Annotated in this window: 46 protein-coding genes, 1 tRNA gene and 1 riboswitch (1 of these 48 running past the window's edge); of the genes, 24 read left to right on the forward strand and 23 right to left on the reverse strand. The window is 62.9% G+C overall.

Translation table 11 applies throughout. The features are described 5' to 3' along the window. Positions 1 to 221: 221 nt before the first annotated feature. Positions 222 to 2240 (reverse strand): hypothetical protein, encoded by a 2019-nt coding sequence (locus tag IVB13_RS17800; protein ID WP_247489915.1) that lies wholly within the window; start codon positions 2238 to 2240, stop codon positions 222 to 224. Positions 2241 to 2657: 417 nt separating this feature from the next. Between IVB13_RS17800 and IVB13_RS17805 the strand changes: the two genes are divergently transcribed. Then, positions 2658 to 5993, forward strand: a complete 3336-nt coding sequence (locus tag IVB13_RS17805; RefSeq protein WP_256467696.1) for an adenylate/guanylate cyclase domain-containing protein — start codon at positions 2658 to 2660, stop codon at positions 5991 to 5993. Between the two features lie 78 nt (positions 5994 to 6071). Next, positions 6072 to 7316 (forward strand): S8 family peptidase, encoded by a 1245-nt coding sequence (locus IVB13_RS17810; protein WP_247489919.1) that lies wholly within the window; start codon positions 6072 to 6074, stop codon positions 7314 to 7316. Positions 7317 to 7446: 130 nt separating this feature from the next. Here the strand turns inward: IVB13_RS17810 and IVB13_RS17815 are convergent, their stop codons facing one another. The 4 genes from IVB13_RS17815 to IVB13_RS17830 form a co-directional block, all read right to left on the reverse strand. Beyond that, positions 7447 to 8673, reverse strand: coding sequence for a hypothetical protein (locus tag IVB13_RS17815; protein ID WP_247489921.1), 1227 nt, complete (start codon positions 8671 to 8673; stop codon positions 7447 to 7449). Between the two features lie 14 nt (positions 8674 to 8687). After that, positions 8688 to 9089, reverse strand: a complete 402-nt coding sequence (locus IVB13_RS17820; RefSeq protein ID WP_247489923.1) for a hypothetical protein — start codon at positions 9087 to 9089, stop codon at positions 8688 to 8690. Positions 9090 to 9758: 669 nt separating this feature from the next. After that, positions 9759 to 10430, reverse strand: a complete 672-nt coding sequence (locus IVB13_RS17825; RefSeq protein ID WP_247489925.1) for a hypothetical protein — start codon at positions 10428 to 10430, stop codon at positions 9759 to 9761. Continuing rightward, the gene (locus tag IVB13_RS17830; RefSeq protein ID WP_247489927.1) at positions 10427 to 11695 is read right to left on the reverse strand and encodes a site-specific integrase; all 1269 of its coding nucleotides are present in this window, start codon (positions 11693 to 11695) and stop codon (positions 10427 to 10429) included. The genes IVB13_RS17825 and IVB13_RS17830 overlap by 4 nt, the downstream gene beginning before the upstream one ends. Positions 11696 to 11969: 274 nt before the next feature. Here IVB13_RS17830 and IVB13_RS17835 point away from each other — a divergent pair, with 274 nt between their 5' ends. From IVB13_RS17835 to IVB13_RS17845, 3 genes are all read left to right on the forward strand, one after another. Further along, a complete protein-coding gene (locus IVB13_RS17835) occupies positions 11970 to 12956 on the forward strand; it encodes an NAD(P)-dependent oxidoreductase (protein WP_018459677.1) in 987 nt (328 codons plus the stop codon). Between the two features lie 378 nt (positions 12957 to 13334). Beyond that, on the forward strand, positions 13335 to 14615 hold the full coding sequence (locus IVB13_RS17840) for a PQQ-dependent sugar dehydrogenase (protein ID WP_085349220.1): 1281 nt from the start codon (positions 13335 to 13337) through the stop codon (positions 14613 to 14615). Between the two features lie 216 nt (positions 14616 to 14831). Further along, positions 14832 to 15425, forward strand: a complete 594-nt coding sequence (locus IVB13_RS17845) for a c-type cytochrome (RefSeq protein ID WP_018459679.1) — start codon at positions 14832 to 14834, stop codon at positions 15423 to 15425. A gap of 12 nt (positions 15426 to 15437) precedes the next feature. Here the strand turns inward: IVB13_RS17845 and panE are convergent, their stop codons facing one another. From panE to IVB13_RS17865, 4 genes are all read right to left on the reverse strand, one after another. Further along, positions 15438 to 16361: a 2-dehydropantoate 2-reductase gene (gene panE / locus IVB13_RS17850; RefSeq protein WP_018459680.1), complete on the reverse strand. Its 924-nt coding sequence runs from the start codon at positions 16359 to 16361 to the stop codon at positions 15438 to 15440. Between the two features lie 186 nt (positions 16362 to 16547). Then, complete coding sequence (locus IVB13_RS17855; protein WP_018459681.1) at positions 16548 to 17162, reverse strand: 2-hydroxychromene-2-carboxylate isomerase; 615 nt, start codon at positions 17160 to 17162, stop codon at positions 16548 to 16550. Positions 17163 to 17251: 89 nt separating this feature from the next. Then, a complete protein-coding gene (locus IVB13_RS17860; RefSeq protein ID WP_247489930.1) occupies positions 17252 to 18601 on the reverse strand; it encodes an MATE family efflux transporter in 1350 nt (449 codons plus the stop codon). Positions 18602 to 18687: 86 nt separating this feature from the next. Beyond that, entirely contained in the window at positions 18688 to 19284 is a 597-nt protein-coding gene (locus tag IVB13_RS17865) for a DUF2239 family protein (protein WP_018459683.1), read from the reverse strand. Positions 19285 to 19435: 151 nt separating this feature from the next. On the opposite strand from IVB13_RS17865, the gene IVB13_RS17870 reads away from it, so the two are divergent. Continuing rightward, positions 19436 to 20101: a glutathione S-transferase gene (locus IVB13_RS17870; protein ID WP_018459684.1), complete on the forward strand. Its 666-nt coding sequence runs from the start codon at positions 19436 to 19438 to the stop codon at positions 20099 to 20101. A 10-nt stretch (positions 20102 to 20111) separates the two neighbouring features. Here the strand turns inward: IVB13_RS17870 and IVB13_RS17875 are convergent, their stop codons facing one another. Both IVB13_RS17875 and ggt read right to left on the reverse strand, forming a co-directional pair. Then, positions 20112 to 21407, reverse strand: a complete 1296-nt coding sequence (locus IVB13_RS17875; RefSeq protein WP_018459685.1) for an MFS transporter — start codon at positions 21405 to 21407, stop codon at positions 20112 to 20114. 111 nt (positions 21408 to 21518) lie between these two features. After that, on the reverse strand, positions 21519 to 23270 hold the full coding sequence (ggt, locus tag IVB13_RS17880; protein ID WP_018459686.1) for a gamma-glutamyltransferase: 1752 nt from the start codon (positions 23268 to 23270) through the stop codon (positions 21519 to 21521). A 99-nt stretch (positions 23271 to 23369) separates the two neighbouring features. Here ggt and IVB13_RS17885 point away from each other — a divergent pair, with 99 nt between their 5' ends. Further along, complete coding sequence (locus IVB13_RS17885; RefSeq protein WP_018459687.1) at positions 23370 to 24758, forward strand: MFS transporter; 1389 nt, start codon at positions 23370 to 23372, stop codon at positions 24756 to 24758. Between the two features lie 163 nt (positions 24759 to 24921). On the opposite strand, the gene purH is transcribed toward IVB13_RS17885, so the two are convergent. The 3 genes from purH to IVB13_RS17900 all read right to left on the reverse strand — a co-directional run bounded on the left by purH (position 24922) and on the right by IVB13_RS17900 (position 29899). After that, positions 24922 to 26514 carry a bifunctional phosphoribosylaminoimidazolecarboxamide formyltransferase/IMP cyclohydrolase gene (gene purH / locus IVB13_RS17890; protein ID WP_018459688.1) on the reverse strand — a complete coding sequence of 531 codons (1593 nt, stop codon included), beginning with the start codon at positions 26512 to 26514 and terminating at the stop codon, positions 24922 to 24924. A gap of 22 nt (positions 26515 to 26536) precedes the next feature. Further along, positions 26537 to 26618, reverse strand: a riboswitch (ZMP/ZTP riboswitch). A 59-nt stretch (positions 26619 to 26677) separates the two neighbouring features. Beyond that, positions 26678 to 28396, reverse strand: a complete 1719-nt coding sequence (locus IVB13_RS17895; RefSeq protein WP_026233860.1) for a heparinase II/III family protein — start codon at positions 28394 to 28396, stop codon at positions 26678 to 26680. Between the two features lie 156 nt (positions 28397 to 28552). Next, on the reverse strand, positions 28553 to 29899 hold the full coding sequence (locus IVB13_RS17900; protein ID WP_026233861.1) for an RsmB/NOP family class I SAM-dependent RNA methyltransferase: 1347 nt from the start codon (positions 29897 to 29899) through the stop codon (positions 28553 to 28555). A 186-nt stretch (positions 29900 to 30085) separates the two neighbouring features. On the opposite strand from IVB13_RS17900, the gene IVB13_RS17905 reads away from it, so the two are divergent. Both IVB13_RS17905 and IVB13_RS17910 read left to right on the forward strand, forming a co-directional pair. Then, positions 30086 to 30295, forward strand: a complete 210-nt coding sequence (locus tag IVB13_RS17905; protein ID WP_247489932.1) for a DUF1674 domain-containing protein — start codon at positions 30086 to 30088, stop codon at positions 30293 to 30295. 57 nt (positions 30296 to 30352) lie between these two features. Continuing rightward, the gene (locus tag IVB13_RS17910; RefSeq protein WP_026233862.1) at positions 30353 to 30943 is read left to right on the forward strand and encodes a thermonuclease family protein; all 591 of its coding nucleotides are present in this window, start codon (positions 30353 to 30355) and stop codon (positions 30941 to 30943) included. A 54-nt stretch (positions 30944 to 30997) separates the two neighbouring features. Here the strand turns inward: IVB13_RS17910 and IVB13_RS17915 are convergent, their stop codons facing one another. Together IVB13_RS17915 and acs are read right to left on the reverse strand one after the other, a co-directional pair. Continuing rightward, the gene (locus IVB13_RS17915; RefSeq protein WP_018459693.1) at positions 30998 to 31513 is read right to left on the reverse strand and encodes a L,D-transpeptidase; all 516 of its coding nucleotides are present in this window, start codon (positions 31511 to 31513) and stop codon (positions 30998 to 31000) included. Between the two features lie 443 nt (positions 31514 to 31956). Beyond that, on the reverse strand, positions 31957 to 33903 hold the full coding sequence (acs, locus tag IVB13_RS17920; protein WP_247295805.1) for an acetate--CoA ligase: 1947 nt from the start codon (positions 33901 to 33903) through the stop codon (positions 31957 to 31959). A 400-nt stretch (positions 33904 to 34303) separates the two neighbouring features. Here acs and IVB13_RS17925 point away from each other — a divergent pair, with 400 nt between their 5' ends. Next, the gene (locus IVB13_RS17925) at positions 34304 to 35473 is read left to right on the forward strand and encodes a DNA topoisomerase IB (RefSeq protein WP_018459695.1); all 1170 of its coding nucleotides are present in this window, start codon (positions 34304 to 34306) and stop codon (positions 35471 to 35473) included. Between the two features lie 11 nt (positions 35474 to 35484). Here IVB13_RS17925 and IVB13_RS17930 read toward each other — a convergent pair whose 3' ends face one another. Continuing rightward, on the reverse strand, positions 35485 to 35940 hold the full coding sequence (locus tag IVB13_RS17930) for an SRPBCC family protein (RefSeq protein ID WP_018459696.1): 456 nt from the start codon (positions 35938 to 35940) through the stop codon (positions 35485 to 35487). Between the two features lie 101 nt (positions 35941 to 36041). Between IVB13_RS17930 and IVB13_RS17935 the strand changes: the two genes are divergently transcribed. After that, positions 36042 to 37136, forward strand: a complete 1095-nt coding sequence (locus IVB13_RS17935; protein ID WP_018459697.1) for an adenylate/guanylate cyclase domain-containing protein — start codon at positions 36042 to 36044, stop codon at positions 37134 to 37136. 81 nt (positions 37137 to 37217) lie between these two features. On the opposite strand, the gene IVB13_RS17940 is transcribed toward IVB13_RS17935, so the two are convergent. Genes IVB13_RS17940 through tsaD form a run of 3 tightly spaced genes read right to left on the reverse strand, consistent with a single transcriptional unit; the run spans position 37218 to position 39690 of the window. Beyond that, a complete protein-coding gene (locus tag IVB13_RS17940) occupies positions 37218 to 37631 on the reverse strand; it encodes an EVE domain-containing protein (protein ID WP_026233864.1) in 414 nt (137 codons plus the stop codon). A 2-nt stretch (positions 37632 to 37633) separates the two neighbouring features. Then, positions 37634 to 38614, reverse strand: a complete 981-nt coding sequence (locus IVB13_RS17945; RefSeq protein ID WP_018459699.1) for an NAD(P)H-dependent glycerol-3-phosphate dehydrogenase — start codon at positions 38612 to 38614, stop codon at positions 37634 to 37636. A gap of 2 nt (positions 38615 to 38616) precedes the next feature. Further along, entirely contained in the window at positions 38617 to 39690 is a 1074-nt protein-coding gene (tsaD, locus tag IVB13_RS17950) for a tRNA (adenosine(37)-N6)-threonylcarbamoyltransferase complex transferase subunit TsaD (protein WP_018459700.1), read from the reverse strand. Positions 39691 to 39853: 163 nt separating this feature from the next. Here tsaD and IVB13_RS17955 point away from each other — a divergent pair, with 163 nt between their 5' ends. The 4 genes from IVB13_RS17955 (at position 39854) to IVB13_RS17970 (ending at position 43944) form a co-directional block, all read left to right on the forward strand. Next, the gene (locus IVB13_RS17955; protein ID WP_018459701.1) at positions 39854 to 40600 is read left to right on the forward strand and encodes a uroporphyrinogen-III synthase; all 747 of its coding nucleotides are present in this window, start codon (positions 39854 to 39856) and stop codon (positions 40598 to 40600) included. 69 nt (positions 40601 to 40669) lie between these two features. Next, on the forward strand, positions 40670 to 41932 hold the full coding sequence (locus IVB13_RS17960; RefSeq protein ID WP_018459702.1) for a hypothetical protein: 1263 nt from the start codon (positions 40670 to 40672) through the stop codon (positions 41930 to 41932). 36 nt (positions 41933 to 41968) lie between these two features. Further along, positions 41969 to 43768 carry a heme biosynthesis HemY N-terminal domain-containing protein gene (locus tag IVB13_RS17965; RefSeq protein ID WP_018459703.1) on the forward strand — a complete coding sequence of 600 codons (1800 nt, stop codon included), beginning with the start codon at positions 41969 to 41971 and terminating at the stop codon, positions 43766 to 43768. A 100-nt stretch (positions 43769 to 43868) separates the two neighbouring features. Then, positions 43869 to 43944, forward strand: a tRNA-Thr gene (locus IVB13_RS17970). Positions 43945 to 44138: 194 nt separating this feature from the next. On the opposite strand, the gene IVB13_RS17975 is transcribed toward IVB13_RS17970, so the two are convergent. Then, positions 44139 to 46157: a hypothetical protein gene (locus tag IVB13_RS17975; RefSeq protein WP_157643122.1), complete on the reverse strand. Its 2019-nt coding sequence runs from the start codon at positions 46155 to 46157 to the stop codon at positions 44139 to 44141. Positions 46158 to 46680: 523 nt separating this feature from the next. Here IVB13_RS17975 and IVB13_RS17980 point away from each other — a divergent pair. Next, complete coding sequence (locus IVB13_RS17980) at positions 46681 to 47064, forward strand: hypothetical protein (protein WP_018459732.1); 384 nt, start codon at positions 46681 to 46683, stop codon at positions 47062 to 47064. A 75-nt stretch (positions 47065 to 47139) separates the two neighbouring features. Here IVB13_RS17980 and IVB13_RS17985 read toward each other — a convergent pair whose 3' ends face one another. Next, a complete protein-coding gene (locus tag IVB13_RS17985) occupies positions 47140 to 48186 on the reverse strand; it encodes a polysaccharide deacetylase family protein (RefSeq protein WP_247295801.1) in 1047 nt (348 codons plus the stop codon). Positions 48187 to 48441: 255 nt separating this feature from the next. On the opposite strand from IVB13_RS17985, the gene IVB13_RS17990 reads away from it, so the two are divergent. After that, positions 48442 to 48753 (forward strand): hypothetical protein, encoded by a 312-nt coding sequence (locus IVB13_RS17990; protein ID WP_018459734.1) that lies wholly within the window; start codon positions 48442 to 48444, stop codon positions 48751 to 48753. A 180-nt stretch (positions 48754 to 48933) separates the two neighbouring features. Beyond that, complete coding sequence (locus tag IVB13_RS17995; protein WP_018459735.1) at positions 48934 to 49146, forward strand: hypothetical protein; 213 nt, start codon at positions 48934 to 48936, stop codon at positions 49144 to 49146. A gap of 24 nt (positions 49147 to 49170) precedes the next feature. Here the strand turns inward: IVB13_RS17995 and IVB13_RS18000 are convergent, their stop codons facing one another. After that, the gene (locus IVB13_RS18000; RefSeq protein ID WP_018459736.1) at positions 49171 to 50859 is read right to left on the reverse strand and encodes an MFS transporter; all 1689 of its coding nucleotides are present in this window, start codon (positions 50857 to 50859) and stop codon (positions 49171 to 49173) included. 150 nt (positions 50860 to 51009) lie between these two features. Between IVB13_RS18000 and IVB13_RS18005 the strand changes: the two genes are divergently transcribed. From IVB13_RS18005 to IVB13_RS18030, 6 genes are all read left to right on the forward strand, one after another. Then, a complete protein-coding gene (locus tag IVB13_RS18005) occupies positions 51010 to 52377 on the forward strand; it encodes a twin-arginine translocation pathway signal (RefSeq protein ID WP_018459737.1) in 1368 nt (455 codons plus the stop codon). Positions 52378 to 52411: 34 nt separating this feature from the next. Further along, on the forward strand, positions 52412 to 53779 hold the full coding sequence (locus IVB13_RS18010; protein ID WP_018459738.1) for a cytochrome P450: 1368 nt from the start codon (positions 52412 to 52414) through the stop codon (positions 53777 to 53779). Between the two features lie 50 nt (positions 53780 to 53829). After that, on the forward strand, positions 53830 to 55239 hold the full coding sequence (locus IVB13_RS18015; protein ID WP_018459739.1) for an adenylate/guanylate cyclase domain-containing protein: 1410 nt from the start codon (positions 53830 to 53832) through the stop codon (positions 55237 to 55239). A 287-nt stretch (positions 55240 to 55526) separates the two neighbouring features. Further along, positions 55527 to 56015 carry a TerB family tellurite resistance protein gene (locus tag IVB13_RS18020; RefSeq protein ID WP_085359631.1) on the forward strand — a complete coding sequence of 163 codons (489 nt, stop codon included), beginning with the start codon at positions 55527 to 55529 and terminating at the stop codon, positions 56013 to 56015. A 231-nt stretch (positions 56016 to 56246) separates the two neighbouring features. After that, positions 56247 to 57026, forward strand: a complete 780-nt coding sequence (locus IVB13_RS18025; RefSeq protein WP_026233870.1) for an SDR family oxidoreductase — start codon at positions 56247 to 56249, stop codon at positions 57024 to 57026. 127 nt (positions 57027 to 57153) lie between these two features. Further along, on the forward strand, positions 57154 to 57671 hold the 5' portion of the coding sequence (locus IVB13_RS18030) for a glutamine amidotransferase (RefSeq protein ID WP_026233871.1). 277 nt of this gene lie beyond the right edge of the window; 518 of the gene's 795 nt are visible here — the first part of the coding sequence; it begins with the start codon at positions 57154 to 57156; the stop codon falls past the right edge of the window.

Raw genomic sequence — 57671 nt, forward strand, 5'->3', positions numbered from 1 at the left:
TCGATCAGCTGCTTCCCTGGGCCTATCGCGCGCAATCCCTCAAAGCCGTGGCCTGAGAACGACGCTTACAGTTAAGCCGTTAACACCGGAGCAATTGCAGGCGGCGCTAGGTAACTTGATCATCAGGGCCGGGCGAGGCGTTGGGCCTCGCCCGGCTGATCGGTACAATTGGCCGGGCAGTTCGTGAGCTTGCCTACTGCTGAGCGGCGGCGCCTCGTGGTCTAGGCCGGATAGAATCCATCACCGTATCCACACACCTGCACCGGACGGAATCCTCGCCGCGACAGATCGTCGAAGGCTTGCTGATATGCCGCGCCATCGAGACCGTGCCGTGCTTGCCATTCGCCCGGCTGGTCCTTGTGCCAAATTGCAGCGTAGCGAGCGATCCCTGTGTCACTGTACCCGCTCACAGAAACCAGACGGAAACCTGCGGCGTTCTGGTCATGAAAAGCCTTTTGGTATTCACTCGCCGTCAACCCGTGCCGACCAACCCATTCTAGGCCAGGGCGCCGTTCCCAGATCGCTGCGAAGCGTACATCAACATTGACCCGGAAACCGCAAACTTGCAGGGGCGCGAAGCCGTCGGCGGCCATCTGATCGAAGGTCTGCTGGTATTGGCTCCGGGACATCCCGTGCCGCGCTTGCCAATCAGAAGATGTCCGCTGTTCCCAGATCGCGGCGTACCGGGCCTGGCCGTTCTCGGCGTAACCGCTGACGCAAACGAGTTGGTAGCCTTTTGCCACGAGATCATCGAATGTGGATTGGTACTGGTCGTTAGTCAGGCCGTGGCGCGCCTGCCATGCGGGACCATCGCGCAGTTGCCAGACAGCATTGAGCCGGGAGCCCGTCCCCTCGCTGTATCCGCATACATTGGTCAGACGGTACCCTTCTCTGACCAGCAAATCAAAAATCGATTGATAGGCCTCTGGGGTGATCCCGTGCCGTGCTTGCCATGCCGATCCGTCACCCTTGTCGAACAGAGCTGCGAAGCGTGTGTTGAAGCGGGAGAGTGCGGCAGACTCTTGTCCAGCCTGCCCAGCCGCGTTGTAGATGTCGGAAAAGTTCAGGTCGGCGTCGATCTGCCAGCCGCTCAGTGTTCCAATGGGAACTGGGGCGGTTGTCGGCGCAATGAACATACGCAGATGAGCGCCCCCGTTTAGAAATAGTCCGTTCACGTCGTGAGGCCCATCGCTCAAGTATGCCGTCCCAAGCTTCGTCGGCGTCCCCGGATTGGCAAAATCCTCAGACCTCCGCAGGATGAGCCGAAACGATGAGTTCCCCACGTTTGCATGCCAGTTGCCAAGCCAACAAGCCTCGCTCTGCACAAACGTCGGATCGCCGACGTCCGTGATGTACCAGCCCGAATTAATCTGCCAGTTCGGATCGTTGTTGTAGGCGATCTCTATGAATTTGCCTTCGCCCCAGTGGTTCTTGGCGAAGAACACCTGCCGATTGCGATCGAAGCCGATCAGCAAAAGCACGTGACCTCCGATGTTCGGGGTCTTGTGAAAGACATCGCAGATTACTTCGCGGTCTGCGAGAATGGTATTCTCTAGCGCGGCGATGCTCGGGTTGTTGCCGAGAGAACCCCAACCCGCGGCCCTATAGCGAGCGTTCACCCGCGCCAGCAGCGGAATGTGTTGCTCGCAAAATTCAACGGCGTCGTAGTCCTCCTGGCTCGCCAGTGCTTCTACGCCGGCAAATCCCAGTACGGGCAAGATGTCCAACAACGTCTGTTGATTTTGCAAGTATGGAGCCGCGTCCTCTGGAGGCGAGGCATTCTCTGAAATCTTCTCTGCGATGTCGCCACTGCCTTGGAATCCGGTCAGAGAGGAGTTGTTCTCTACCGGCCGCGCTGCAGCCCCCGCGCTGTCTCGGTTCAAAGCAAAGGCTTTGCCCATATGAAAGATGTATTCTTCGGATACGTCGATGAGCAGACCATACTTGCGTCGATATGCCGCCTCAAGCGCTGCGGCACCCGCAAACGCCCAGCAGGTACCGCGGTCGTTCTGTAGCTTGAATCCCGATTGCCATTGCGCCAACGAATAGACACCGTCGACGGGCTCCCGGAGCGCTCGCGGTCCAAGAACATCCACGCGTCCGAACTTCGTGGAGACTCGCAAGCCTTCGGCCAACGCCTTAGCGTAGGTATGTTTGTCCAAAGCCGGTGACGGGGTGACCTTGGCGTGCTCCGGTTTTCCTCTGAGAAACGCTGCCGTCTGGGATGAATAGTGAAGCATGTTGCCTCCGACCGAGTTGTCAATGTGGTAGTGTCATCTATTCCGTGACGCCTAAGTTGAGTACGTCTGACCGCGTGGAACGCGTGTGAACTCGCTCACATCGGCAAAATGAATCTACGAGTTGGTCTGCGCCTTCCGGATTGGCGTCCTGAGGGAATTCTCATCAGTGGGCGGCCTAAGCTTGGTATTCGCGAGTTGTCTCGGATTTAAATCGATAAGCCAGCGGCTGCTTCCCATAGACCGCTTGCCTGTCTGCGCCCGGGCCAGCTTAAATGGTAGCGTGGATCCGCTGGCCCAAGTCAGGAGCGCGCTGGTGCACTAGGGCCTCGGAGCGGGCGCCAGGGCCCTTATGAGGTTGCTGGCGCCCCCCTTCCGAAGTACGATCTCCTATAATGCCACTGCGGGTTGATCTGCACGATGAGATGTCCGAAGTGTCAGCACGAAAACCGAGCTGAGGCAAAATTCTGCGAGGAATGTGCCGCTGCCTTCATGCGCGGTTGCTCGAACTGCGGCAGTCCGAATTTGCCGGCAGCGAAATTCTGCTCGCAATGCGCGCATCCTACCGGTCTCGATGGCGAATACCGCACGGACACCCGGTTCTCTTCCCCCGACGCGTATACGCCTAAGCATCTCGCTTCCAGGATTCTCACCTCGAAGCAAGATCTTGAAGGCGAACGAAAGCAAGTCACCATTTTGTTCGCGGACATCGTTGGGTCCTTTGAGATCATAGCCGATCGAGATCCTGAGGAAGCGCAGAAGCTGCTGGATCCTGTGCTTGATCACATGCTCGAGGCCGTTCACCACTTCGAGGGAATGGTCACTCGGGTTATGGGAGACGGCGTTATGGCAGTGTTCGGTGCTCCGCTGGCCCACGAGGATCACGCGGTTCGAGCATGCTATTCGGCGCTCAGGATGCAGCAAACGGTTTCCGCATATGCGGAAGAAATTCGCCGCGTTCACGGCGCCCCGATTACAATTCGCGTGGGCATGAACTCCGGTGAAATCGTCGTCTCCGCGATCAACAACGATTTGTTCATGGACTATACGGTGGTCGGACAGACAGCCCATCTCGCCTCTCGAATGGAACAGATGGCGATGCCGGGGTCAGTGCTGGCGACGGCTGACACGGTCCGGCTGGTAGAGGGCTACGTGGAAGCAGAGTCGCTCGGTCTGATGCCCATTAAAGGATTAAGTTACCCCGTCGAAGTCTACGAAATCATCGAAGGCGCTGTCGAACGCACAAAGTTCCAGGTCGCAGCTTGGCGCGGACTAACCCCCTTTGTAGGCCGAGCAGTCGAAATCCAACAGCTCAGTCAGGCTCTCCATGAAGCCCGTGGGGGTCACGGCCAAGTGGTGGCCGTCGTTGGGGAGCCTGGCATGGGGAAGTCACGGCTGATCCACGAGTTCGTGCACTCTGCTCATACCGAGGATTGCCTGCTTCTCGAGACGAATTCGGCTTCGTATGGCCATGCCGCGTCGTACCTGCCTGTGATCGAATTGCTGCGCCACTACTACTTCAAGATTAATCGACGGGACAACGCGAAATCGATCCGCGAGAAAGTGACAGAGAAAATTCTGGCGTTGGATCCTGCTTTACAGGATACGATCCCACCTTTGCTGGACCTGCTGGACGCGCTGGATGCGGGCCATCCTTTCCAGTCCCTGGATCCCCTCCAGCATCGCCAGTACACTTATCAGGCAATCACCCGGCTGCTGTTGCGCGAGAATCGCGTTCAGCCGGTTGTTGCCGTGTTTGAGGACTTGCACTGGAACGATTCCTTGACGCTCGGTTTGCTGAGCGAAATCGTCGTGAACGCACGCGACGCGCGCCTCCTTCTGCTGGTAAGCTACCGTCCCGAATTCGTTGACGAGTGGAAGGGCCGGCCAAACTACCGAAATCTGCGACTTCAGCCGCTTGAGAGCGAGAGCCTGTCCAAGCTGTTGCAATCCCTTCTCGGATCGGAACCTTCCCTCGACAGTCTCAAACGCTTTGTTCTCGATCGAGCCGGCGGAAATCCGTTCTTTCTGGAGGAATTAGTTCGCGCCCTCGTCGATCGCAAGGTGCTGATAGGTCCGCGTGAGAATTACACAATCGGTAAGCCTTTCTCGGGCAACGAGATTCCCCCGACGGTCCAGGCAGTCCTCGCCGCCCGCATCGATACATTACCAAAAAGCGAGAAACGCCTGCTTCAGGAAGCTGCGGTCATTGGGCACGACGTTCCTGTCTCGCTCCTTCAGGAGATCAGCGGCCTGACGGACGACGAACTTCGTCCTCTACTCAACAATTTGCAGGCTGCTGAGTTTGTCTATCCCACGCAATTATTCCCTGACCTTCAAATTTCGTTCAAACACGCGCTCACTCACGATGTCGCTTACGCTGGCTTGCGAAGCGACCGGCGAAGCGAGATCCATCGGCGCGTCGTTGCGGCCACCGAGAAGCAATATGCGGGCCGCATCGGAGAGCAGGTCGAAAGGCTTGCCGATCACGCGCTTCGTGGTCATCTACCGGAGAAAGCCGTCATGTATCTGCGGGAAGCAGGAAAAAAGGCGGCGGATCGCGAGGCCTATCCGGAGGCGGCGATGCTTCTAGAACGAGCTCTGGAGGCTATGGCCCAACTGCCCGAAAGCGTTGACACCGTTAAGAAGGCTATCGACATACGTTTTGAGATGCGCAACGTGCTGCAGCCACTTGGAGATCGTAAACGTATCGCATCCTTGCTCGATGAAGCTGCTCAGCTCGCTGAAAAAATTGGCGACGACCAACGCGCCGGGTGGGTGCAATCCTATTTCACCGAGCAGTTCTGGATGCTGGGTCGCTACAAGGAGTCTATCGAGGCGGGAGAAAGGGCGCTTGCCGTCGCCGATCAGATTTCAGATATGCCACTGCGCGTTGTCACAAACTTGCCGTTGGGCTTGGCGCATCACACAAGCGGAGACTACAAGAATGCGCTTGAGTATTTTGGTTGGAACACCGCCAATCTGGAGGGCAAATTATTAAATGAGCGTTTCGGGATGTTCGTCCTCCCCTCGGCATTTTCGCGCAGCTTCATTGCATGGGCCTTGGCCGACCTAGGGCGATTTTCCGAGGCTTTCGCTATCGGCGAAGACGCGCTACGTATTTCAGAGAATGCGAGTCATCCGTTCAGCTGCGGATACGCGCATCTTGGTCTCGGGGTTGTGGCTCTTCGTCAGGGAAATGTGCGCCGAGCACTGCGCTCCTTTGAGCGCTCGCTGGCCGCTGGCGCCTTTGCAGATAGCCCAGTCGGCTTCGCATTCGTTGCGCTGCATCTGGGTTATGCTTTGGCTCTCGCGGGACGCGCGAATGAAGGAATTCCCATTCTGCAACAGAGTATCGAGGTGGCGGAAACCCGACGGTTCGTTGCTCGCCACTCCCTACGCCTCGCCTACGCAAGTGAAGCCTACCTTTCGCTGGGCCGGGACACTGATGCGTTACAGATAGCGAGACGAGCACTTGATTCGGCCCGCGAACATAACGAGCGGGCAAACGAAGCTTATTCGCTGCGAATGCTCGGAGAAGTTGAACTATATCGCGGGGATCAAAGCAATGCAAAGATGTGGTTGACCGAGAGTTTGGCAATTGCAGAGGAGCTTGGCATGCGCCCCCTCAAGGCGAACTGCCATAAAGGGCTTGCCAATTTGTTCGACCTCGGCAAGCAGAAATCTGATGCAGAGCGTCATCGCGGCCTTGCCGATTCGCTAGCTGAAGAAATGGAAATGAGGTTTTGGGGATAGGGTTCGATGTGAAGCAGATCACAAGACGCCGTCACAGGTTGCGATAATTTAGCAAGCCATACCATGTGAGGGACGGTCATGCCCGAGCGCAAATCAGTAATCGTTACATTCAAACGGAAAGATCAGCGCCCTGACCAGGAGATGGACAAGCTTGAGATCTTGCGAGGGGCCCTGACGAAAGGGACACGTTCACATTTCTTGGATCCCGCAACTCTCGCAACTGGCCCCGACCGAACATCCATCAACGAGCAGGTCGTCGGATACGACGTAAACCAATATGAAGTGCCGATCGTCAGCGCGCAACTTAGTGAGAGCGAAATCCAGGCCCTGCGCAACAATGGCAATGTTGCCCACGTCGAATACGACGCACCTTGTCGTGCCATCGGCTATGGTCCCTACCATCATTTACGCTACAATCCGCGGCCGGTAACGGTAGAAGCGATCCCGGAAGGTGTGCAACAGGTGAAGGCGCCTTTGGTATGGGCCAAGTCAAAGGGCAAAGGAATTCGCGTTGCCGTCCTGGATACTGGCATTGATTTCTATCATCCGGACCTGAAAGACAATTATGTTGACGGCGTCACCTTCGTAGAGGGCACGTCGACGCCGATGGACGACAACGAGTTTGGTCATGGCACCCATTGCGCAGGTACCATAGCGGCCGCCGAGAATGGCGTCGGTGTGATCGGCGTTGCTCCGGAAGCATCGTTGTATGCGGTCAAGGTGCTGGACAAGAACGCGACGGGGCTATTTAGCTGGTCAATCGCCGGCATAGCTTGGTGCATTGAAAAGAATATTCACATCATCAGTATGAGCTTGGGAAGTGACTGCGTTCCAAACGCCCTAAAATTGATGTGCGACTATGCATGGTCAAAGGGGCTGTTGATTGTGTCGGGAGCGGGCAACCAAGCGAGAAACCCGGCGCCGCCTCAACAATCAAGCGTCGACTATCCCGCAAAGTACAGAAACGTTATCGCTGTATCGTCAATAGACTCGGACGAGGCCATTGCGCCGAACAGCGGCCGCGGTCCCGAAGTTGACGTCTGCGCGCCTGGTGTGGATATTTTGTCAACAATTCCAAACAACGAATATGGAACGTTGAGTGGAACGAGCGCGGCTTGTCCGCACGTGTCGGGGGTTGCGGCATTAACATGGGCAATTCATCCGAACTCTACCAACGAACAGATTTGGAACCTGATCGCCTCAACCGTCGACAACCTCGGTATACGGGGTCGCGATTGCCTCTATGGCTATGGTCGGGTAAACGCGTATGCGGCTTCGGGTGCGCTACTTCCGCCGCCGGTGATCCCGAAGAGGGGCGTTTGATCCCGTCAGGATCAGCTGAGCGAGAGTCGGGGCACGGCGCGCTTGCTGCTCACTCGTTCCGCGGCCGACCTCGGAGAACTGTCGAACATTGCAAGAGGTGTCACGCGCCAGCGCGCGGCACGGGTCACGGTTAACTGAAGATGCGATTGTTCCAGTTCTTCAGAGCATTCAGGACCGTAACGTCGGGAAGCTCATTGATCCGATGCCGGGACGAGATTCCAAGTGGATCGCACTCGATCGCATCCTTGAAAAAGAAAGCCGCCAACATATCTTGTCCGAGCTTTCGTAAGCACAATCCCGCCATATATCGAGCAACGGCACTCGCTGGAGGTCCGAGCATCGCGGCCGTTGAATAGGCTTCGGACGCCTCCTTCCATTCCTGTCGCAGGTAATGAATTTCGCCGAGCTCAGTCCATGCTTTCGAATCGTATGGATCGATGTCGATGACCTTGCGCGACCGTGAGAGGGCTGCGTTCTTATCGCCGAGCCAGAGCGCTTCTTTTGTGCGACTCTCCATGACCGCATGAAGATTCTCCCGGTAGAGAAGATGCTGAGCTGTGGTGCTGGGCTCGATACTTCGCGCGCGTCCTTCGGCCAGGTCCATCGTGCGTTCCATTTCTTTTGCATCGCCTGCGAGCTGCGGCAAGAAGCCGAACGCTCGATGGAACCTGCTTGTAAAGAGACCGGCGGTAAATTCGTCCGCGCCGGCAATTGTGTTTGCGAGAACCGCTTCGAATCGATTGCCCCACCTGACAAGCTCCGCATTATCACAACGATTCTTCGCCTTATGAACAAAGACCTTGGCTGTTGCATTGAAGCATTCAGGAATGGCCGTGGGCGCGTTAAGGGCGATGTCCGCGAACACGGACATGTCGGCGTTCCGATAATTCGAGGTTCGTTCAGGCAAATTGAGAACGAAATTGGCCGACGCGCGCCAGAATGCGAGCCGCGTTGTATCAGAGTCAGCACAACCGGCATCAAGGTGTTCGTATGGAATGAGAGTGAGGAGAGGCTGATAGAGGCACATCGAATGAAGCAAGGAAGCCACCCGAACCTTCTGATTGCCGGGCAGTCCGGCCCATTCGTCCAAAGCACCGCACAGATGTCGCCAACGTTCGCTACGAAGATTTTCGGCAAGTTCACGCGGATCGGCTACAGCGTATGCCTCCCCCGCTTCACGCGCGAGCTGAATACGGAATCCGGGGGAGAGGGCCCGTTGCGGAATAAATGGCGAACGGTTCGGCTCGACAAAGGAGCGCCAGCACTCCTCGAGATTCTGCGCGTGAAGCGGCCCGCCATTGAAGTTGGCAAGATCAAGATAAGGACGTAGCAGCCACGTCGAGAGGCGCGTATCCAAGCCTCGCAAAGGTATTAACCGAATAGCGCGTGCATGCCGCTCTTTTCACCCGTTTGATATCGCTCGTCCTTGAACTTAAGCCATTCCGCCTGTTGCTTGCTTACAAGCCTGAAATTTGCTGCGTAGTCGGGAAACTCTTCGGTGATGATGTCAATGGCGTCACTCAGCTCAGTAAGCATGTAGAGCACGGGTGTGGTCTCGAAAATGAAGTCCTTGTGCTTGACCTGAAGAATCAACGTCGAAATTAGTTCCCAGGTGTTGATGAGCAGCCTGATTTGGGCGTACTCCGTTGTGTTCTGTTCAGCCCGGGCCATTGCAGATACGTCACCCAATTCCCGCCGCCTTACCTCCGCGTGCTGATACAACGGATTGCTGCGCATCTTGTACAAAGTAGCTAGGAGTTGGGTCTTCTTCAAAGTCGCCTCCTATTTGCTGGATCGCAATTTCCTACTGCAACTCTGCCGCATCTTTTAGCACGTCTGTCGGACTCTCGAATACCGCAGGAAATCGATCAGCCGAGCTTTTCACTGTCTCGCCTCGTCGAGAGGCGATCGTCGGATCCATTGTTTCGAGGCGGGAGAGCGAACGCGCGGCTCAAGCTCATCCGCACGGATATTGGAAAATCCCCGCCCAGACAGCACCGCCGCCCCATCACACCAAAAACCAAATTATTGTAGCACTACTTTTAGGCGATGTCCTCTAGTTCACAGGTGAGGCTAGCGGCCTGTGTTTGCACGCGAATCGGGTGCGATAAGAGGATGTCCGCGCAACTGGGCCCATATCGGTGTCTCCTGGGCGATGCCCGAAAAACGCCTGGCTCCGCCGGCGAACGTCCTTTCGCGGCTTCGCAGAACGGCCCTCAATCCGCATGCGCCCGCGTGGCCGACGGCATGAAAAGGAACGGGCGGTTCACCGCAGTGCCCATTGCAGCGCGACAGCATGCAGGCCAACGAATTTCTCTGGCTTGATCCCCCTATGCTCCCCCAAGGCGGGCTGTGGTCTCGGAAACTGCTCAGGATCCTGCGCGGTCAAATTCCCGCCCCAACCTTGAGAGGGTCGAGCTCTAAGGGCTGGAAAATAGAAGCTCAAATAAAGCTTTGCCAAGTGTAGACCTGCACGCACGTCGCTTTTTTAGCTACTCTCTCTCCTTCGCTAAAATGAGAAAACGATACGCGGTCAACGGGGCGCCGATCCTCTCTGGTTGCTGCTTCGAAAGTGAATGCAACTCTTTCTTCGAGCAGAAAATTTCTGAGCTCTTTGGCGAATTCCTCCAGGGGTAGTCGTTGAGAGCCTCCCTTGCCAACTCCTCGCTTTCGTCCTGCCGTCTTCTGGGGCTTAGAGAAAAGCTCCTCACTTCCTGCATCGAGCCAACCTAAGACCTTTTCCAAGTACTCACTCATTTCCTCGACGCTTGAACCGTGCGGGTGAGCCATGGAATTGAGCTCTTCCCGTGAGACATCGTCCAGCCCCGATAAGACCTGCGCAACTTCTCTTAATTTCTTACCCATTCCTGCGCATTGTGCCGGAAGGTCAGTGTAGGCGCTACGGAGTTTTTGGATGGCTTGAAGTTCCGTCTTGCACTCGACATACCGTTGCTCACCTGCTCGCAGCGCCTTTAACAGAGCGTCTTCTTTTCCGACCAGCGGCTGAACAGCCTCACCAAGGCCCTTCTGATCATTGGGAGAGTCAAACGTGATCCGAAATCTAAACGTGTCGTCGGCGAGCGCGTGTGCATGGTGGCGCGTAAATACACTCATCGTACAATGCCCATGATGTGTGCTTCATATGCAGCGACAGCTTCACACTTTTCAGCCAAGTAATCGTACTTGTTGTAGGTCTTTTGAAGACCAGCCTTCGCGTGCCCAATGACTGCGTCTCGAACATCTTGGTTGAAGCCGAGCCGCGCCAGCCTCGTCTCGCAGGTGACGCGGAGGTCGTGAACACGGAACGGCTTTAGAGTGGCGCCAGGTTGCTCGACAGAAATCTGCTTGGAAATTTCCTGGTCAAGGCGAGCCTTGCCTTTGGAGAAGCCCGAGACGGGCACCTTGCCGCCACGGGTAGAGAACAGGAAGTAGTCATTACCTGGCCAGGCGGGCAGCTGCTCGAAAACTGACCAGGCTTGCTCGGCCATCGGGACAATGTGGTCGCGATCCCCTTTATACCGGTCCTTTGGAACCTCCAGCCACCTTTTGTCCGAATTCAACTCGGACCTGCGCGCCGCAGCCCATTCCGTGCGCCGCTGTCCAGTCAGCAGCAACAGGCGGTACAACGGACCAAAGGGATAGCCTAAAGAGGAGCTGGCGTGCCAGACCCACTTAATTTCGTCGTCCTCAAGGGCGCGGCCCGCTTCGTCGTTGTTCTGGAGGTCTCCGCGTTTGAACCCGTGAATCGGGTTATCGGCGATGATCTCGCGGTCGACTGCCCAATTGAAAAAGCGTGACAGATGCTTCCGAAGCTCTCGGGCAACGCCATGACGGCCGCTTTGGACGAGTTCATCGATCAGCTCGTGGATGTGGGAGCGGCGGAGGTCCTGAATCGGTGTTTTTGCCCAACGGGGCAAGGCGTGCCGTCGCAACACGCCATCCACGTTTCGCCAAGCGCCGACGTTCGGGATGATCTCGATTTGCATAAAGCGCTCAAAGACGGCCTCAAACGTGTTGACAGCCCGGATCAGGTTGCGCTCGCGCCTTTCCGTCCGCAGATCGCGACCTTCTGTCGCAGCCTGGATGATGTCCCGGGCCTGCCGGCGCGCATCGGTTAGCTCAAGGGGAGGCGTGCCGCCCAGGGTGATCCGGTGTTGCTTGCCGGCCAGCAGCCGCCCCGTCGGGCTGGTCCCGCCCTCTCCGACGACCCGGTAGATGACGCTAAAGGACTTCACATTTCGGGGCGTGATGCGCAGCAATAGACCTGGGCAGGCCTCGTCCTCGATTTCGATTCGTCCACTCGGCGGTGCCGCCGCTGGGTCGTACCGCAGGCGCTCCACGCCCTGCGGCGTCAACCTTTTCCGGTTCAGGCTCTTCATTTCTGCTCCCCCGGGGAGTGCTGGGGGAGTGCGGGGTAGCGTTTCTCACGCGTACGCGTCCGTACTCCTGGAGACCGGATTGTGTCGCGGTATCAAACATTTGACAAAGCAGGACTTTACGCATGGTTACCAGTTGGTTCTGGGGAGCTTAACCTTGCCAAGGTCGGGGTCGAGGGTTCGAGCCCCTTCGCCCGCTCCAATTTTCTCCCAAAGCATCCAGTGAGCCGGATGGGCACGTGGTTTTGCACGCCTCTGGCGGCCGTTTGGGTCTCGAATGACAATTCTGGTCACAGGCAGCGCGGGCCATCTCGGCGAGGGTCTTCTCCGCACGCTCCGCGGGCGCGATTCGTCTGTGCGTGGGATCGACCTGAAGCCATCGCCCTTCACCGATGCCGTGGGCTCGATCGTCGATTCCGACTTCGTCCGGGCCCAGATGGACGGCGTCACCGCGGTGATCCACACCGCGACCCTGCACAAGCCGCATGTGGCGACCCACAGCAAGCAAGACTTTGTCGACACCAACGTCACCGGCACGCTCAACCTGCTTGAAGCGGCCGTGGCCGCCGGCGTGCGCAGTTTTGTCTTCACCAGTACCACCAGCGCGTTTGGCTCGCAGCTTCGCCCCGAGGCGGGCCAAGCCGCGGTGTGGGTCACCGAGGACCTGCCGCCGATTCCGAAGAACATCTACGGCACGACCAAGCTGATGGCCGAAAATCTCTGCGAGCTGTTCTGTCGCGAGCGCGGCCTGCCTGTCGTGGTCTTGAGGACCTCGCGCTTCTTCCTGGAAGACGATGACGATCCGGCGATGCGGTCGGCTTACGCGCCGGAGAATGCGCAGGCCAACGAGCTGCTCTATCGCCGGCTGGATATCGCGGACGCGGTGAGCGCCCATCTGCTCGCCGCCGAGCGCGCGCCGGACATCGGGTTTGCCCGCTACATCCTGTCGGCCACGAGCCCGTTCGAGCAGCGCCATCTCGCCGCACTGGCGCGCGACGCGGCCGGTGTGGTGCACGAGCTCTGTCCGGATTGTGCGGAGCTCTATGCGGCGCGAGACTGGCGGCTGTTCCCCGCGATTGACCGCGTCTATGTCAACGAGCGCGCGCGGCACGAACTCGGCTGGCGGCCCGAATTCGACTTTGCGCATGTCCTGAAATGCCTTCGCGATGACCGCGATTTTCGCAGCACGCTGGCGCGCGATGTCGGGTCGAAAGGCTATCATGAGACGATTTTCGACGATGGTCCTTACCCCGTCGCCCCGTAGCCGCCACCTTTGCTAATTCGCTCGATTCGTCAGATGTCTACCCGGAGTCACCGGCAGCAAGATGGCCGGAGCCGTTCTACTTTGCATGGGGTTGTTTTCGCGTTTTTTTGTTCCAGACCTCCTGCTGCCTGCAAATTAGCCGCGCATGATCTCGATTCTGCGCTGCAGCGAGAGCGTTGTCGTCGCGGCATTCGCGATCATTGCCTTTCCGTCTCAATTTTTACTGAGCGCTATCGCAGCGCACGCGGCGCGCTTCTCACCGCTCGCAGATGTGCTAACCTTCTGCGTCTGTCCTCTCGACAGAGTCCGAACTTCGCCTCTCGATAGCAAATTAAAATAAATGTGCAGCCCTGATGGCTGCCTTAGGGGAGTGACGCGATGAAATTCCATCGATCCGTCTTTCAATCCGTCCTGGCGCTTGCAGCGGTTGCCCTTCTCGCGGGGACAAGCGTCGGTCACGCGCAGCAGCAGGACAAGAACAAGCCGCTGAAGAAATACGAATCCGGCACCAAGGAGTTCTGGACCCATCCGCCGGACGACTGGTTTCTCGGCGACGAGACCGAGGCGCAGAAGGGCCTGGCGCCGCCGTCGGGTCCGCCCACCGGCGCGTCCGACGCCGAGCTCGCCAATATCGTCAAGAAGGTCAAGCTGCCGCCGGGCTTCAAGATGGAGGTCTACGCCTCCGGCGTGCTGGCCGCGCGGCAGATGGCCTGGGGTGACAAGGGCACGCTGTTCGTCGGCTCATTCGGCCTCGGCAACGTCTATGCGATTAAGGACAACAACGGAAAGAAAGAGGTCAAGACGATCCTCAAGGGCCTGAACATGCCCACGGGTCTGGCCGTCAAGGACGGTGCCCTCTACGTCATCGCGGTCGACAAGCTGATCCGCTACGACGACATCGAAAACAAGCTCGACAATCCCGGCGAGGGCAAGGTCGTCTATGACGACATGCCGTCCTATGCCGCGCATGGCTGGAAATACATCGCGGTCGACAAGGAAGGCTGGTTCTACATTCCGTTCGGACCGCCCTTCAACATCGGCATTCCCCCGACCAGCGTGTCGCAGATCCGCCGGGTCGATCCCAAGACCGGCAATGCGGAAATCTATGCGCTCGGCGTTCGCAACTCGGTCGGGGGCGACGTCGATCCGCGCACCGGCAAGTTCTGGTTCACCGAGAATGCCCGCGACTGGATCAGCGACGATCTGCCCTCAGACAAGCTGAACATGATCAGCAAGATCGGCGAGCACTTCGGTTATCCCTACTGTCACCAGGGTGATCTGCCGGATACCAAGTTCGCGATGGGCCACAAATGCTCCGAGTTCACGCCGCCCGTGCTGAACCTCGGCGCTCACGTCGCTCCGCTGGGCATGAAGTTCTATACCGGCGACCAATTCCCGGCCGAGTACAAGAACAACATCTTGATCGCCGAGCACGGCTCCTGGAATCGTCACAAGTACCAGGGCGGCCGCATCATGCGCGTGATCGTCGGTCCCGACGGCAAGAACGCCAAGCAGGAGGTGTTCGCCTCCGGCTGGATCGAGGGCGACCAAGGCTATCTCGGCCGTCCCGACGACATCATTCTCGCCAAGGACGGCTCGATCCTGGTCGCCGACGACTGGGCCGGCGCGATCTACCGCATCAGCTACAGCAAGAAGTAGCGTAAGACGACGCGAGGCTGCGGTGCCGAGAGGGCGCCGCAGCCTTTCTCATTTCAATTTCGCACGCTGTCGTTTCCGATCGCGCACCGCTTGCGCGCAAGTCCGGAACCCTTGGCCACGAACGCGGGTTATCGAATTCTCAGATGCGTCATTGCGCATCATAGCTCGCGCTTCTTCGCCCCGGAATGACGCGTTCGATAGATCGGAATTCCAATCATGCGCCGGCAGTTCATCTCGCACGCAATCAGCGCGGTCGCGCTCCTCGCGCTCGGTTCTCTCCCCACGAGCGCCGCCGACAATGCCGCGATCAAGGAGAAGGCCGCCGTCTGCGCCGGCTGTCACGGCGAGAACGGCATCTCGCAGACCGAGAACATTCCTTCGCTCGCGGGCCAGCCCGATCAATTTCTGCAATGGCAGCTCGTGTTTTTCCGCGCCGGCTCGCGCAAGAACGACCAGATGCAACCCATCGCCGAGGAAATCACCAACGAGGACGTCCGCAATCTCGGCGCCTATTTCGCCGCGCTGACGCCGCCCACAGCGGCGGAGGACAAGGATCCGGACCTGTCGAAAAAGGGCGCCCAAGTTGCCGCCGGCCGCCGCTGCGCCTCATGTCATACGGATAGCTTTGCCGGCACCAAGGCCGTCGCGCGGCTGGCGGGCCAGCGCGAGGAATACCTGGTCAAGGCGCTGCACGACTACAAGAGCAGCCAGCGCGTCGGCGGCGGTGGCGCTGCGATGGCCGATGTCGCCTATCACATGAGCGATGAGGAAATCACCGCCGTCTCGCACTATCTCGCGTATTTCAAATAGCGGAAGCTGCGGCTACCCCACCCGCTGCTTCTCATACGCTTTCAAATGCGTGTAGGCGATGCGCAGCTTCGGCACCGGCACCTTGGCGGCATCGGCGCGAGCGATGAGGTCGCCGATGACGTGATCGGCCTCGACCGGCAGGCCCGCCTTGACGTCGCGGAACATCGAGGCCGTCATCGGTGAACCCTCGGTGGTGAGGTTGCCCTTCACGCGCTCGAAGAACGGCCCGCCCGGCGTGTAGCCCGACGCGGTGGCGATCGCGCTGGTCTCGTCCAGCATGCCGAGCAGGAAATCCCTGCCGCCGGGAGCGGCGAGAATATTGCCGACGGAGGTGCGCATCAGGCTGGTGGACGCGGCCAGCGAGGACAGGAACACCCACTTTTCCCACATGTCTTGCATGATGTTCTGGCTGGCGGTGGCCCCAGCGATGCCGCTCTTGAAGGCCTCGTCGATCGCCTTGACGCGATCCGACAGCTCGCCGTCGCGCTCGCCGTAATTGATCGACTGCATCGGCTGGAGCTGCACCACCTCGCGCTTCTCGTTGAGCGTCGCGGCGATGGCGCAGAGGCCACCGAGCACGCGCTCCTTGCCGAACTTGTCGTCGAGGATATCGAGATGCTTCATGCCGTTGAGCATCGGGATGATCGCCGTATTGGGCCCGACTGCTGCCGCGAACGACTTGATGGCGTCGTCGAGGTCGAAGGCCTTGCAGCTCAGCAGCACGACGTCGAACTTGTCCTTGAGCGCGTCGGCCTGAATGGTCGGCGGATTTTTCAAGGTCACGTCGCCGTTCGGGCTTTTGATGACGAGGCCGGCGCTCGCGAGCTCGCTGGCGCGCCGCGGCCGGACCAGGAAGGTGACGTCGCGGCCGGCCTGCAACAGCCTGCCACCAAAATAGCCGCCGATGGCGCCAGCGCCGACCACGAGGATACGCATGGGATTGTCCTTGTTGTTGGTTCTTTTTCGTCGTCTTGGCGAAAGCCAGGACCCATTACCCCGACTGCCTCTTGTCGGACAAGTCGGAGCCCCCGCCTATCGCCAAACGCGATCCGGTGGTTATGGGTCCTGGCTTTCGCCAAGATGACGTCGAGGACATTGTTCGGTTTCCCTGCTTCGAGAAAATCACTTCCCCGACACCATCTCCTCGACCTCGCGCAACTGCTCCTTGCCGAAGAACATCTCGTTGCCGACGAAGAAGGTCGGCGAGCCGAACGCGCCCCGCGCGACAGCTTCCTCGGTGTTCTTGATCAGTCTGCCCTTCACCTCCGGTTCCCCGGCGCGAGCGAACAGCTTTTGCGCGTCGAGGCCGGAGGACGCCAGCGCCTTCGCGGCGATTTCCGGATCGTCCATCTTCTTCGGCTCGCCCCACATGTGATGGAAGGCGGCTTCGACATATGCTTCGAACACGCCCTCGAGCTGCGCCGCGATCGCTGCGCGCATCAGGTTCAGCGTGTTGACGGGGAAGAACGGATTCATGACATAGGGCTGCACCTGGAAGCGCTTGACGAAGCGCTCGGTCTCGACCGCGTGGAATTCGCGCTTGTTCTTGATGCCGGCAAGCGTCTCGGCGGGGGACTTGTTGTTGGTCGATTTGAAGATGCCGCCGAGCAGGATCGGCACATATTCGAATTTGACGCCGATGCGCTGCTCGATGGCGGGGATCGCGAGATGGCTGAGATAGGCGTTCGGACTGCCGAAATCGAACAGGAATTGCGGGGCTGTGCGGGTCAAAATCATGCTCCCTGACGTTGCTTTTTTCGCATTGTGGCGCAGCGCGCGCCGCGGGTCTACCGTTTAATGACGGTCATAATCTCTTGATGATTTGGTCAGGTCAGGCGCCGGATCGTCCGCTTGCGCCACACCAGAAGGTAATAGCCCATCTGCAAAAGGAACATGGCGCAGAACACGATCGGATAGGCGGCCCACACACCCTGAAGGCCAATCGTGCGGCTCAGGATCACTGCGGATGGCAGCTCGATCGCCATAATGGCGAAGACCGCGAGCAGCATTGGCGTCAGTGCCACGCCGGCAGCGCGCATCGCGCCGGAAAATACCGTCGCCAGGCCGAACGGCACCGAGCTCCACAGTGCGATGTTGAGCAAGCTCTTCGCCAGCTCGAGCACGGCGTCATCAGTGATGAAGATGCCGAGCACGGCGCGCGGCGCGAGATAGATCAGCGCCACCAGTCCGCCCGTCAGGACGATGTTGAACGCAAGTCCGGTGCGCACGATGCCGTCGAGCCCCGCTCTGTCGCCGCGGCCGACCGCTTGGGCGCCGAGGATGGAGACTGCTATCGAAATCGACATCGCCGTGAACTGCGTGTAGCCCATCACCTGGTTGACCGCGCCATAGGCTGCGGTGGCGTTCGAGCCGAAGCCGTTGACGAGGCCGAGCAGCACCAGCTCGGCGATCGCCATCACCACCATGCCGATCGCGCTCGGCAGTCCAATGCCGAGGATCTGTCCCAGCACCACACGATTGAGCCGCAGATGGCGCAGCAGTGCAGCGTCCGGTGCCAAGGCATGTTTTCTCCGCAGCAGATAGGCCGCCAGCGCGACCAGCGTCAGCGCGTTGGCGATCGCTGCCGCCCAGGCCGGGCTGGTGATGCCGGCCGCCGGCAATCCGAACGACCCGCGGATCAGCATCGGCGTCAGGATCAAGCCGATCGCGGTCGACAAGGCCAGCGCCAGCAAAGGCGTCAGCGCGTCACCGACGCCGCGGATCATCGCCGTCATCAGCAGGAAGACGAAGCCGAGCGGCATGGTGAGCAGCATGATGCGGGCATAGGCGCTAGCCTGGTCGAGAATGTCTGCGGGCGTTGCGAGCATCATCATCAATTGCCGGCTGAAGATGCCGCCGATCAGTGCAATTGCAATCGAGAGCAGCAGGCCGATTGCGAGCGTCGTGCCGACGATGAGCTTGATCCGGCCCTGCTCGCCCGCACCATAGGCCTGGCCGATCAGCACCGTGGCGCCGGTGCTCAGCCCCATGACGAAGGCGAAAAGGAAGAACATCACCGGAAAGAACACCGAGACCGATGCAAGCGCGTCGATCCCGATCATCTGGCCGAGATAGACGTTGCTGACGGTGCCGAACAGTGATTGCAGCGCGTTGCTCAGCATCAACGGCGCGAGGAAGCGCAGAAAACTTTTCCAGAGCGGCTTGGCTGCGGACATGGATTGGCCTTTCAGGGCCTGCGAAACCGTCGCCACGCGCAATGCGCGTGGCCTGGCCGTCGATGGGGTTGTGAGAAGGCGCGCACCTAAGCGCGGTCGCTGTAGGCGAGCTTGACAATGTGGTCGCGGATGTCGGCGGGCCAATCTGCGATCAGTCCGGTGAAACGCCGCCGATCATCCGCAAACAGCGCGCGCGATGCTTCCTCGAACTGCGGCAGATTGCCGGCCATGGTCGACATGAAGTGATAGGCCGCATCGCGCGCCTGCCGCTCGCGGTCCTTGTCGCCGCTGGCACGCCGCGCCTCTTCGACAAGTTTCCGTAGTGCGACCGAGGCGCCGCCTGCTTGCGCGCTGAGCCACTCCCAGTGCCGCGGCAGCAGCGTCACCTCGCGCGCGACCACGCCGAGCTTCGGCCGGCCGCGACCGCGCGGCTCGCTCGGCGATGCGGTGTCCTCAACCGGGGGCGGCACAAGCTTCGCCAGCCGCGCCAGCACCTCCCGGTCTCCGCCGCGCAGATCGAAGTCGATCGATCTGCCCGTGGCGTCCTCGAAGATGATGATGGGCTCGTCCGGCCGCTCCGTCATCCTCTTGATGACCAGCGCGACCTCTCCTGCTGGCCCGGAGACCAGACGGCGATGCCCTTGGAAAGCGGTGAAAGTCTTCTGCATTGGAATCATTGCCATATTGGTCGCGATGGCAGCTTTAATACCCGGGTAAATTGCTAAGGTCAATATACCCGGGTTAAAATACTCGACCGGATGGCTCGACATTGCGTTCCCGGGCTGGCACGAACGCGCGGCCGATCGAACCATGCCTAGCCCCGGGGACCACGCGATGCTGACCGTTCATCACCTCAACAATTCCCGCTCGCAGCGCGTGCTGTGGCTGCTCGAAGAGTTGGGCGTGCCTTACGAGATCGTGCGCTATCAGCGCCAGCCGGACATGCGCGCGCCGAAGGAGCTCCGCGCCATCCATCCACTCGGCAAGTCGCCCGTTATCACGGACAACGGCAACACCATCGCCGAATCCGGCGCGATCATCGAATATCTCATCGCCACCTATGGCAACGGCCGGCTGGTCCCGCCGCCGAACACGCCGGAGCGGCTGCGCTTCACCTACTGGCTGCACTATGCGGAAGGCTCGGCGATGCAGCCGCTGCTGCTCAAGCTGCTGTTCACGCTGATGCCGAAGCGCGCGCCGGCGTTGCTCCGCCCGCTGGTGCGCAAGGTCTCGAACCAGGCGCTTACTGCGCTGGTCAATCCGCAGCTGAAGCAGCACATGGACTATTGGGAAGGCGAGCTCGGCAAGAGCGAGTGGTTCGCCGGCAACGAGTTCACCGCCGCCGACATTCAGATGAGCTTTCCGCTTGAGGCAGCCCAGGCGCGCGGCGGGCTGGAGCTCGGCCATCCCAACGCGATGGCGTTCCTGGAGCGCATTCATGCACGGCCGGCGTACAGCCGCGCCCTCGAAAAGGGCGGGCCGTATCAGGTCGGTCGATAGTTAGCTTTCATCAGTCCGCGTGCAGCACGCGCCCGCGCGTCTCCGGGAGCGCGAAGGCGGCGATGAAGAACAGCGCGTAAGCCACCACCGCGAAGATGGCGATCGCATTCGCAAGCGACGTCGTCGCCGATAGCGCTCCGACCAGGAACGGAAACAGCGCGCCGATGCCGCGGCCGAAATTGTAGCAAAAGCCCTGGCCCGAGCCGCGCAGTCGCGTTGGATAAAGCTCGGTCAGGAACGCGCCGACGCCGGAGAAATAGCCCGAGGCGAAAAAGCCGAGCGGGAAGCCGAGCACCCACAGGACCTCGTTGGTGAGCGGCAGCTGCGTGTAGAGCAGCACAACCGCTATCGCGCCGATCGAGAAGGTCAGAAAGAGATTGCGCCGTCCGATCCGGTCGGCGAGCCACGCGCCGGTGAGATAGCCGATGAAGGAGCCGATGATCAGCGTCGAGAGATAGCCGGTCGAGCCGACGATCGACAGATGCCGCTCCTTGGTCAAGAACTGCGGCACCCAGAAGGTGACGGCGTAATAACCGCCCTGGCAGCCCGTGGCCATCAGCGACGCCAGGATCGTGGTCTTCAGGATCGGGCCCGAGAAAATCTCCCAGAGCGCCGGGCGATTGCCGCTCGCGGCCTGCTTGGCGCGGGCCTCAGCCGCGATCTCCGGCTCGGTCACCGAGCGGCGGATGTAGAACACCAGCAGCGCGGGCAACGCGCCGATCACGAACATCCAGCGCCACGCTGTCTCCGCCGGCAAAGCCGAGAACAGGATCGCCTGCGACAGCACCGCGAGGCCCCAGCCGACGGCCCAGCCCGACTGCACCGAGCCGACTGCACGCCCGCGATATTGCGGCCGGATCGCTTCACCCATCAGCACGGCGCCCGCCGCCCACTCCCCGCCGAAGCCGAGGCCCAGCACCGCGCGTGCGATCAGGAGCTGTTCGAAATTCTGCACGACCGCGCAGACCAGCGAGAAGAACGAGAACCAGATGATGGTGATCTGGAGCGTTCTGACCCGGCCGATATGGTCGGAGAGATAGCCGCCGAGCCAGCCGCCGATCGCGGAGGCCAGCAGCGTCACGGTGCCGGCGAGCCCGGCCGACCCCGCATCGACCTTCCACAGCGCGATGATGGTGCCGATCACCAGCGGATAGATCATGAAGTCCATGCCGTCGAGCGCCCAGCCTGCGGCGCACGCCCAGAACGTCCGCCGCTCCGGCGCGTTCATGTCGCGATAGAAGGCAAGAAGGCTGGTGTCCTCGATCTCGGCGCGTTCGATGCGCTGGTTCGGATCAACGGTGGTCATGCGCGATTCCCGACAGTGTTTTCTTTGGCAGTTTCTCTGGCCTGGCGGTGGTAGCACGCGCGGGGGCGCGCGCAAGCCGGCCGCCGGCCTTCGCGCCATGCAAGTACAGAGTTACTGCCCCGCTGCTTCCGCGCCCCGGGTGCGTGGATCGGGCGCGCCGAGCGGCCCGTTGGCGGTCACCGCGATCGAATTCGCCGATGTCTGCCCCATCGGCGTGACGATGAGATGATCCATCGCCTTCAGCTCGAGCAGCACATCATCGGGAAAGCCGCTCTCGACCCGGACCTCGTCGGGCAACCATTGGTGATGCAGCCGCGGCGCGGCCACGGCAGCCGCGACGTCCATCTTGTAATCGAGGACGTTGACGATCACCTGGAGCACGGCCGAGATGATGCGGCTGCCGCCCGGCGAGCCCGTCACCAGCACCGGCTTGCCGCCCTTCAGGACGATGGTCGGCGACATCGAGGACAGCGGCCGCTTGCCCGGCCCGGGCAAATTGGCCTCGAAGCCGACGAGGCCGTAGGCATTGGAAGCGCCGACCGCTGCGGTGAAATCGTCGAGCTCGTTGTTGAGCAGCACGCCGGTGCCGTCGGCGACGAGGCCGACGCCGTAGCTGAAGTTCAGCGTATAGGTGTTGCTGACCGCGTTGCCGCTGCCGTCGACGACGGAAAAATGCGTGGTGTTGCTGCCCTCATGCGGTGAGGTCGCAGTGGAAACGAGCTGTTCCGACGGCGTGGCGCGATCCGCGGAGATGGTTGCCCGCAGCTTGGCCGCATAGTCCTTGCCGGTGAGCGTCCCGATCGGCGCGTTGACGAAGGCGGGATCGCCGAGATAGCGCGCCCGGTCCGCATAGGCGCGCTTCATGGCCTCGATCAACAGATGCAGCGAGGCCGGCGATCCCTGCTTCAGATCGGCGAGCTGAAAACCTTCGAGAATATTGAGCGTCTCCACCAGCACCACGCCGCCCGACGACGGCAGCGGCATCGACACGATGTCATAGCCGCGATAGGTGCCGCGCACCGGCGCGCGGATCACCGCTTGATAGGATTTCAAATCCGCTGGCGTCATGATGCCGCCCGCATCAGTCACGGCCTTGGCGAGTTTTTCCGCGACCGGCCCTTCATAAAAACCGCGCGGGCCCTGTACGGCGACAGTCGACAGCGTTTCGGCGAGATCGCTCTGCACCAGCCTGTCGCCTTGGCTGAGCGGCGTGCCATCAGGCCGCGAGAATATCCGGGCCGAGGAGGGCCAGCGCACCAGCCGCTTGTGCCAGCCCGGCAGCGTGTCGGCAATGTCGTCGCCGACGAGGAAGCCGTCGCGGGCGAGCACGATCGCGGGCTCGAGCAGTTGCGCCAGCGTGAACCGGCCCGAGCCACATTTTTCCAGGGCGAGCGCAAGACCCGCGACGGTGCCGGGCACGCCGACGCCGAGCGCAGAATCCCGCGACTTCGCCGCATCGGGCTTGCCGTCGGCGCCGAGGAAAATCTGCGGCGTGGTCGCAGCCGGCGCGGTCTCGCGATAATCGATCGTGATGTCTTCGTTGCGCTCGGTGGAATGAATCACCATGAAGCCGCCGCCGCCGATATTGCCGGCCCGCGGATAGGTCACGGCCATCGCAAAGCCGGTCGCGACCGCGGCATCGACGGCATTGCCGCCGCGCCGCAGGATATCGGCGCCGACCTGCGCGGAGATTTTCTCCTGCGCTACTACCATGCCGTGTTCGGCGGGAACGGCGTGCACGGTGTCGAGCGCGGGCGGCACATAGGCCCGCCGCGCATCCTGCGCGGTCGCGGTCGGAAGTCCGAACGCCAGAGTGGCAAGGAAGGCGAAAAATGTCCGCCGTGTCGAAAAAGACGACATCATCAAACTTCCGCAATGGCCATGGGCAGTTCACATGCAGCGCTGCAATGCTATACGGTTTGCCCCGACAGAGGCAAAACTGTTCGTGATGAGGATTATGGAGTGACGACGATCGCCCGGGATGCGCGGATCGCCGGCGCGCAGCGGACCTATCCGCCGCGCAGCGCCGTCGTCAGCTGGATCTTCTTCGACTGGGCCGCGCAGCCTTATTTTACGCTGATCACGACCTTCGTGTTCGCGCCCTATTTCGCCACCGGCATTGCGCCGAATCCCGCCACCGGGCAATCGTTGTGGGGCTTTGCGATGGCTGCCGCGGGCCTCGCGATTGCCTTGATGTCGCCGGTGCTGGGGGCTATCGCCGATGCGTCGGGCCGCAGGAAGCCGTGGATCGCCGGATTCGGCGCAGTGCTGGTGCTGGCATCCTGCACGCTGTGGATCGGCAAGCCCGGCGATCCCTCGATCATTCCGCCGCTGCTCACCGCGGTCGCGCTCGCCAGCGTTGGCGCGGAATTCGCCACTCTCTTCAACAATGCGATGATGCCGACGCTGGTGCCGCCGGAGCGCATCGGGCGGCTCTCCGGCACCGGCTGGGCGACGGGGTATGTCGGCGGCATCGTCAGCCTGATCATCGTGCTCGGCCTGCTCGCCGCGAACCCCGAGACCGGTCGCACGCTGCTCGGTCTCACGCCTCTGTTCGGGCTCGATCCCGTCAGTCATCAGGGCGACCGCGCCGCCGGACCGTTGACCGGGCTTTGGTTCATCGTTTTCGTGACGCCGATGTTCCTGTTCACGCCGGACTATCCGGCGAAGCGTCCGGTGCGCGAGGCGCTGCACGAGGGGCTGTCGGAGCTGAAGCAATCGATCAAGGGGCTGCCGCAGCAGAAATCGCTTGCGGCGTTTCTACTCGCCAACATGATCTACACCGACGGTCTGGTGTCGCTGTTTGCCTTCGGCGGCATCTATGCCGCGGGTACGTTCGGCTGGCACACGATCCAGATCGGCACGTTTGGCATCATGCTCGCGATCGCCGGCGCGTTTGGCGCGTGGTTTGGTGGCAAGCTGGACGATCGCTTCGGGCCGAAGCGCGTGATCGCCGGCAGCATGCTGGTCCTGCTGCTGGCGCTGGCGGCGATCCTGCTGGTCGACAAGGATTCGATCCTCTTCATCAAGGTCGCGCCGCCCGCGCCCGGCGGCGGATTGTTCGCCGCCGCGTCAGAGCGCGCTTATCTGGTGCTGGGCTGCCTGATCGGTGCGGCCGGTGGTCCGCTGCAAGCGGCCTCACGTACGCTTCTGATCCGTCTCGCACCGAAGGACCGCATCGCGCAGTATTTCGGTCTGTTCGCACTGACGGGGAAAGTGACGTCCTTCATCGGCCCGCTGCTGATCGGCGTGATCACCGCGGTGACGGCGAGCCAGAAGGCCGGCATGGCCGTGCTGGTGGTGTTCTTCGTCGCGGGTCTGGCGCTGTTGATGCGGGTGCGGGAAAATTAGCGTCGTCCCGGCCTAGTGCGCAATTGCGCACGGGGACCGGGACCCATACCGCGTGATTGCTCGTTGCCGCGACACGGCCAGTACCGCACACCAAACTACTTCCTGGGCTATGGGTCCCGACCTTCGCCGGGACGACCCGTCGAGAGTTTAGTACACGACAGATCTAGTGCCTGAAGTGCCGCGTGCCGGTGAACACCATGGCGATGCCATGCTCGTCGGCGGCCTTGATCACTTCGTCGTCGCGCATGGAGCCGCCGGGCTGCACCACGGCGGTGGCGCCGGCCTCGATGCAGGCGAGCATGCCGTCGGCGAACGGGAAGAACGCATCCGACGCCACCACCGAGCCCTTGGTGAGCGGTTCGGCGAGCTTCAGCTCGGCGGCCGCATCCTGAGCCTTGCGTGCCGCGATCCGCGCTGAATCGACCCGGCTCATCTGGCCGGCGCCGATGCCGACGGTCGCGAGATCCTTGGCGTAGATGATGGTGTTGGACTTGACGTGTTTTGCGACACGGAAAGCAAACTTCAGGTCGCGCATCTCGGCATCAGTGGGCGCGCGCTTCGTGACAACCTTGAAGGTCATGTCGTCGACGACGGCGTTGTCGCGGCTCTGCACGAGGAGACCGCCCGCCACCGTCTTGGCGGTGAGGCCCGGCGCGCGCGGGTCGGGCAGGCTGCCGGCGAGCAGAAGCCGAAGGTTCTTGCGCGCGCCGATGATGGCGATCGCTTCCTCGCTAGCGTCAGGCGCGATGATCACCTCGGTGAAGATTTTCGTGATCTCGCGCGCGGTGTCAGCATCGAGTGCGCGGTTCATCGCGATGATGCCGCCGAACGCCGAGGTGGAATCGCAGGCCAGCGCCTTGCTGTAGGCGCCGACGAGGTCGGAGCCCTCCGCGACGCCGCAGGGATTGGCATGCTTGACGATGACGCAGGCTGCGGTGCGCTTGGCGTCGAACTCGCCGATGCATTCATAGGCCGCATCCGTGTCGTTGATGTTGTTGTAGGAGAGCTCCTTGCCCTGGAGCTGCCGCGCGGTCGAGACGCCCGGCCGCTTGTCGGGCGTCGCATAGAACGCCGCGGTCTGGTGCGGATTCTCGCCATAGCGCAGTGACTGGATCAGCCGGCCGCCGAAGGCACGGAAATCGGGCGCGTCGATCTCGAGCTGGCGATTGAACCAGTTCGAGATCGCGGCGTCATAGGCGGCAGTGCGCGCGTAAGCCTTGGCGGCAAGGCGCCGGCGCAACTTCAGCGTGGTTGCACCGCTGTTGGCGGCGAGCTCATCGAGCACGGCCTGATAGTCCTGCGCCTCGACCACGACGGCGACGTCGTCATGATTCTTCGCGGCGGCGCGGATCATCGCGGGGCCGCCGATGTCGATGTTCTCGATGCAATCCTCGAAGCCCGCGCCTTTGTCGACGGTCGCCTCGAACGGATAGAGATTGACGACGAGGAGATCGATCGGCGCGATCCCATGCGCCGTCATCGCATCCGCATGGTCCTTGTTGTCGCGGATCGCGAGCAGACCGCCGTGCACCTTCGGATGCAGCGTCTTCACGCGGCCATCCATCATCTCGGGGAAGCCGGTCAGCTCGGACACGTCCTTCACCTCGAGGCCGGCCGCGGCGATCGCCTTCGCGGTGCCGCCGGTCGAGATCAGCTCGACATCGTGCGCGGCAAGCGCCTTTGCGAAGTCGATCAGGCCGGTCTTGTCGGAAACGGAGAGAAGTGCGCGGGTGACGCGGCGGGGATGGTCAGTCATGAGCAAGATCCTCTGTCTGAAGGAGTAATGCCCAGGCGCGCGGCAGCTGTGTCCCGCGCTTCCCGATGGTGCTCCATCCAAGGTCGCCAGTCGCGCGAGCGAGGGCTCGATAGCAGTTTTCGGTCGCTATCACAACGACCAGATGGTGCCGAATCGCATGCGTCTACAGCGGAAGTTCCGGCTCCCGCCGTGCATTTCTGCGGGCATTCGTGACCGCCGGCGAGGCGGTGGAGCGCACAAAACTCCAGCGGATCGAGGGCGCCTGCCGCGCGTCCTGGCGGATCACGATCTGCGCGGTGCGGCGCGGGCCGTCATTGCCGGCCAGGGATACGCTGTCCTCCAGCTCCACCTTGTCGTCGAGCGCCTCGAAGGTCCAGACGTCGCGATTCGGGAGCACCAGCATGACGCCGCGGGCGTCGGACAGCCGGCTCGCCTTCACCGCCGGGTGCAGATGGAATCGCAGCGCGAAATCGGCATCCGGACCCTTGAAGCGCCCGCCTTGCGGCGGCGACAACGTGTCCTCGCCGTCGATGCGCGCGCCGTCATTGGCGATCATCAGTACGCGGCGGTGGATCGCGCCGAATTTTGTCAGGTAACCGTCATGCGACGTCGTGAGCAGGGTGCCGTTCTGCACGATTTCGCGATAGCTCTCAACCTCGACGGGGCCGCTGGTGACCGGAGCGCCGTGCAAGAGCCGCTTCATAGCCGACATCTCCACGAACTGGCATGACGAGGTGTCGTGATAGGTCAGCGTCGAATGCGCCGCCGTGCCGCGTGCGAACGGCCGCCAATTGTCGCGGCCCGTGGCCGGCATGCCGCAATTGGTGACGATGCGGCTGATGCCGGAGGAGAGTTCGAACGACAGGCAGCCGGCATGGGCGTCGTGGCTGACGCTGGCCGCCGGCGGCGGGCCCGTGTCGATGATCAAAGTGGTCTGGCCGGCATCGAGGCGCTGGAAACCGGTATGCGGCATGTTCGACATCGGCGCGCCGTGGGTGTCGTCATAGGCAAGCAGCGTCGCGAGCAGGTCCGACGGGGTCGCGCTCATGCCGTTGAACAGCGCGAAATTGCCGTCGCCGTGGCGGAAGAAGCGCAGCATCGGCATCATGCGGTCGATCGCGTTGAGCAGCGCGGGCGGCGGCGCGATGTTGCGCGCGGCAAAGGTCTGCCGCAGCGGCAACAGGTCGATCAAGAGCTCGATCAGCGCGCCCGGGTTGCGCGAGACATGGCCGCCGTCGGGCAGGATCTGCCGCTGCAATTCATCCGAGAGCTTTTTCGAGGTGCTGCGGATGTGACTTGCCTGGTTGGCAAGGCACAACGCCGCATAGCACAGCGCGATCAGCACCTGGAGCTTCGGCACTCCGTCGGGGATGTTGACCATGGTGTAGCGCAGCAAGCGGATTTCGCGCGCCAGCGCGCGCAGATACCGACGATAGAATTTGTTGTCGGTATCGTTCAGCACCAGCGGCGCCTGCGACAGCAGGGAGATCACGCGGCGCGCCAGCACGTCGGCGCGTCGCGCGACGGGACGGCGCTTGCTGGCGGGGTTGCCGATCCAGTCCTCGATCAGCGAGCGCGCATTTGCGCGCGTCAGCGCGGTGTCGGCGGCGCGCAAATGGCGCAGCCAGCCGAAGCCGAGCAGCGCAACTTCCCAATCTTCCGACGGCGGCTCGAGATCGAAGATCGAGCGGCCGTGGCAATTGACGATCTTGCCGGCGAAGACGAAGCGGCCGGCATAGATCTCGGCGGCGCGGGTCGCATCCGCGGTGCGTAGATCATGCGGCGCGATGATCAGCCGGTCGGCGCGGCCGGGCCAAACCCGCGACAGGGCGACGGAACCGCCGCTCGCGCGCGCGAGCATGTTCCGCGCGAAGCGGTTCATCACCAGCGTCGAGATACGTCTGCGTTGAGCGACCGACACGCCTTGCCTTGATGGGGGAGAGGATTCCGACGAATCCTTATTAATCCCAAAATCGGACGGCCGACACCACCTTGAACGACGCGAATCAGTGCCGTGTTTGCAAAATCCAGTGCAAAATCAGGATTTAACGAGCCGGGCCGCGAAAAATCCGTCGAGCCCGCCGAGCTTGGGATCGGCGTTCGGCAGATGGCTGGGCAGGGTGCGCAGATCGCCCTCGGCGGTAATGATCTCGCTGAGCCCCGACACCTCGGACGCATCGATCGGAACCCGGCGAAGACCGGGCTCCGCGGTCAGCAGCGCGGCGACCGCATGCTCGCCCTCTTCAGGTTCCAGCGAACAGGTGCAATAAACTAGCGTCCCACCGGGCTTGAGTAGCGAGACCGATTTTTGCAGCAGCCGCCGCTGGAGCGCGGTCATTGCGGCGATGTCGGATTCCTGCCGGAGCCAGGATACATCGGGGTGGCGGCGGATCGTCCCGGTCGATGTGCAAGGCGCATCAATGAGGATGCCGTCGAAGCCATCGGCAGGGCCGGCCCATTCCGCGGCGTCGGCGACGACGGTCTCGGCCTGCAGCGACAACCGCGTCAGATTCTCGCGCAGCCGTGCCACCCGGGCAGGCGAGCGGTCGATGGCGGTGACGTGCGCGCCGGCCTGCGCCAGTTGCGCGGTCTTGCCGCCGGGAGCGGCGCAGAGATCGGCGATGGATTTGCCCTTGATGTCGCCGAACAGCCGGGCTGGCAACGCAGCGGCGGCGTCCTGCACCCACCATTGTCCTTCGGCGAAGCCGGGAAGCATGGTCACCGCGCCGTGCAGCACCGTGCGCACCGATCCGGTCGGTAGCACTTCGCCATGGAGCCGGCTCGCCCATTGCGCGGCGTCCGACTTCACGGTCAGATCCAGCGACGGATCATGGCTGAGCGCGAGCGCCATGTCCCTTGCGACCGTCTCGCCATAATGCGCGCTCCAGCGCGCGACCATCCAGGGCGGCAGGTCCAGCGACTGCGCGGCAACCTCGTCCACCAGCGCCTTGCCCTCGCGGGCGCAGCGGCGCAGCACGGCGTTGACGAGGCCGGCATAGCGCGCGGCGCGCCGGTCGGATTGCACGAGGCGAACGGAGAGATCGACGGCCGCGTGATCGGGCACGTCCATCCAGAGGATCTGGGCGGCGCCGATCAACAGCGCGCTCTGCGCGCGCGGCGCGTCGGAGGGAATGCCCTTGTCGAGCAGGCGGGACAGCACATGGCCGAGCGTGCCGAGCCGGCGCAGCACGGTGGCGACCAGGCGGCGCATCAGCGCGCGGTCGCGGTCGGGGAGCGTCTTCAGTCCGGGATGGGCGCCGCTGCCGTCGAGCTGCTCGTCAAGTGTGCGGTGCTTGTGCAGCACGCCGTCGACGATGTCGGCGGCAATCCGCCGCGCCGCGAGACCGGGCACTTCGGATGGAGGAGCGAAACGTTGAGAAGGCATGCGGAAACAAGGTTCTGAGCAGCGGCAGTTCGCCGTAATGGGCGCATGCCTTGAGAAGGCGATCTCTGGCACGCGAATATGCCAAATGTAAGAATCGCTTCCGGGTTTTTCAGCCCTTTCGGAGCAATTTCAGGAATGCGTTATTGGGCGTCGCGCCGCGGGCCGTCCCGCGCTAGAAAGCCGCCTATGAGTGACCAGCCTCCCGTTCCCGACCGCAAGCAGCTTACGCCGGCCGCCCAGCGCGCGCTGGCCGAGGCCGAAGCGCGCCGTCAGACTGCGGCAGCCCGAGCCAAGAACGACGGCGAGGCGGCGCCAAAGGAGTTGCAGGGCCCAAAAGGACCCGAACCGACCCGCTATGGCGATTGGGAGCGCAAGGGCATCGCTTCCGACTTCTGAAGCTTGTCTTTTGAGGCTCGCTTGCCGGACTGCCCGACTCAGCCCTAGCGTGCGCGGATGTCGCGTTTCGATCCAAGCCATCCATATCGGCCTTCATACAGCGGCTCGCCATTTGGTCGCCGGTTCTCAGGGCTGTTGCCGTGGATGTTCGTGGTTGGAATCGTGGTGGCCGTGGTGTTCACGTCCCGGCATGGGATGAACTGGCAGTTCCCTCACGTGACCGACGGTCAATCACGAGACGCCGAGATTGTGCTCCAGCAAGGCGGCCATCCCGATCGTCGCGAGCCGGTCGATGTCGTTCGCACCATTGACGGCGACACCTTTCTCGCACGCGTTCGTCAGCGCGACGGCCGCGATCTCATCGTGCGCGTTCGCCTGCGCGGCATCGACGCACCCGAGATGAAAGCATCCTGCCAGGAGGAACTGGACAAGGCCGAAGCCGCGGCCCGCGCATTGCGCGATCTGCTCGCACAGGGTGGCGTGACGATCACCAACCTCGGTGCCGACAAATATGGTCGCGTTCTCGCCGACGTCGCGACCAAACGCACGACCAATGTCTCGGCGGCGTTGCTCGCGGGCGGTTACGCGCGGAGCTACAATGGCGGCCATCGCGACGGCTGGTGCGCGCGGAGCTGGCGCTTCTGGTGACAAAAAGCCGCGTCGAACGACGCGGCTATTGCCGTGTCGTCCTGATGCCGGCGATCAGCGCGTCACGACCACCGTCGTGCCGACCGAGACGCGGCTGTAGAGATCGGTGATGTCGTCGTTGAGCATGCGGATGCAGCCATAGGAGACGAAGCCGCCGATCGAGCCCGGCACGTTGGTGCCGTGGATCGCGTATTCACCGCCGGACAGCGTCATCGCCGCGACGCCCATCGGATTGCGGGGCGAGCCGCCCGGGATGACGTCCGGGATGCTGGGCTTGTCGCGCTTCACCTCGGCGGGCGGCGCCCAGGCCGGATTGCGGTACTTGCCGTCGATGCGGGTGGTGCCGGCCCACTGCTTGCCGGACTTGCCGACGCCGACCGGGTAGCGCACGGCGTGGCCGCTATCGAGGACGAGATAGAGCCGACGCTCGTTGGTTTTGACCACGATGGTGCCCGGCGAATAGTCAGCCAGGTTCGTCCCCACCATTTCCGGCCGCGCCTGCGCCGCCGTCAACGTTAAGACCCCAGTCACGACGGTGGCGGCCAGCGCCACAGCAATCCTCATCGACATCGATTTTCCCCTTGCCCCGAACGGACCGTCCAAGATTACGCAAAACCGGCAATCGCCGGCTCGCCAAGTCCTTGTTAGGGGACATTCTTAACCGCGCCTGTTAACCGGATGGTTTCCACGCACGGCCGCCAAGGGCCAGCCAGCAGGGGGAACAAAGGAAATGTTCGAAACAAAGTAAATGACCTGAAAACAACACTTGGCGGGAAAGATGCCCGGGCGCCGGGGCGCGGCCTGACAAGTGCGTGAGGATGTGAACGGCCGTTGTTCGGAGGAGCGCTAACGCGGGGATGCGATCTCGTGTCCCGGACGCGGCGCAGCGCGAAGCGGTGCGACGCAGAGCCGGGATCTAGAAGGCCACAGAGTCTGCCGTTGCATCGGCCCCGACTCTGCAGCGCACCGCGAAGTGCGCGCTACGCTGCGTCCGGGGCACAGGACGATGTGGCTCAGACCGCCTTTTTGTTCTGACGGTTCTTGACGAGGTCGTCGACCACGCCGGGATCGGCCAGGGTCGAGGTGTCGCCCAGGCTGCCCGGTTCGTCCTCGGCGATCTTGCGTAGGATGCGGCGCATGATCTTGCCGGATCGGGTCTTGGGCAGGCCGGGCGAGAACTGGATCTGGTCGGGCGCAGCGATCGGGCCGATCTCCTTGCGCACCCAGGTGACGAGCTCCTTGCGTAGATCCTCGGTTGGCTCGATGCCGGCCATCAGGGTCACATATGCGTAAATGCCCTGACCCTTGATGTCGTGCGGGTAACCGACCACGGCGGCTTCCGAGACCTTCTCATGCGCCACCAGCGCGCTTTCGACTTCGGCGGTACCCATGCGGTGGCCGGAGACGTTGATGACGTCGTCGACGCGGCCGGTGATCCAGTAATAACCGTCCGCATCGCGCCGGCAGCCGTCGCCGGTGAAGTACTTGCCCTTGTAGGTCGAGAAATAAGTCTGCTCGAAGCGGGCGTGGTCGCCATAGACCGTGCGCATCTGGCCCGGCCATGACCGCGTCAGGCACAGATTGCCTGATGTCTCGCCGTCCAGCACGTTGCCGTCGGCGTCGACGATCTCAGGCACCACGCCGAAGAACGGCTGCGTCGCCGAGCCCGGCTTGAGCTTCGTGGCGCCGGGCAGCGGCGTGATCAAAATGCCGCCGGTCTCGGTCTGCCACCACGTATCGACGATCGGGCAGCGGTCGTCGCCGACGACGCGGTGATACCACTCCCAGGCTTCCGGATTGATCGGCTCGCCTACCGAGCCGAGCAGGCGCAGGCTGGCGCGCGAGGTCTTCTTCACGGGCGCGTCGCCGCTCCGCATCAGCGCGCGGATCGCGGTTGGCGCGGTGTAGAAGATGTTGACCTTGTGCTTGTCGATGACGTTCCAGAATCGCGAATTATCCGGGTAATTCGGCACGCCTTCGAACATCAGCGTGGTCGCGCCGTTGGCGAGCGGTCCGTAGAGAATGTAGCTGTGGCCGGTGACCCAGCCGACGTCGGCGGTGCACCAGTAGATGTCGCCGTCGTGATAGTCGAAGACGTATTGATGCGTCATCGCGGCGAACACGAGATAGCCGGCGGAGGTGTGCAGCACGCCCTTGGGTTGGCCGGTCGAGCCCGAGGTGTAGAGGATGAACAGCGGATCCTCGGCGTGCATGTGCTCGACCGGGCACTCGGTCGTCACCATCTTGGCGGCGTCGTGGTACCAGAGGTCGCGCGAGGGATTCATTTCGACCGCGCCGCCGGTGCGCTTGACCACGACGACCCAGTCGACGCCGTCTGCCTTGGCGAGCGCCGCGTCGACATTGGCCTTCAGCGGCACCTTCTTGCCGCCGCGCAGGCCCTCATCGGCGGTGATGATCACCTTGGACTGGCAGTCGTTGATGCGCTGGGCGAGGCTGTCGGGCGAGAAGCCGGCGAACACCACGGAGTGAATCGCGCCGATCCGCGCGCAGGCCAGCATCGCGTAGGCCGCCTCCGGAATCATCGGCAGGTAGATGGTGACGCGGTCGCCCTTCTTGACGTTCCGGGTGCGCAGGATGTTGGCCATCCGGCAGACCTCGTCGTGCAGCTCCTTGTAGGTGATGTGCCGGGATTGGGAGGGATCGTCGCCTTCCCAGATGATCGCGGTCTGGTTGGCGCGATTGTGGAGATGCCGGTCGATGCAATTATGGGCGACGTTGAGAACGCCGTCCTCGAACCATTTGATGGAGATGTTGCCGGGCGCGAAGGAGACGTTCTCGATCCTGGTCGGCGCGTGCATCCAGTCGATGCGCTTGGCCTGCTCCGCCCAGAAACCGTTCGGGTCCGAGATCGAGCGGGCGTACATGTCCTTGTACTTGGCCTGGTCGACCCAGGCGCGCTTCGCCCATTCTGCGGGGACGTCGTAGATCTTCTCGGACATGTTTCCCTCCACATACGGCGAGCCGAGCACGGACCACTGGCGAGCCGACTTGATCGTTGAACCGATTATGCGTCGGGCTAACCGGACCCGACAAGGTGCACAAGCTGGACCTTCGGCGAGCAGCCTGCCATGCGGAGGATCAAGCCGTTTCGTGCGACTGTCGCAGTTTTGAAACAGGGCGACGGGCGGCTTTGGGGTCTTCACCCAGATGCTCGGAATGGGCCCGCGCAGAGCGCCATGCATTCAGCAGAGGTATTTAGAAACCGCCTCTCACTGATTCGGGACTCGCAATGCGGTTCGGAACACCCTAAATGGCCAACCCGGGTCCAACGAGACCCCTTGGAACAAAAATCAGAACAGCGGCATTGACCGACAACAGACAGGGCTAAGGCATAAGACTATGATGGATCAGCAGAATCTCGGGACGATACGGCCCGCTTCAGCCGATCCTGCAGCCATCGCGCTGGCCAAAGCCCTCGGACAATGGCCGAAACCGGCCGGTTCCGGCCGTCCCAGCCCGAAGAAAGTGTTCGACGCGGCGCCGTCGACGACGGTCGAGGCCCTCGCCAAGGAACTGGGCCTGCGGCTCGGCGACCAGAACGAGCTGACCATCCGCCGCGTCAGGCGCGGCAAGGGCTATTCGTTCGTGCGGCCTAACGGCGTCCACATCCGCGATGCCCGCACCATTCGGCGGCTGCATTCGATGGCGGTGCCGCCGGCCTATCGCGAGGTGCGCTACTCGGCCGATCCGAGCACGCATCTCCAGGCAGTGGGACGCGATGCCGCGGGCCGGCTGCAATATCGCTATCACGCCGATTGGGAGAAGGTCCGCGAGCAACGCAAGGCGCATCGCCTGGAAAAGCTCGTCGGCGCGCTGCCCAAGATCCGGCGCAAGGTCTCGGCGTTCCTGTCGGGCGACGAGCCGACCCGCGAGTTCGCGCTCTCCGCCGTCATCGAATTGATCGCGCGCACCGCGATCCGCCCCGGCAACGAATCCTATGCCCGTCTCAACGGCACCCGCGGCGCCACCACGCTGCTGAAGTCCAACGTCTCGCTGGAAGACGACAGCTTCGTGCTGACCTTCAAGGCGAAGGGCGGCAAGGCGGTGCGCAAGGAGTGCGACGCGGCCAAGCTCGTGCGCGCCATCGGGATCTTGCAGGGCGTTCCCGGCAAGCGCATGTTCCAGTATCGCGATCCCTATGGCATCGTGCGCGCGGTCAGCACCACGCAGGTGAACGCGTTTCTGCGCGAGATCGCCGGCATCAAGATCTCGCTGAAGGATTTCCGCACGCTGATGGCCTCTGCCGTCGTCGTGGAATCGCTGTCGCGGATCACGCCGGCGACCAGCCAGCGCGGCCGCAAGAAGCAGGTGCTGGAGGCGATCCGCGGCGCTGCCGACCAGCTCTCCAACACGCCGGCGATCTGCCGCAAGAGCTATGTTCACGATACCATCGTCACCGCGTTCGAGGACGGCATCCTGGAACGCTTCGCCGCGACCATGAAGGGCCAGCGCTCGCAGGCCAGGCGCGAGCAGCTTTTGCAGCAGGTGGTGGCGACCGCGGCGGTCTGACCTCGGCGTCGTTACGCCTTGTTGGAAACGCCGTTGTCGGGACCGGGATCGCCGCCCGCGGCTGCCGCCGTGAGCCGTCCCAGATAGTGCGCCCATCCCGTCGCGTGGGCGGCCGCCTGTTCCTCGGTCGGCAGCCCGCTATGGGTCATGCGCAGCAATGTGCCGCCGTCGCGTTCGATCAGGTCGATCTCGATCAGGCTTGAGCCGGGCGGCACTTCCTGGCCGCCCTCCCATCCAAACGTGTAGGCGAGCCGATGCACCGGCACGACTTCGCGGAATGCGCCGCGGGCAACGCCGCCGCGGGGGCCGATGCCTTTGAGCAGATACAGCCCGCCGGGATGTGGCTCCGTGGTCGCGTCGGAACCCATCCAGCTCAAAATCTTCTCGGGGTCGGTCAGGTAGGCGAAAACGGTGGCGCGTGGGGCCGCGATCTGGGTCTCGCGTCGCACTATGAACGGTTCGGTCATCGACGATCACCCCTGGGCTGACACTGGGACATGGCGGCGCTCGAGCGGCCCGTCAAGGATTGCCCGTGACAAAGACCGCCTGCCTTCGTCATGATCGGGCCATGCACCTCTCGCCGACACTCGCCTGGCTTGTCGATGCCGCCGCCGATAGCGCCGGCGCCGACCGCCTGCTCGCGGACCTTGGCGCACATCTGGTCGCCGATGGCGTGCCGCTTGCGGCGGGCAGCCTGACGCTGGAGGTGCCACATCCGCTGATCGCGAAACGGACCTGGTTGTGGCGCGCGGAGAACGGCCGGGTGATCGAAGCGCTCGGCTTCGCACCAGGCGGCCTCGCGCCCGACCCGCCCAACGATGCCGGCCGCCGCTGGCTGCGCGACATCGCGGAGGGTGAAGTGCACGAAGATTTGGTCGGACGGCCCGACGGGCCGTTGCTCGGCTGGATCGGGCCGCGTCCGTTCACCGCGGACGAGACCGAGCAATTGCGCCAGGCCGCGCGCTTTGCCGCCACACCCCTTGCCGTACTTGCCGCGCGTGCAACGTTGCGCGCGACGCTGGATGCCTATCTCGGCAAGCGCAGTGCGGAGCGGGTGCTGGCGGCACCCCTGCGGCGCGACCTCGGCGAGACCATACAGGCCGCGCTGCTCTATGCCGATTTGCGCAACTTCACGCTCCTGTCGGAAACCAATCCGCCTGCCGAGGTCATCGCGGCGCTCGATGCCTGGTTCGATCGCATCGCCGGCGCGGTCCACGCCTTCGGCGGCGAGGTGCTGAAATTCATCGGCGACGGTGTGCTCGCGATCTTTCCGGTGGTCAGGCCGTCACCGCGCCAAGCGTCCGATGCAGCTCTGCGTGCCGCGCGCGCAGCCGAAGCCGGGATGGTGTATCTCAACGCGGAGCGCCGTGCTCAAGGTCTGCCGCCGCTCGCGTTCGGCGCGGCGCTGCATCTCGGCGAGATGCTATGGGGCAATATCGGTGCCGCCAATCGGCTGGATTTCACCGCAATCGGTCCCGCCGTCAATCTCGCCAGCCGGCTCGAAGGATTGTGCAAGCCGCTCGGCAGAACCGTGCTGGTGTCGGGCGCGCTCGCCGCGGAAACCGACATGCCTCTGATCGCGCTCGGATCGCATTCGCTGCGGGGCATCGCCGCGCCATGCGAGATATTTGCGCTGCCGGAGAAACAAGCTCCGATGTCGTAGCCCGGATGAGCGTAGCGACATGCGGGATCGCAGCAGTAGTCCCGGATATCGCTTCGCTCATCCGGGCTACAGCACCCAAGCCTACATCCCGCCCATCTTGCAGACGAGCTTCCATTCCTCGGCCGTCACCGGCTGCACCGAAAGGCGCGAATATTTCACCAGCGCCATGTCGGCGAGTTTCTTCTCGGCCTTGATCGCGGCCATCGTCACCGGAATCTTCAACGGCTTGTCGGCCTTGATGTCGACGCAGACGAATTTCTCGGTCTTGTCGGTCGGATCGGGGTAGGCTTCCTTGATAATCTCCGCGATGCCGACGATCTCCTTGCCCTCGTTGGAATGATAGAAGAACGCCTTGTCGCCCTTCTTCATGGCGACGAGGTTCTGGCGCGCGGTGTAATTGCGCACGCCGGTCCAGGCTTCGCCCTTGGCGCCTTTCGCCACCTGCTGGTCCCAGGACCACACCGATGGTTCGGATTTCACCAGCCAGTACGCCATGTTCATTCCTCCGCCTTGAAAGGTCGCGTCATGAGCCCCGAGATCGCGGCGTCGATCGTGCTTCTGCCGGTCAGGATCGATGCGACGGCTTCCGATACTGGCATTTCGATGTTTTGCGAAGCCGCGAGCTCGATCAGTACCGGCGCGGTGAATTCGCCTTCGGCAAGCTTGCCGGCGGGCGGCTGCTCGCTGCGGCCAAGCGACAGGCCGAGCGCAAAATTGCGCGATTGTGGGCTCGAGCAGGTCAGGATCAGATCGCCGAGGCCAGACAAGCCCGTGAGTGTTTCGCTGCGTGCGCCGAGCGCGCGGCCGAGGCGTGTCAGCTCGGCAAAGGCGCGGGTGGTAAGTGCGGCCTGGGCGGAAGCGCCGAGCTTGCGCCCGACCGCGATGCCGACCGCGATCGCCAGCACGTTCTTGGCGGCGCCGCCGATCTCGACGCCGCGGACATCGGTGGAGTGATAGGGCCGGAACGTCGGCGAGCCCAGCGCCTGCACCAGGTGGCTCGCCAAGGCGTCGTCCTTTGCGGCCAGCGTCACCGCCGTCGGCAGGCCACGCGCGACATCGTCGGCAAAGCTCGGGCCCGACAGGATCGCCGGCTGCGCGTGAGGCGCGGCCTCGGCGATCACGTCGGTCATGAATTTATGGGTGCCGTGCTCGATGCCCTTGGCGCAGGCAATGATCGGCACCGGCTTTTCCAGGTGCGAGGCGAGCATGTTGACAGCACCGCGCAGATGCTGCGCGGGCACTGCGATCAGCAGCATGTCCGCGCGTGCGGCGAGGGCCAGGTCGCTCGTGACGATGATCTCCGGCGCAAGCCGCACGCCCGGCAGCCGCGGATTGTCGCGGCTCGATGCGATTCGCGTCGCGTGCTCGGAATTGCGCGCACACAGCGTCACGTTCCGTCCGGCCCGCGCCGCCACCATCGCCAGCGCCGTGCCCCAGGCGCCCGCGCCGATCACCGCGACAGATCGGAACGCTGTCATTGCTAGAATCCCGCGCGTGTCTTGCCGTATCCGGCCGGTGCCGTCGCGTTCGCATCGAGCAGCCAGCGCGCGCGAGGCTGTGCTTCCATCGTGTCGGTCATGCCGAGCGCGAGACGTTCCGCGCCGGCCCAGGCGATCATTGCACCATTGTCGGTGCAGAGCGCCGGCGGCGGCATGATCAATTGTGTTCCGGCTTTCCTCGCAACGTCATGCAGCGCGCCGCGGATCGCCTGATTGGCGGCGACACCGCCGGCCGCCACCAGCGCACGCGGTGCACCGAACTGCTCGCGGAAGAGTTTCAGGCCGACGCTCAGCCGGTCGGCGGTGGAGTCGAGCACGGCGGCCTGGAAGCTCGCGCAGAGATCGTTGACGTCCTGCGGTGTGATCTCGGCCAACCGGCTTGCTTCGTTGCGCACCGCTGTCTTCAATCCCGAGAGTGAGAAGTTGGCGTCGGGGCGTCCCTGCAGCGGCCGCGGAAACGCAAATCGCGCGGCATCGCCGTTGGCTGCCGCGCGCTCGACCTGCGGGCCGCCCGGATAGGGCAGCCCCAGCATCTTCGCCACCTTGTCGAAGGCTTCGCCGATCGCATCGTCGACGGTGGTGCCGAGCCGCACATACTGTCCGACGCCGGTGACGGCAACGATCTGGGTATGGCCGCCCGAGGCGAGAAACAGGCAATAGGGAAATTCGAGTGCGTCGGTCAGGCGCGGTGTCAGCGCATGCGCTTCCAGATGGTTCACCGCGACCAGCGGCGTGTCGTGCACCATCGCGATCGCCTTCGCGGTGGTGAGCCCGACGATGACGCCGCCGATCAGTCCCGGGCCCGCGGCGGCCGCGACACCGTCGAGCTGGGCGAAGTCGATGCCGGCCTCAGTCATGGCGCGGTCGATGATGCCGTCGAGCAGGTCGACATGGGCGCGGGCCGCGATCTCCGGTACCACGCCGCCGAAACGGGCATGCTCCTCGACCTGCGACCACACGATATTGGACAGGATCTTGCCGCTGCCGTCAGGCGCACGCTCGATCACCGCCGCGGCGGTCTCGTCGCAGGTGGTTTCGATGCCCAGTACCAGCATTGGCGAATTGTTATCCAATTTGCGCCCTTCCCGCCCCCTTGCGCTCATCCGCAAAGCAGAGTTCTGGTACGTCCGGTAGCATTCCGGGGTCGGCCAACGCAATCGTCACGCGCTGCCGTTCCTCGTGAAAGCGCCACCGCCACGTGGTTCGGGAACACAAGCGATGTCCATTCTTGTCACACGGCCGCATCCCGACAATGAGGCGACGTCGGAAAATCTGCGTGCACGGGGTCATGTGGTGCTGCTCGCGCCGGTGCTCAAGTTCGAGCCGGTCGCCTTCCATGACGAGAGTGAAACGAGCTACAGCGCCGTCATTGTCACATCGGCCAATGCGATCCGTGGCGTCGCATCGCAATTACCGGACCTTGGTCTCCTGCAGCTGCCGCTGTTCGCGGTCGGCGAGCACACGGCTGCCGCCGGGCGCGATGCCGGTTTTGCCGAGGTGATCGTCGCCGGTGGCGATGCCGCTGCCCTGCGCGACAAGGTGATGCAGAGCGCGCGCGACAAGCGGCTGAAGAAAAAGAGCACGTTGCTCTATCTCGCGGGCGCGGATCTGTCGCGCGACCTCGGCGGGGAGCTGGGCGCCGAAGGCTTCATCGTCATCACGCAGACGACCTATCGCATGGCGCCAGTCAAGCTGTTGCCGCGCGATGTCTGTGAAGGCTTTGCCGCCCATGGGATCGAGGCGGTGCTGCACTACTCCCGGCGCAGCGCGCGGGCTTTCCTGGAGGCCGCGCGGGCGGAAGGTGTCGAAATCTCGGCTCTGGCGATCCCGCAGTGCTGCCTGTCCGAGCCGGTCGCCGGCGTACTGCGCGAGGCCGGTGCCTCGCAGGTTCTGGTTGCGGCGACGCCGGACGAAAATGCCTTATTTGACACCTTGGAGCGTGCTTTGCGCACCCGTTTGGCGTAAGAGGTCGGGCCGAATCCGACGCAATCGGGTCCGTTCGTTCAGGGCAGGTAAGTGTGAGGAACCGTCACGATGGCCGACGACAAGCCTGAAGACGCAGGATTGGCTCCCGAGTCCGGCCGCGCCAAGCGCATCCCGCCCACCATCGACCTCGAGGCGACGGAAGTCTCGACTCAGCCGCAGCAGGTGACGGGCGAGCCTGAGGCTGGGGCAGCGACCGAACAGGCCGCGCATGAGCAAGCCAAATCTGAAGAGGGCAAGTCTCAAGAGGAAAAGTCTCAAGAGGTAAGGTCCGAAGAAGCTATTGCCGCGCCGCAGCCCGAACCTGCCGAAGAAGAGTCTTCCGTTGCGTCCGCGTCGGTATCGCCGTCGATTTCACCCTGGGTTATCGCTGCGTTCTCCGGCGCCGTCGCAGCCGCAATCGTGATCGCGGTCGGCTGGATGCTGGGCTGGCCTGCCGTGCAGGCGCCGCCGGCTGCTCCGCAAGTGACGGGCGCAACCGTCGAGGCGCTGAGCGGGCGCGTGGCCGCGGTCGAAGCCAAGACGGGCAAGCCGGCCGCCGATCCGGCCATGGTGGCGCGGATCGATGCGCTGGAGAAATCCGCAACGAGCCTGCGCAGCGAGATCGCCAATCTGCGCGCACAATCCGACAAGACTGCCAGCGCCCTAAACGACGCGACATCGGCGCCGCGCGCTGCCGCGCCCGATCTTGCCGCTCTCAACGACCGCCTCGCTCAGCTCGAACGTGCCAGCAAGACCGAACGTGCGGAACTCGCACAGCAAAGCGAGAAGATCGCCGACGCGAAAACGATGGACGACAAGCCGCTGCGCCATGTGGTGGCGGCGGCGCTGCTCGACGTCGCCGTTCGCCATGGCGATGCCTACGAGTCGCAGCTCGCCGCCGCGCGGTCGCTGGCAGCAAAGCCGGAGATGCTGAAGCCGCTCGACACCTTTGCGTCGTCAGGCATTCCGACGCCGGTCGCCTTGAGTCGCGAGCTCCTCAACATCGTGCCAAAATTGTCGCCGCCGGCGGAAGCTCCGGCCAGCGGCACCGGAATCGTCGAGCGCCTTCAGGCGGGGGCGTCGAAACTCGTCCGCATCGAGCGTACCGACGGGGTCGGCAACGATCGCGGCGCGATCGTCGCGCGGGTGACGGCGGCTGCGTTGCGCAACGATTTCGTCGAGGCGCGGCGCGAGTTGAAAACGCTGCCCGAGGCCGATCGTGCACCGGCGCAAGCTTGGCTCGACAAGACCGATGCCCGTGACGCCGCGCTCGCCGCGTCACGCAAATTCGCCGACGCCGCCATGGCGGATCTCGTCAAGCCTGGTCAATAAAGGTTCGCGCAACAATCAGCGCGTATAGGGATCGTCATGCTTCGCATCGTCCTCTTCCTCGTTCTGATCGCACTGGCGGCGGCCGGCGCGGCCTGGGTTGCCGATCAGCCCGGCGACCTCGTCCTGACTGCGGGCGCTTTCCGCGCCACAACGACGCTTCCCCGCTTCGTGTTCTTGCTTGGTCTCTTTGCCGCGGCAGTCGTGCTGGTCTGGAGCCTGCTGACGATGGCCTGGCGCGCTCCGGGGCGTCTGCGCCGCCGTCGTCACGAAAAGCGCCATGCTCGCGGCCGCCACGCCATCACCCACGGCCTGCTTGCGATCGGCCATGGCGACACCGCGCTTGCCCGTCGCCACGCCGATACCGCGCGGCGGCTGGCTGCAAACGATCCGCTCGCGCTTCTCTTGCATGCGCAATCGGCGCAGCTCGAGGGCAATCGCGACGAGGCCCAGCGCGTCTTCCGTGCCATGGCCGAGCGCGAGGACACGCGCCTGCTCGGCCTGCGCGGCCTGTTCATCGAGGCGCAGCGCGCCGACGATGCGGTCGGCGCCGTGATGATCGCCGAGGAAGCGATCAAGCTGTCGCCGTCCTCGACCTGGGCCTCGCATGCGGTGCTCGGCTTCCGCTGCGCGCGCGGCGACTGGAGCGGCGCGCTCGCGATCCTCGATTCGAATCTGTCCGCGGGCCTGATCGACAAGCAGGCCTATCGCCGCCAGCGCGGCGTGCTGCTCGCCGCCCGCGCGCTGGAATTGGAAACAATGGACCGCGACGTCGCGCGCGAGAGCGTGATGCAGGCGGTCAAGCTCGCGCCGACCCTGGTTCCGGCCGCAGTGCTCGCTGCAAAATTCGAGAGCGAGGCGCATCAGGTGCGCCGCGCCATGAAGCTGGTGGAAACCGCCTGGCTCGCCAATCCGCATCCTGATCTTGCGGATGCCTATGCGCATGTGAAGCTCGGCGATTCCGCGCGGCAGCGCCTGCAGCGGGTCGAGACGCTTGCGGCCAAGATTTCTGCCGACAATGCTGGCTATATCGAGGGCCAGCTGGCGATCGCGCGCGCCGCGATCGATGCGTCCGAGTTTGCCCGTGCGCGCGCGGTGCTGGCGCCTTACGTCAACGATCCCACCCAGCGCGTGGCGATGCTGATGGCCGAGATCGAGCGGACCGAGCATGGTGACGGCGGCCGGGCCCGCGCCTGGACCTTGCGCGCGGTGCGCGCCCGCCATGATCCGGCCTGGACTGCGGACGGTTATGTCAGCGACCGCTGGCGTCCGGTTTCCCCGGTCACCGGCCGTCTTGACGCCTTCCAGTGGCAAACGCCAGTCGCGAGTCTTCCTTCCGACAAAGGCGCCATGATCGAATCCTCGGCCTTCGAGGAAGCGATGCTGGCGGCTCCGCCGCCGAAGCGGGTGACGGCGGCCCCGAGCGAGAGCCCGGTGGAACCGGCTGTCATGGCGCCGGATCCGGTGCCCGCTCCGCAGGACAATTCGCCGCCCCTTGAAGCCCAGGAAATCTTAAAGGAAGCCGTCGAGGAGACCGCCAAAGAAACCGTCAAGGAAGAGCCGGTCGTCACGCCTGCCGAGCCGCTCAAACCGGCCCCTGAGATCGCCGAATCATCGTCCGCGGCGGCAACGCCGGTGTTCCGGACCCGCGCCGACCTTGGCAAGCCGGCACCAGCGCCTATTCCCGCCGTCATCCCGATCGTCCGCGCGCCTGATGATCCCGGGATCGATGACGAGGGTCCGAGCGATGAATTTACGGAACAAATCGGCACGCCCAGGGACCACGCAAAGGCCCAGGCCGGCGGCTGGCGCGGATTCTGGTCTCGCTGGGGCGGGTGAGCGGCATTTGGGAGCCGGCGCCACCTTGCCAATTCGGGCCATGCCCGATATCAGGAGCGCGCGTAACGGGACCGGCCTCGCGCGGGCCCCGGCAAGGTTCGCCGCAATAGCTCAGTTGGTAGAGCACGTCATTCGTAATGACGGGGTCGGGGGTTCGAATCCCTCTTGCGGCACCAGCGCCCCAGTGTCCGGCCCGAAGACATGGGTAACGGAACGTACCTAAGACATGGGTGACAGCCTCGCGCCGAACGGGTGTCGAGAGGTTGCAGGCGTCTGCTTCAGGTGCAGCGCGTCTCGCGCGGCGGTTATTAGCTTGCGGTCATCATCCGTCGCCATTGCATCGATCCTCGCTATCACCGCCGGGCATGCACTATCGCTGCGGATGAATTTCAAAGAACGCGTGCAGGCGCTCGGCAGGATCGGCTTTCATTGAGTACGGCCGACGGCCTGCCTTTGATACAGCTTCGTCCAATTGGGCAAACCGTGTTGCCCGCGCTTCAAGGTGATGCTTTTGACTATCTTGGTCGAGATTTGCGGGCAGAGAGATCATGGATCGAACGTTTGCAGCAAACGCTTTTCCGGCTGTCCTTTCACCGGCTCGGGCAATAACTTCTAGATCGACATGTATGTCGGCCAAGTTATAGGCGCTGATCTTTCCCCCGACGTTATCAGCAATTCTTTCGATTGTTTCTGCGCAGGTCTGCGCGATGTCGGGCCAGCCTTTGTCGAGCGCATCGAGTCCAAAGACCGCAAGATTGGCCGTCGCGTCGGACAAGTGGTGTCCCTTTGCAGGACGATCAGCAGGAAAAAATCCTCCCACCCAAGTTATGAGTGGCTTTAGGTCATCCACAACCGTCGAGATAAATTCCTCTGCACCTGAAGGTGGATGCGCGATCTGGCGCATGAGCACTTTCAGAATCGCATCGAGGGAGTCCAGCACCCATTTGGCCAATAGGGTGCCTTGAAAATCGATACTCGACAGGCGTCGGTAATGCCCGCGGACTTCTTCCGCGGCCTCAGATAGATCGGCGAAGGGATCGTTCCATGGCCGCTCTGGATCAACCTTGATCTTTGCCGCGATGCTTTCGACCAGCGCCGGGATGCTAGCTTCAAAGCCGAGTGCGTAAGCCGGGAAAACGTGTAAACGGCGTTTACCTGCGGCGTCAGCCAATATCTCGGACGGAATTAGTTCGGAAATTTGGTCTAACGTCGATTTTAGCGACCCTACTTCGAACAAGTCGTTCTCGATTTCAAAACGGACCGCGAAAAGAATGGCTTCAAACGAGCGGAACACCGAAATCTGATCCGACTTACCGTATCCATCCACAGCAATGTCAAAGAGCGCCTCGTTCGCCTCCATTGTTGTTTCCGTAGAGCCCACATCAGTCGAGCGGTTTTGAAGCACGGCTCCGAAACTGGAAATAGCACGCAATTTTGCGTCGGGCATGTTGGCCGCAAGCACCAAACGCGCCGCGCGGTGAAGGTAAAAGCAAGCACTATAGGCCAGCGGCGCTACTCTCTGCTCTGCCGCGCCGGGCGCGACAACAGACATAGCCTGCAATGTCATCCGGCCCATTGACGAGATTGAATGTTGCACAACTCGCTCGTTCTTGGCGGCAATCGCGTCCTCTATGATGTGCAGTATGCTCTCGTAGATGGGATTCAATACGTCCGATACGTCGCTCAGGTATCCAGCAAATGGAAATTTGGGATCTACATGAAGCGTTATGCTCTTCTTTCGTAGGTCTGAGTATTCGGTAGCGATAGTTTCAAGCGCGCCGAGGGTTTCGATGGTCGCATTCGAGTCGCGGCGAGCAATGAAACGGTGCGCAAATTCCTCAAGTTGCGCAATCGAGTGTTGGAGTCCTTGAGGTAAGCGCGTGCGCACAATTGTTTGTGCGTGGAGTGTCTGATCCATCTTACTCGGCGCGCCGTTAGCAACGACTTGAATTGCGACCACCTTCTCAGCAGCTCGTCCTATCCTGCGAATCTGCGCGCTGCTGACCCGTACGATTTGTCGGATGGCCGACTCTGGTGCAAGCAGGTTAAGTGTTGAAACGTAGAAGCGGCGCAGAGCATCGAATGATATTCCAAGAAGAAGGAATTGCAGCACCAGGGACATCTTCGGATCGAGCCGGACGGACCACCGCGTCCCCAGCAAGAGCGAGAGCATCGTAGTCGCCACCAAAATCAAAAAAACGCCGAGAAGAGCACGATCCTTAGCGAACTGCTGCAAAACAGAGATAGAAAATAATTCGGCGGCGCGTTGCGCAGGAATAATTGAAAGAGACAAAACTAGCGCAAGCGCAGCGCCAATTATTTGGGCGGCGGCTAAGTGCATCTCACTTGCTTTGATATCCGTGCTGTCAGCGATGGTGTAGAAGAGCACCGAGATTATCACGGACACAATTGTCGCGAGGAGCGTTGATCCTTTGGAGGCGACTTGCTGGATCGTTCGTTGCAGGCGCAGGTCTGTAGACAGTAGCGCTTTGATGTACGTCGCATGGGCGCGACGGCGGTACCCAAGGGCGACGCGGCCGAATTTGTGCCATCGCGACTCGCTAATTGGGTCGCTCAGCTTTGTGGGTGGTTCAGAGGTTCGCCCTAGCGGACTAGAGCGGGGTGCTTCCGCACGATGACCATCCCGAGCGGCAGTTGACTGCGGGCGAGACGGTGTAGACTCGCCTTCCTTCATATGTGGAAAGACCTTATACATTAGACAATTCGAAGATCAGCGAGGACGGCCAACTATAGTTGTCGTTCGCAGCGTCCACAACTATCGCACAGAGAGCTGCCGTTCCATCGCAACGGACGCGTTCGGGATCGAGCGCCACCCTGAGTGATCGTGATCACATAAACTCGCAATCGGCTCCCCTAGTGTCCAGCTCACGCCAAACACGGGGAGATTTCATATGCGCAAGATCATTTTGGTGACCGCCATGGTGCTGGTCTCTGCCTCTGCCCAGGCCGGAGGCCCGCGCAGCCTGTCGCTGTCCGCGGTGAGCGAGCCGGCTTCGGTTCAGCAAACGACGCCGGCGCTTGCCGCCGCGCCGACGCAGGTGAGCGAAGCAGCGCCTGCCGCCGAAGCTCCGAAATATCTCGATCGCCCGCCGGCGGTGTCGCTCAATGCGCCCGCGGCGGTTGCCACACCCACGACCACGACGGCCTCAGCGCCCGCGACGACGACGCAACCCGCCGCGAAGACAACGGCCAAGGCAGACAAGCCGAAGCACAAGCGCAGCTGGACCGAAGGCCGCATCATCAGCGAGCTGCATCGCCATGGCATCTACTGGTAAGATGCCCGCTCTCAAAAGGATATGGCCGGGACAAGCCCGGCCATCACGCGAGAGTTTTGAATCTGATCGGGCGCGTTACTGCGAAACCGTCTGCACCACGCTCCCGATCGGACGCGCGCTCGAGGTCGGCACCTTTAGGTCCTTCAGCAGCGCCTCGTCATATTCCGGCAGCGACTGGAGGGTCGTCTTGGCCTTCATCTGCACGATCTTGTAGCCGCCGGCCTTCAGCCGCGCGAGCAGCGCGGGCATGGCTTCGCCGGTGTGCTTCTGGAAGTCGTGCATCAGGATGATGCCCTTGCCGAGCTTGTCGAGCCTGGTCATCACGGTCTCGATGATCTTCTCCGGCGTGGCGCCCTTCCTGAAATCGAAGGAGTCGATGTCGGTCGAGAACATCGCGACGTTTCGGGTGCCGAAATAGCTCACGATCGCCGGATTGTGCTGGAGCTGCGGGAAGCGGAAGAACGGCGCCGGGTTGGTGCCGAGCGCGTATTTCACCGCGCTAATGCCCTTTTCGACCTCGTCCTTGGCCATCTGCTCGGTCATCTTCTTGCCGTTCAGATTGACGTGCGACCAGGTGTGCGTGCCGACCGTATGGCCCTGGGCCAGCACCTGGCGCAGGATCTCCGGGTGGTAGGTCGCATGCTTGCCGACCGAGAAGAACAGGCCCTTGGCGCATTCGTCCGCGAGCGCCTTCAGTACGGCGGGCGTGTTGACCGGCCAGGGGCCGTCGTCGAACGTCAGCACGACCTCCTTGTCGGTGAGGAAGTCGAACTGCTTGAAATGATCGAAGCCGAAGCCCGGACCGCCGGTGGTGTCGATCTCGACCACGCGGGAGACGCCGAGCGCGTTGGGATTGGCGCAGGTCGATTTCTGCTGAACCGGCATCGGCGCGGGTGCGGGCGCCGAGGCGGCTGCCGCCGGCTTGGCCGCAATCGCGGCCGTGATCGCGACGTCGTCCTTGGCGGCGAGCTTCGCCTGTGCCGGCAATGGATCGGCGGCACGGGCGGCAATCGTCTTGGGAGCGGCCTGGTCGGCGCGCGAGGAATAATAAAACCAACCGCCGGCGGCAATCACGACCGCCGCAACTACACTGGCCAGCATCAGGCCCAACGCATTACGCATCGCCATTCTTTCCAATTACGCAACCAAACCGGCGGAATTTCCCGCTCGACGAGCCATTAATGCGAAGGAACAGTTAACGTGACACCAACACGACAGCGGATATGGAGGAATTTCAGCGAGGTGCGCCAGCGTGACCGAGGTCACAGAGGGTGAGCCTCCCGTGACCGTCATCACAGTCGGAACTGTTTTGCTGGAGCATGGTCAATCCCATCAACAACGGCGGGCCCGCTTCCGCGGTGCCAATGGGAGCTTCAAATGACCAACTCGCTGAACATCAAGTCCTTAAGCAGCAAGATCCGCGACGTCAGCCTGGCTCTGGGCTTTGCCGCCATCCTCTCGATCGCCTCGACCGGCTCGAGCTTCGCCTTCTCGTCCGAAGCGCAGCAGCAGTGCACCGGCGACGCTTTCCGCCTGTGCTCGTCGGAAATCCCGAACATCCCGAAGATCACGGCGTGCATGATGAAGCATCGTTCGGATCTGAGCGCCGGTTGCCGTGCGGTGATGGACAAGGATCTCGCCAAGGGCGGCGCGTCACGCAAGGTCGCTGACGCCCAGGACAGTCAATAAGAGTCGATCAGTAACAGCAACGATAGCGTCGTTGCGTCGGTTAGCTCCCCTCGCGATGTGCCCCGGCGTGATGCCGGAGCGCCGCGGCGGCGCAAGCCCGTCTGCCAATAAAGCCGTTGCGGCTTCGGGATCGTCGCTCTAGCTTCGCCCGCACATCTTCCGGGTAAGAGGCATTACGCGATGACCAGATTTCTTTGCATCATTCCATTGATCCTGTTTGCATCGACTGCGTCAGCGCAGCAGCCCGGTCACGACGCCTGCGCGCGCGACGTCACGCGCTTCTGCCGTCCGGTGATGAACAATGGCGATGGCGCCGTGCTCGCCTGCCTCAAGCAGAACCGTACGCGGCTCACCAAGGGCTGCGACAAGGTGCTGACGGATCACGGGCAGTAAGACGTCGCTACGGACTCGCAAAACCTAAGTGCTGCTTCCCGCCGCAGTGGCGACCACGGGCAGCACCTCACTTGCTGCCTGGTCCGGCGTCTCCTCTTTCCAGCGCACCGAGCCGAACGGACGCTCGAGCATGCGGCGGATCCGCACCGGATCCGGGCCGATGTGGAAATCGATCGCCTCCTGATGCAGCGCGCGTTCGGACTGGGTCGAGCGGTTGCGCTGGCGCAGATAGTCGAGCCAGGTCGGGCAATGATAGCGCTCGGTCCACAATTCGGGATCGGCGATGTCGCGCGCGATCGACCAGCCATAGGCGCCGTTGCGCTGGCGAGAGAGCTGCACGTCCTGCATCACGTTGTGAAAGGCGCGGGCGTTCTCTTGGGCGACGCGGTATTCGATCTCGACCACCAGCGGCCCGCTGCGCGCCGTGAGCGACAATTTGACTTCCGGATCGGCCAGCAGATCGGCGTCTTCGTTGCGGGCGCCGACGCGCGGCATCGTGAGCCAGATTCCGAGCACCGGCGAGATCAGCATCAGGCCGGCGGCCGTCAGCAGCGCTACCTCGACGCCGGCATAGTCGGTGAGATGGCCCCAGCCCCAGGCGCCGATCGCGATGCCGCCGGAAATCGAAGCCTGAAACGCCGCGAGCGAGCGGCCGGCGACCCAGCGCGGCGCCGAGAGCTGCACGCCGATATTGAACAGCGCGATGGCGGCCATCCAGACCGCGCCGGCGAGCACCAGCGCAGCCGCGGTCAGCACCGGCTCGGTGCTCACGGCGAGAGCGGCCATCGCAAACGCCATCGAGATGGTGCAGGCGCGGATCGCGGCTTCGCCGCTCATGCGCTTGCGCAATTCGTGGATGTTGAGCGCGCCGATCACAGCGCCCATTCCGAAGGCGCCGAGCATGATGCCGTAGGTTTGCGCGCCGCCATGCAGCAGATCACGTGCGACCAGCGGCATCAACGCCATGATGGCACCGCCAATCAGGCCCATCACCAGCGTGCGCAACAGCACGATCTTGATCGGCGGCGAATTGGTGATGTAGCGGAAGCCCGATACCATGGCGCGGTTGAGCTTCTCCCGCGGCAGGCGCGAGGGTTCGGTGTTGCGCCGCCAGAGCAGCAGCACCACCAACAGCGGCAAATAGAGGATCGCGTTACACGCGAACGCCGCGACAGCACCGAGTGCGGCGACGATGACACCGCCGACCGCAGGGCCGAAGCTGCGGGCGATGTTGTAGCTGATGCCGTTCAGCGCGACGGCTGACGGCAGTGCATCGGGCGGCACCTGCTCGCTGACCGAGGACTGCCAGGCCGGACCGAACAGTGCGTTGCCGCTGCCAACCACGAAGCAGAAGGCGAGCAGCGTTTCCGGGGAAATGAAGTTGAGCCAGGCCAGGACCGTGAGTGCGGTCGCGCCAGTCAGCGCGATCATGAGCGCGATCAGGGTGACGATACGGCGGTCATACATGTCGGCGATGGCGCCCGCCGGCATCGAGATCAGCATGATCGGCAGCATCAGGGCGGTCTGTACCAGCGCCACCTTGTCCGCCGAGGCCGCCATCTGCGTCATCGCCCAGGCGGCGCCCACGCCCTGGATCAGCAGGCCGAGATTGGAGAGCAGGCTGGCGAGCCAGATGCGCCGGAACACGGTGTACCGTAGCGGCGCCATGATGCCGTCGGCGTCAATTTTCTGACGGTTCGTCTGCTCGGTCATATCCCCTTCCAAATGGGCTGGCAGAAGTGGCGTCGGCGTGGTCTTTGGGCGATTTCGGCAAGTTCAGTGATGCCCGCGAAAGTCCTTCGCTGTCCAGTGGTTAGGCCGGTATAAGCGGTGCACAGAGATGCTTTTGCCGGGGAGGAACAGATGAAGCTGTCACGACGGATGATCTTGCAAGGTGCCGGCAGCTTGCCCTTCGCAATTGCGAGCTTGCGCACGGGCGCATTGGCTCAATCCGCACCCACTGCGCCGAGCGAGGTGCCGCCAATCCTGTTCGTCCACGGCAATGGCGACTACGACGCGCTCTGGATGACGACCTTGTGGCGGATGGAATCCAACGGCATTGCGCGCGATCGCATGCATGCGATCAATTTCAACGATCCCAATGCGCGAAGTGACGACAAGGTCGAGCAGGCGGGCCGCTCCTCGACCGAGGACCAGCGCCGCGAGCTCGCCGCCGCCATAGCCGAATTGAAGCGCAGCACCGGCGCCGCCCGCGTGGCGCTGGTCGGCAGCTCGCGCGGCGGCTATGCCATCCGCAACGTCATCAAGAACGGCGGCGCCGGCGATGTCAGCCACGCCGTGCTGTGCGGCACGCCCAATCACGGCGTGTTCGCGACTGACGACCAGCCCAACAGCGAGTTCAACGGCCGCGGCGCGTTCCTGCTCGGCCTGAACGAGGGCGAGAGTGAGGTGACGCCGGGTGTTGCCTTCCTGACCTTGCGCAGCGACGGCATGGACAAATACGCGCAGGCCGATGGCCGCTTCATCGGCAAGCCCGGCACGCCGACCGGCGTCAGCGTCGAAGGTCCGGAGTTGAAGGGGGCCACCAACCTCGTGCTGGGCGCACTCGATCATCGCGAGGTGGCGTTTCACCCCCGAGCCTTCCGCGAGATCTATAAGTTCATTGCCGGCCGCGAGCCCGCGCGAATCTCGATTGTGCCGGAGCAGAGCGTCAGGCTGAGCGGCCTCGTGACGGGCACACCGGGCGGTGCGCCGACCAATCGGCCGGTGGCCGGTGCAACCGTCGATATCTTTCGGGTTGATCCTGAAACCGGTGAGCGCAAGGGCAGCGCCGTGCACAGCGCGAAGACCGGTGCCGACGGCCGCTGGGGACCGGCGCAGGTCGAACCTTCCTGGTCGCTCGAATTCGCCCTCGCAGCGCCGGATGCGCCGACGACGCACATCTACCGCTCGCCCTTCCCGCGCTCGTCCGACGTCGTTCACCTGCGCGCCGCGCGCCCGCTCGGTCCCGCGGACAAGGACGCCGGGGCCGTCGTGATCATGTCGCGTCCGCGCGGCTATTTCGGCCTGCCGCGGGACGTGGTGCTGCTCGACGGCAAGGAGCCGGCGGACGTCAAATCGGGTGTGCCCACGGATTCGACAGCAACACTGCGCCTTCCGGCCGGCGAGGTCGGGCGTAACATCGTGGCCGAATTCAACGAAGAACGAATTGTGGCACGCGCCTGGCCTGCCTCCGAGAACAGGATTGCGATTGCCGAGCTGACTTACTAGCTAACTGCCTGCGCCACCCCTCCGGGAGAGAGCCATGAACATCGCCAGCGTGCGTCGGCCCATCGTCCCTCCGACGCCGCCGCGAGCGCCCGACGACATGTCGTTCCTCGGCCGGCTTGCCGTGATCAAGCGGAATATGATCGCGACCTGGGGGCAGCGCGCCTATGAGGAAGACGTCATTGAAGGCCGCTTCTTCTTCCGCAACAGCTTCATCCTGAACCGGCCGGATGCGATCCGGCATGTCCTGCTCAGCAATTACGAGAATTATTCGCGTACTCCGGCGGGCATCCGCATGCTTCGTCCCGTGCTCGGCGACGGTCTTCTGATTGCGGAGGGCCATTCGTGGACGTTTCAGCGCCGCACCCTCGCGCCGGCGTTCACGCCGCGTGCGACAGCAAATCTCGTTCCGCACATGACGGCGGTGCTCGACGAGACCATCGCAAAGCTCGACGGGCGAACGAGCGAGCCGGTCGATCTGCGCGAGATCATGCAGCGCATGACGCTGGAGATCGCCGGCCGCACCATGTTCTCGTTCGGCATGGACCGGCATGGTCTGACCTTGCGCAACTTCGTCATGGAGTATGGAGCCCGACTCGGACGGCCGTACTTGCTCGACATGGTGCTGCCGCTGTCCTGGCCGAGTCCGATGGATTTTGCCCGCGCCCGTTTCCGCAAGCGCTGGACCGAATTCGTCGCGATGCTGATCGCCGAGCGGCGTGAGATGGGCAAGAAAGACGGCGCGCCGCCGCGCGATCTTTTCGATCTCATGGACGAGGCGCGTGACCCTGAAACCGGCAAGGGCTTTTCGGACGAACAACTGGTCGACGAAGTCGCGACTATGATCCTCGCGGGTCACGAGACCACGGCGACCGCGCTGTTCTGGGCGCTCTATCTGCTCGCGCTCGATCCCGATACGCAGGAGGAGATCGCCTCCGAGACCCGCGGCGAGCACCTCGACAGCATGGCCGACATCGATCGGCAGAAGTTCACCCGCGCCGTGATCGAGGAGACCATGCGGCTTTATCCGCCGGCCTTCCTGATCGCCCGGGCCGCGCGCGAGAAGGACAACGCGGCCGGCGTCGCCATCGGCAAGGGCGACATCATCATGATCGCACCGTGGCTGCTGCACCGGCACGAGAAGCTGTGGGATCAGCCGAACGCGTTCATTCCAAAACGCTTCATGTCCACGGAAGCGCCCGATCGATTCGCGTATCTGCCCTTTGGCGCGGGTCCGCGCGTCTGCGTCGGCGCCCCCTTCGCGCAAGCCGAATCCGTGCTGGCGCTGGCCCGGCTGATCGGTGCGTTCCGTGTCGAGCTTGCCGATACCAGCCCTGTCATTCCGCTCGGCGTCGTCACGACCCAGCCGGACCGGTCGCCGCTGTTCCGCATCACGCGTCGGTGACAGGCGTTCGCCTGGCCGACGGCGTGATCCACTCCAGATAGAGTTGCGCCATGAGCGATATCCAGGCCCAGTTTTCCGTTCTGAAGCAGACCGCCGATGCGAAAGTGGTCGACGCGATCGCGCGCCTCATCGAGGACGGCGAAGATCACGAGCTCAACCGCGTCAATGTACTCGATTTCGCGAAGCAGCACGGTCTCGATGAAGAGCACGCGATCTCGGCATTCCTGCATTCGGCGCGGCTCGGCCTGTTCGATCTGGGCTGGAATGTGCTGTGCCCGGGCTGCGGCGGCGTGTTGGGTGCGCACTCGACCCTGAAGGCGCTCAAGCCAGACAATTATCATTGTGCGCTGTGCGCCTGCGGCTACAAGGCCTCCGTCGATGATCAGGTCGAAGTCTCCTTCACCGTCAATTCACGTGTCCGGCGCATTGCGGCGCATGATCCCGATACGCTTCCGGTGTGGGAGTACTTCAAGCAGGTGTTCTGGAGTTCCGGCGTCGACTTCAACAAGGAATCGTTTGCGACGCTCGCCAACGAGGTGACGCTGGACACGATGGAGCTCCCGGCCGGCGAGAAGGCGACCATGTCGCTGCAACTGCCGGACGATTTCATCATCATCTTCGAACCGGTGACGCACGCGGCGCATTTCATCGACGTGCAGGGCGAGCCCACCAAGGACCGTCAGCAGCTCGCCATCATGTACAACAGGGTGCAGGCGCCGACGGGAACCACGACCATGCGGCCGGGCCCGCTGCGGCTGTCGCTGGAGAACCAGGCCGGCGTACGCGTGCTGCCGTCGGTGTTCATCGCGGCCGAGGCGCTCCATCACCTCATCGGCAAGCGCAAGCCGTTCCTGACCGCCAAGCGGATGCTGTCGAACCAGACGTTTCGTGATGTGTTCAAGGCGGACAATCTCAGTCTCGACCAGCGGCTCCAGATCACCTCGCTGACCTTCCTGTTCACCGATCTGAAGGGATCGACCGCGCTCTATGAGCGCGTCGGCGATCTTGCCGCCTTCGACCTCGTGCGCGCGCATTTCCATGCGCTGCTCGAGATCATCTCCTCCGAGAAAGGCGCGGTGGTGAAGACCATCGGCGACGCCGTGATGGCGACCTTCGTCCGTCCCGAGCATGCGATCGCAGCGGGTTTGCGGATGCGCGCGGCGATGGACGAGCTCAACAAAAAGCGCGGTACTGCCGATCTCATCGTCAAGATCGGCATCCACGAAGGTCCGTGCCTCGCGGTGATGCTGAACGAGCGGCAGGATTATTTCGGCCAGACCGTCAACATCGCCGCCCGCGTGCAGAGCCTCTCGACCGCGCAGGAGATTCACATCACCGGCCCGGTGCTGGATGCGCCGGCGGTTGCCGAAGTCCTCAAGCAGCGCGAAATCAGGCCGATCCAGAAGCAGGCCGCACTGCGCGGCATCGCCGACAAGATGGTGGTGTACGAGATACCGTGACTGGTGTCGTCCCGGCGAAGGCCGGGACCATACCGCGTGATTTCCGAAACAGGCTGGATGGTCGTTACCAAAGCCTTCGCCAAACCGCAGCCTGTGGTTATGGGTCCCGGCCTTCGCCGGGACCACATGTGCGCACTTGCCTTGCCCTACTCCAAAATCACAGACTCAGATTGCCGAAACGTAATGCGACGCGCGGAACTGACGCACGTTGCGCCGGTTGAATTTCCTACTCATATAATGCTGGTAGCGGTCGCGCTCCGCGGCTTCATCGATTTCGGTAGGACCTTATGCTCGACGGCCTGCGCCAATTCATCGCCGACATTGTTGCTCCCCATGCCCAGGACCGCGCTTTCGGTGACGGTGATTACCGGCTGGCGGCGACCGCGCTGCTGGTTCACGTGATCTCGCTGGACGGCCAGCCGACGGCTGCCGAGCAGCGCAAATTGCACAGCCTGATCGAAAGCCACTTTGGGCTCGATCGCGGCACCGCGGATCGTCTGATCGCGGATGCGACGGAGGTCGAGGGCGAGGCGGTCGACCTCTATCACTTCACCAGCATCATGATGCGCTCGCTCGACGAAGAGGGCCGCAAGCGGGTCGTCCAGATGATGTGGGAGCTGGTCTATGCCGATGGCCAGGTTACCGAGTTCGAGGATAATGTGGTCTGGCGTGCCTCCGACCTGCTCGGGATTTCGCAACGCGACCGGATCGACCTGAAGCACGCGGTCGCAGATCGTGCCGGTGGTCAGGTCAAGGACAGCGCGGTCGGCGGGTGATCACTGCCAATACCGCCAATTGGCGGTTGTGCGGACCACATGACGAAACTTTAATGTAGCCTCGGGGCTGCCCTGGTTCCGGTTTTCCCCTGTAAAAACGGGGTTTTCCTGCTTCCCCCGTTTCCCGCTCAGGTGGCTATGCGGTGGACGCCGCTTGCCTGTCGCGCACGGCCTATGCTCTCGTTCCAGCATTGCGGCGCCAAAAAAACTTCAATTCAAGAGATCTCGATCGTGACTGAGCGGGTAACGTTGATCACCGGTGCCTCGGCGGGCATCGGCACGGAGCTAGCGCGTGTGTTCGCCGCGAACGGACACCGTCTTGCGCTGACGGCGCGACGCGCGGACCGGCTCGAGGCGCTCGCAAACGAGCTCGCTGCCAAGGGTGGCAAAAAGCCGATCGTGATCGCCTGCGATCTTGAGGATGCGGATGCCGGCGAGAAGATCGCCGCCGCACTCGCTGCCGAAGGCGTCGAGCTCGATCATCTCGTCAACAATGCCGGCTTCGGCGTGTTCGGCGACGCAATTGAGCGCGACCGCGTCGAGCAGGTCGGCATAGTGGATGTCAATGTCCGGGCTCTGACGGATCTGTCGCTGCGCTTTGCCGATCAGCTGATCAGGAACAAGGGTGGCCTTCTCAACGTCGGATCGGTCGCCGGCTATCTGCCCGGCCCCGGCATGGCGGTCTATTACGCGTCCAAGGCCTATGTCATTTCCTTCACCGAGGCCTTGCGGGCGGAGCTTGCACCGCACGGCGTTCGCGTCACCGTACTTTGCCCGGGCCCGGTGCCCACCGAATTCCAGGCGCGCGCCGGCGTTGGGTCCGGACATGATACGGCCCTTCTCAATGTTCCTGCCGCTGAGGTCGCACGACAGGCCTATCGCGGCCTGATGGCCAACAAGCGGGCCGTGCTCCCCGGTCTGGGCATCAAGATTGTGCCATTCGCGCTGCGCTTCTTCCCGCGCGGCTTCATCCTGTCCGCCACCAGCCGGTTTCAGAGACAAAGACGCTAGAGGGAGCTCTCGGTCGGTCGTGGCCCGGAGCTTGCTTTCTATCGGGAGTGTGTGTGCGCAAACTCACACGAAATTAACGATCGCTTAGTTATGCTGGCGGTCAGAGCCGATAGCAGTCGCAAAGACCATGTCGTTCCGGACGGACAGATTTGGTGGCGCAGATGTGGTGCCCTTCCCCAGAAGGACGCCTGATGTCGCCGCCTTCGAAACCCGGTTGCCGGTTCTGATCATCCTGCATCAGGAATCCTCGACGCCCGGCCGCGTCGGCAATGCGCTGCGCGCCCTTGGCCACCGCCTCGACATCCGCCGTCCCCGCCTCGGCGATCCGCTGCCTGAGACCCTCGACCAGCATGCCGGCGCTGTGGTCTTCGGCGGTCCGATGAGCGCCAATGATCCCGACGACTACATCCGCCGCGAGATCGACTGGATCGAAATTCCGCTCCGCGAACAGCGGCCGTTCCTCGGCATCTGCCTCGGCGCGCAGATGCTCGCGAAGCAGTTAGGAGCCCGCGTCGCGCCGCATGCCGATGCGCTGACCCAGATCGGCTACTACCCGATCCGCCCGACACCCGCGGGACACGGGCTCTGCCCGAATTGGCCGGCACGGGTCTATCACTGGCATCGCGAAGGCTTCGAGCTGCCGGT

Origin of the sequence: Bradyrhizobium sp. 17, from assembly GCF_023073515.1 — a bacterium.
Lineage (GTDB): Bacteria > Pseudomonadota > Alphaproteobacteria > Rhizobiales > Xanthobacteraceae > Bradyrhizobium > Bradyrhizobium canariense_D.

Bases quoted from the DNA above. Each gene is read 5' to 3' on its own strand.
- IVB13_RS17800 (WP_247489915.1), bottom strand. From the start codon at position 2,240: ATGCTTCACTATTCATCCCAGACGGCAGCGTTTCTCAGAGGAAAACCG.
- IVB13_RS17805 (WP_256467696.1), top strand. From the start codon at position 2,658: ATGAGATGTCCGAAGTGTCAGCACGAAAACCGAGCTGAGGCAAAATTC.
- IVB13_RS17810 (WP_247489919.1), top strand. From the start codon at position 6,072: ATGCCCGAGCGCAAATCAGTAATCGTTACATTCAAACGGAAAGATCAG.
- IVB13_RS17825 (WP_247489925.1), bottom strand. From the start codon at position 10,430: ATGAGTGTATTTACGCGCCACCATGCACACGCGCTCGCCGACGACACG.
- IVB13_RS17830 (WP_247489927.1), bottom strand. From the start codon at position 11,695: ATGAAGAGCCTGAACCGGAAAAGGTTGACGCCGCAGGGCGTGGAGCGC.
- IVB13_RS17835 (WP_018459677.1), top strand. From the start codon at position 11,970: ATGACAATTCTGGTCACAGGCAGCGCGGGCCATCTCGGCGAGGGTCTT.
- IVB13_RS17840 (WP_085349220.1), top strand. From the start codon at position 13,335: ATGAAATTCCATCGATCCGTCTTTCAATCCGTCCTGGCGCTTGCAGCG.
- IVB13_RS17845 (WP_018459679.1), top strand. From the start codon at position 14,832: ATGCGCCGGCAGTTCATCTCGCACGCAATCAGCGCGGTCGCGCTCCTC.
- panE (WP_018459680.1), bottom strand. From the start codon at position 16,361: ATGCGTATCCTCGTGGTCGGCGCTGGCGCCATCGGCGGCTATTTTGGT.
- IVB13_RS17855 (WP_018459681.1), bottom strand. From the start codon at position 17,162: ATGATTTTGACCCGCACAGCCCCGCAATTCCTGTTCGATTTCGGCAGT.
- IVB13_RS17860 (WP_247489930.1), bottom strand. From the start codon at position 18,601: ATGTCCGCAGCCAAGCCGCTCTGGAAAAGTTTTCTGCGCTTCCTCGCG.
- IVB13_RS17865 (WP_018459683.1), bottom strand. From the start codon at position 19,284: ATGGCAATGATTCCAATGCAGAAGACTTTCACCGCTTTCCAAGGGCAT.
- IVB13_RS17870 (WP_018459684.1), top strand. From the start codon at position 19,436: ATGCTGACCGTTCATCACCTCAACAATTCCCGCTCGCAGCGCGTGCTG.
- IVB13_RS17875 (WP_018459685.1), bottom strand. From the start codon at position 21,407: ATGACCACCGTTGATCCGAACCAGCGCATCGAACGCGCCGAGATCGAG.
- ggt (WP_018459686.1), bottom strand. From the start codon at position 23,270: ATGATGTCGTCTTTTTCGACACGGCGGACATTTTTCGCCTTCCTTGCC.
- purH (WP_018459688.1), bottom strand. From the start codon at position 26,514: ATGACTGACCATCCCCGCCGCGTCACCCGCGCACTTCTCTCCGTTTCC.
- IVB13_RS17895 (WP_026233860.1), bottom strand. From the start codon at position 28,396: ATGAACCGCTTCGCGCGGAACATGCTCGCGCGCGCGAGCGGCGGTTCC.
- IVB13_RS17900 (WP_026233861.1), bottom strand. From the start codon at position 29,899: ATGCCTTCTCAACGTTTCGCTCCTCCATCCGAAGTGCCCGGTCTCGCG.
- IVB13_RS17905 (WP_247489932.1), top strand. From the start codon at position 30,086: ATGAGTGACCAGCCTCCCGTTCCCGACCGCAAGCAGCTTACGCCGGCC.
- IVB13_RS17910 (WP_026233862.1), top strand. From the start codon at position 30,353: ATGTCGCGTTTCGATCCAAGCCATCCATATCGGCCTTCATACAGCGGC.
- IVB13_RS17915 (WP_018459693.1), bottom strand. From the start codon at position 31,513: ATGTCGATGAGGATTGCTGTGGCGCTGGCCGCCACCGTCGTGACTGGG.
- acs (WP_247295805.1), bottom strand. From the start codon at position 33,903: ATGTCCGAGAAGATCTACGACGTCCCCGCAGAATGGGCGAAGCGCGCC.
- IVB13_RS17925 (WP_018459695.1), top strand. From the start codon at position 34,304: ATGATGGATCAGCAGAATCTCGGGACGATACGGCCCGCTTCAGCCGAT.
- IVB13_RS17930 (WP_018459696.1), bottom strand. From the start codon at position 35,940: ATGACCGAACCGTTCATAGTGCGACGCGAGACCCAGATCGCGGCCCCA.
- IVB13_RS17935 (WP_018459697.1), top strand. From the start codon at position 36,042: ATGCACCTCTCGCCGACACTCGCCTGGCTTGTCGATGCCGCCGCCGAT.
- IVB13_RS17940 (WP_026233864.1), bottom strand. From the start codon at position 37,631: ATGGCGTACTGGCTGGTGAAATCCGAACCATCGGTGTGGTCCTGGGAC.
- IVB13_RS17945 (WP_018459699.1), bottom strand. From the start codon at position 38,614: ATGACAGCGTTCCGATCTGTCGCGGTGATCGGCGCGGGCGCCTGGGGC.
- tsaD (WP_018459700.1), bottom strand. From the start codon at position 39,690: ATGCTGGTACTGGGCATCGAAACCACCTGCGACGAGACCGCCGCGGCG.
- IVB13_RS17955 (WP_018459701.1), top strand. From the start codon at position 39,854: ATGTCCATTCTTGTCACACGGCCGCATCCCGACAATGAGGCGACGTCG.
- IVB13_RS17960 (WP_018459702.1), top strand. From the start codon at position 40,670: ATGGCCGACGACAAGCCTGAAGACGCAGGATTGGCTCCCGAGTCCGGC.
- IVB13_RS17965 (WP_018459703.1), top strand. From the start codon at position 41,969: ATGCTTCGCATCGTCCTCTTCCTCGTTCTGATCGCACTGGCGGCGGCC.
- IVB13_RS17980 (WP_018459732.1), top strand. From the start codon at position 46,681: ATGCGCAAGATCATTTTGGTGACCGCCATGGTGCTGGTCTCTGCCTCT.
- IVB13_RS17985 (WP_247295801.1), bottom strand. From the start codon at position 48,186: ATGCGTAATGCGTTGGGCCTGATGCTGGCCAGTGTAGTTGCGGCGGTC.
- IVB13_RS17990 (WP_018459734.1), top strand. From the start codon at position 48,442: ATGACCAACTCGCTGAACATCAAGTCCTTAAGCAGCAAGATCCGCGAC.
- IVB13_RS17995 (WP_018459735.1), top strand. From the start codon at position 48,934: ATGACCAGATTTCTTTGCATCATTCCATTGATCCTGTTTGCATCGACT.
- IVB13_RS18000 (WP_018459736.1), bottom strand. From the start codon at position 50,859: ATGACCGAGCAGACGAACCGTCAGAAAATTGACGCCGACGGCATCATG.
- IVB13_RS18005 (WP_018459737.1), top strand. From the start codon at position 51,010: ATGAAGCTGTCACGACGGATGATCTTGCAAGGTGCCGGCAGCTTGCCC.
- IVB13_RS18010 (WP_018459738.1), top strand. From the start codon at position 52,412: ATGAACATCGCCAGCGTGCGTCGGCCCATCGTCCCTCCGACGCCGCCG.
- IVB13_RS18015 (WP_018459739.1), top strand. From the start codon at position 53,830: ATGAGCGATATCCAGGCCCAGTTTTCCGTTCTGAAGCAGACCGCCGAT.
- IVB13_RS18020 (WP_085359631.1), top strand. From the start codon at position 55,527: ATGCTCGACGGCCTGCGCCAATTCATCGCCGACATTGTTGCTCCCCAT.